Raw genomic sequence first — 57671 nt, 5'->3', positions numbered from 1 at the left:
CTGGAAGCTTGGCTGGGGCAAGTTGCCTAAGTCCGCCAATTTCCAACATATTGTCGGTGTTGCACTCCTTGGCGGGATTGGCTTCACTATGTCGATCTTCATTGCCGAGCTGGCCTTTAGCTCTGAATATGAGCTGTTGATCCAAGCTAAAGCGGGTATCCTACTGGCATCAGTAATTGCTGGAGTGGCTGGGTTCCTGGTATTGCGCAAAGCTCCGGTGGCCGATGAGTTTGAAGTTCATGGGGAGGGGGAGCCCCTAGATGAAGGTGGCAGCGATAGCCTTGGGGAAGGGGAAGACGTAGAACAGCAGCCCGGTCGCCAGGGTTAAGTTGTTTTAGCGTTTCTGATGTCACTGCGTCTCGGTCCTGGAGAGGCCTGATTCCATTAGTTTCCAGTTCCCATTGTTAATGTACGTGAGAGAAATAAGAATTATGTATTTGAGAACACTGGCACAGGCGCTACCAGTGCTGGCTATTTCCCTACTGCTTGGGGCTTGTGATGGCCAAACTACAGCTAATAAAAAAACCGATTCTGAAGTCGGGGTTGATGATCAATCGACTACAACAATTCCCAAACCCGATAGTGGAGATAGTGCGATGGATAGTCTGGCCCAGGCTTATGTCCTTCTAGTGCTTGAACTGGGAAATCATGACGACAGCTATGTCGATGCCTATTACGGTCCGGCTGAATTGCGTGAAACTGCCACCAAGAGTAAGGCGAGCGCTGCAGATATTGCCCGGCGCGGTGAATCTTTACTGGCAGAGCTGCCAGCGGTAATCGACGGCGATGGTTCTATCGAAAACCTGCGTATGCATTACCTGAAGACACAGTTGCGGGCCCTGGTGTTCCATGCTCGTAGTCTGGCAGGAGAGAGCCCGAGAAGCTTCGCCAATGAAGCTCGAACCCTCTACGACACCGAGCCCCCGCAGCAGGATTTGGAAAGTTTTGAACCCATGCTGGAGGAGTTGGAAGTATTACTCCCAGGTGAACAGCCCTTAAGTGAGAGGGTAGCCAGCTTCCGCAAAGCTTATGAAATTCCTGCCGATCGCCTTCAGGCCGTATTTGATGCCGCCATTAAAGAATGCCGCGCGCGCACTAAGCAGTATGTTTCACTCCCAGCGGATGAGAGTTTTGTTCTGGAGTATGTCAGCGACAAACCCTGGAGTGGCTACAACTGGTATAAGGGGCGTTCGCACAGCCTAATACAGGTGAACAATGGCTTGCCAATTACGATAGATAGGGCTATTGATCTGGGCTGTCACGAAGGGTATCCGGGGCATCACACCTATAACGCGCTGTTGGAGCAAACTCTGGTCAAGGAACGGGGTTGGGCAGAGTACAGCGTTTACCCGCTTTTCAGTCCACAGTCACTGATTGCCGAAGGAAGTGCAAACTACGGGATTGAGCTGACTTTCCCCGGTGAAGAGAAAACCCGTTTTGAAATGGAAGTTCTCTACCCCCTAGCTGGCCTGGATCCGAAAACGGCGGAAAAGTATGAGCAGGTAATGGCCCTGGTAGATAAGTTGGGTTTTGCCGGCAATGAGATTGCCCGCCAGTATATCGACGGGGAAATTGAGGGCGCGCAGGTACCTGCGTTGTTTGAGAAATATACCTTGATGAGCCCCGCCAAGGCAGCACAGCGGAAGGATTTTGTAGATGCCTACGGCGCCTACGTAATTAATTACAATTGGGGTAAGACACTGGTTGCTGATTATGTAGAGCAGGGCAGTCAAAATAGTGAAGAGCGCTGGCAGCGCTTTACCCGCTTATTGTCCTCGCCGCGCCTGCCGTCATCCCTGGATTGGTAATCATGCAAAAAGGCACTTTGAGAGAGTATTTACTATCGCGCCCGGAAGCTATCGAGGATTTTCCTTTTGGCCCGGATGTAGCGGTATTTAAGATTAAGGGGCGTATGTTTGCTACCTTAAGCTGTTACCGCGGGGTGAACGCCAGTAATCTCAAGTGCGATCCCGATGAAGCCCAGGCCTTAAGGGACATCTTTTCCGGTGTTATCCCGGGTTACCATATGAACAAGAAACACTGGAATACGGTGTTGTTGGATGGCACAGTGCCCGATTATGAGATTGAGCGAATGGTGGATCGCTCATATGGCTTGGTGGTTAAGGGGCTTCGCAAGCTTGAGCGGGAGTCCCTGGAACTGGCCTATGGAGCGGAGCTGCTCTACCGCTAGAGGCCCCTGAGAATAGAAATACCCAGATTTAGTCTAGGAGAGGATGTGAACGAATTTATTGTCGATGTAACGGCAGAGAACGCCCAGCAAATTCTGATTGAAGAGTCCATGAAGCGCCCGGTAGTGGTGGACTTTTGGGCCGATTGGTGTGAGCCGTGCAAGCAGTTGATGCCGGTGTTGGAAAAACTGGCCAATGAGTATAGCGGTCAGTTTTTATTGGCCAAGGTCAATGCAGATACCGAGCAAATGCTGGCGGGTCAGCTGGGTGTACGCAGTTTGCCCACGGTAATGGTTTTAAAAGATGGCCAGCCGGTAGATGGCTTTGCCGGTGTGCAGCCAGAGACACAGATTCGTGAGATGCTGGATAAGTATCTACCAAAACCCTGGGACATAAAGTTGCAGCAGGCACAGGCGTTAATCGGTGAAGATAAAGTGGCGGAAGCTCTGCCTCTGTTGCGTCAGGCTTATACGGAATCGTCTGAACGCACTGATATCGCCAAGCAACTGGCTGCTATCCTGCTCGACCAAAACCGTGCCCAGGAAGCGGAGACTGTGCTCAGTAAAATTCTGCTGGCAGATCAGGATGCGGAATACCAGCAGCTGATGGCTCAATTGGAGCTGAAGCAACAGGCAGCGGAAACTCCAGAAATTCAGGCTCTGCAAAAGGCGCTGGAAGAAAACCCTGCGGATAGCGATTCTGCTTATCAATTGGCCGTACAGTACAGTCAGGCCAACCGCCATGAAGAAGCATTGGAATTATTGCTGGATATTTTGCGTAAAGACATGGGCTTTGCCGATGGTGCTGCCAAGCAGACGTTCCTGGATATTGTAAAAAGTTTGGGTGCTGGCGACCCTGTTGCCACTCAGTACCAGCGCAAGTTAATGACTATGATGTTTTAAAAAATACTTTACCGGTAAACAAAGGGGCCCAAGAGGCCTCTTTGTTTTTGGGGGAGAGAAGGACGATTATTTATGTATAAGCTATGTGTTTATATTCCCGAGTCTCACTTGGAAGCGGTAAAGCAAGCGCTATTTTCCGTGGGGGCTGGGCGTATTGGTGACTACGATAGTTGTTGTTGGCAAGTCCTGGGAGAGGGGCAGTTCAGGCCGCTGGATGGGAGTCAGCCATTTATTGGTCAGTCGGGCCAGGTCGAGACTGTGATGGAATACCGTGTGGAGATGGTCTGTGCTGATGAGCTGGTGGATGCTGCTCTCGATGCAATGCGAGCAGCCCACCCCTATGAAGAACCGGCGTTTGACCTCTGGCGATTGGATGATCGCTGCAGTAGTGCCGGCTTAAATAAAGCAGAGGTCTCTTAAAGGCTATCGAGTACCTTTTGTCGTTCGTGGCTTTTTTGCTCGATCGCTTTCGCATCTTCCAGTAATTTTGAAACGCTGGTGTGATGGGTCGGCAGTTTATTTTCGGCGGGGCTACTGTCTTCAACGATCGAGTCGGATCTCAAGTCAATTGGGTCATTGGCAGTGACTGTATTTAGAGGCTTGACGCGGTGAATACGCACGTGTGAATCCAACCCCTCCGGCACGGTGTCTGAGAAGTGCCAGTTCCCATCTTTATCTTTCCAGGTAAAAACCTCAGATGTTTGCTTGTCAGAATCCCCTTGAGATACGAGCCCGCTGGAAGTTGCCAACTCTTCAATTTTTGATACTGATTCCTGGGTGGTTTCGCGCACACTTTGCATAGCTCGCTCACCGGTTTCGCGAATCGCTGAAATATCCGGTTTTTGAGGCAGCCAGTCGGAGGGTGACATGATGGGTTTGCCATCTGGGCCCGGTAAGATCATAGGCAGGACAATGCCTACCAGTAACAAGGCACCGAGCATTGGAAAGTATTTCATGCAAACATCCTTTTAATGCAGGGTCATTAACTCATTAAGTAAAGTGGTTTACAGCTTTCGATTGATGACACCGCGGTGTAACTGGTATTGCCCGATACGGGTATCTTCGAAATAGTGCTCCAAAGTGCGGTGCATAATGGGAAATGCAATCTCCTTCCAGGGAATTTCGTCTTCGCGAAATAGCTCAACTTCGAGCGATTCAGGCCCGGGTCCGAAATTCATATCGGTCAATTCACCCCGGTACATCATGTAGACCTGATTGATATGGGGAATATCGTAGACGGAGTAGAGCTCGTCCACGCGGATACTGGCCCGGGCTTCCTCCCAGGACTCCCGTAAAGCGCCCTCTTCGCTAGTTTCGCCACTCTCCATAAACCCGGCAGGCAGAGTCCAGAGCCCCAGGCGCGGCTGTATGGCGCGCTTGCACAGCATCACCTTGTCGCCAACGTAAGGGACAACTCCGACAATAACACGGGGGTTGATGTAGTAAATGGCGCCGCAACTGCCACAGATGTGGCGGGGGCGGTCATCGCCCTTGGGAATGGAAAGTGTTACGGCGTTACTGCCGCATTGGCTGCAAAATTTCATGGCGTCAGTATACCCATGCGAGATTTGAGCGCCAGCTTCCGGACCGGTTGACGCCTATAGTTGTTAGTGATGTTGAAGTATAAAGGCGGTATCTACCCTGCGATGGCGCGTTTTTTTCTGCTCGGACTAGCGCTCCTTGCCCTTTGCGCCTGTGGTGGTAAAGGCGAAGAGGAAAAGGCGCCACCTCCCCCGCCAGTAGAAGTACTGGTTGTTAGGGAGGAGCCTGTTATCCCCCGCTTTGAATTCGTCGGACGGGTAGAGGCAACTGATGAATATCAAGTCCGCCCACGAGTACAAGGGTATATCCAGAGCCGCAATTTTACCGAGGGGGAAACCGTCCAGAAAGGGCAGTTACTGTTTGAAATTGACCCACGCCCTTTTATTGCCGAACTGGCGAATCAGCGCGCCACTCTGGAACAATCCCAAGCCTCCCTGAGAGTTGCTGAACGGAACTTCCAGCGTGGCCGACGCTTGGTGGCCACTGGGGCTATCAGCCAGGTACAGATGGATGAGCTTGAAGGTAATTTTGAGGAAGCGGAATCCCAAGTCGATGCCAATCGCGCCAAAGTTCAAAGTGCTGAGCTGGATCTTTCTTATACCAAAGTTTACGCGCCACTCACTGGAAGAATCGGGCGTACAGAATTTCCAGTGGGTTCCTTGGTAGGGCCAAGCACCGATCCCCTGGCCACGATAGTAAAAATGGATCCCATTTATGTGCTCTTTGAAGTGCCAGAAGAGCAACTTTATGCGGTGCAGGTGGATTCCCAGCGGCGGCAGCGAGAGGGTTTAAGTCCCACTCGCCTGGATGTCCGCATTGAGTTACCCGACGGCAATTACTACCCCCATAAGGGCAAAATCGTATTTATCGATAATCAGATCGATCCCAATACCGGATCGGTAGCGGTGCGCTCCCTGTTTCCCAATCCAGGCCAACTATTAGTACAGGGCCAGTTTGCCCGAGTTTCCATAAGCGTCTACACCGGCAATGACGCCCTGAGGCCGCTGGTACCCCAGTCAGCGGTCATGGAGGATATGCAGGGGCGTTATGTCTTTGTTTTGGGCAAAGATAATATTGCGGAGAAGCGCTACCTGACCTTGGGGCAGAGGGAAGGGGAGTTGTGGGCTGTAGATCGCGGGCTTGTCGCCGGTGAATCTGTAATCGTTAATGGTTTGCAGAGGGTTGTCGCGGGGAAGCCGGTGACGCCGCAAAACACCCCTAGAAACCCCTACGATGTTGAAGCGCCACCAGCCCCTCCCGCTGAGCAAAGTAGTAGTTCTGCGGCGAAATCTGGCTCTACAGACAGTCAAGGGGAGAGAGAACTACCGGTAATTGATGGGGAAGCGGCACCAGCAAGCCCTGAATCTGAGGGGCATGACGATGACTACAAATAGCTGTCGCTGCCCATGATTAGCGCCTTTTGTATCCGGCGGCCACGATTCGCCTTTGTTATTTCCATATTGATCACCCTCGCTGGGATACTCTCCTTGCCACAATTACCGGTGTCGCAATTCCCTGAAATAACGCCACCTACCATCAATGTCGCCGCCACGTTTGCCGGTGCCAGCGCCGAAGTAGTGCGCGATAGTGTGGCTGTGCCGATTGAGTCGCAAGTTAATGGTGTGGAGGGCATGGATTATATGTCTTCCACCAGTGGCAATGATGGCTCCTACAGTCTCACGGTGACATTCAAGCCTGGCTACGACGATGACATCGCCCAGGTTAATGTTCAGAACCGGGTGGAGCAGGCCACTCCCCAGCTACCTGAGGATGTGAAAAGAGATGGGGTGGTAGTTTCCAAGCAGAGCACCACGCTGTTACTAGTAGTCAATTTGTTCTCCCCAGATGAAAAGTTTGATGAATTATTTCTGGCAAATTACGCCGAGATTTATTTAAAAGATGAATTGGCGCGGGTGCTGGGGGTGAGCAGTGTTGTTATTTTTGGCTCGCGCAATTACGCCATGCGCCTCTGGCTCGACCCCAACCGGATGGCCTCGTTAGATGTGACCGCCCAGGATGTTATCTCTGCTGTGCAGGCACAGAACGTAGAGGTAGCTGCCGGTCAGATCGGGGCGCCACCGATCCGCCAAGATCAGCAGTTCCAATACAATATTTTGGTGCAGGGGCGCTTGGTATCTCCCAGCGAATTTGAGGACATCACCATCCGCGCCAAGCCCGATGGCGCCATGGTAAAAGTCAGGGATGTGGCGAGGGTGGAGCTGGGAAGTGAATCTTACTCTTCCTATGGGCAATTGGATAACCAGGCTTCAGCAGTGATAGGGGTGTACCAGCTGCCCGAGGCAAATGCGATCGAAGTGGCCGATGGCATTAAGGCCAAGGTTGCTGAGTTGTCGAAGCGCTTCCCGGATGGGCTGGAAGCGGAGATTCTCTACGACACCACATTATTTGTAGAGGCCTCAATTAAAGAGGTTGTGGAAACACTGATTATTGCCCTGATACTGGTAATACTGGTGGTTTTTTTGTTTCTGCAGGATTGGCGCTCTACGCTGGTACCAGCCATTGCTATTCCCGTATCCCTGATAGGCACCTTTGCCTTAATGCTGGCATTTGGGATGACGATTAACACCATCACATTGTTTGCCTTAATCCTGGCGATCGGCATAGTGGTAGATGATGCGATTATCGTGGTGGAAAACACCCAGCGGTTAATGGCTGATGGCCTCCCGCCAAAGGAAGCCGCGCTGGAATCCATGCGTGAAGTTACCGGCCCCGTTATTGCTACGACCCTTGTTTTGTTTGCAGTTTTTGTCCCGGTAATGTTGATGCCGGGAATTACGGGAAAAATGTATCAGCAGTTTGCTGTCACCATTTCAATGGCGGTGGCCATTTCCTCCCTGAATGCACTTACACTAAGTCCGGCTCTCTGTGCCAGCTTGTTAAAGCCGAGTAAAGACGGGGAAGTTGCCGGTATTAAGGAGACCGGTATTTTTGGTTTCTTTAATAAAGCTCTGCATATTTCTACAGGTTTTTATGTGGGAATGGTGAGGGCTTGTATCAAAATACCGCTTATCGGTATCGCCTCAATTATTCTGATTTTATTATTCTGTTATTTGCTCTTTACCCGAATCCCCACCGGTTTTATTCCCGATGAAGATCAGGGCACGTTTATGTTGCACGTGCAGTTGCCTGATGGATCTTCCCTGGAGCGAACCGGACCCATTGTCAATCAAGTGACCGATGTTCTAATGGAAGAGCCAGGTATGGCTCATGTGGTTGGTGTGCCCGGTTACAACCTGCTTACCAGCAGTGTTTCTTCCAACACGGCAATGATGTTTGCTGTGCTAAAACCCTGGGATGACCGCACGAATAGAGAAGATAGCCAGTTTGCCATTATGGATCGGGTACAGAAAAAATTATCTGCAATTCCCGATGCGCAAGTGCTGCCGTTTGTCATTCCACCACTTCCGGGTATTGGCACTGTTGGTGGATTTGAATTTGTACTCGAAGATCTACAGGGGCGCAGTATTACTGAATTGTCACAGGTCTTGTTTGACCTGCTAGGCAATGCCAATCAGCGCAGTGAAATCTCCCAGGCCTTTACCAGTTTTCAGGCCGCCACACCGCAGCTTGAATTAAAAGTAGATAAAGAGAAATCGCATGTGCTTGGGGTCCCCCTGCCGGATGTGTATTTAACGTTGCAAACCTTTTTGGGGGGCTATTACATCAATGACTTTAACCTATATGGAAAGGTCTTTCGTGTAATCGCTCAGGCCGATGCTCAATTTCGCGATAAAGAGGAAAATCTGGCTGGCTTTTATGTTCGTGCCAATAGTGGCGGTTTGGTACCGCTGACTTCTATCTCAACTATTACCCCGGTGGTCGCGCCACAAACAATAACCCGTTACAACTTATATAACAGCGTCACTATCAATGGATCACCGGCACCAGGGTATTCCAGTGGCCAGGCAATGGATGCTATGGAAGACTTGGCATCAAAGTTGCCAGAAGGTTATGGATACGAGTGGACGGGGATCAGCTTACAGGAGGTGACCGCGGGTAATCTGGCCCCAATCCTGTTCTCTTTGGCCGTTATATTTGTCTACTTGTTTTTGGTCGCCCAATATGAGAGCTGGACTATCCCCTTTGCAGTGATGTTGTGCGTCCCCATTGCGATTGGTGGCGCTATGTTTACGGTATTTATCGCGGGGTCTATCAACAATCTCTATACGCAGATCGGTTTGGTATTGCTGATTGGGATGGCAGCAAAGAGTGCGATTCTGATAGTAGAGTTTGCCTGCGTGGAACGCGATAAGGGTCGGTCTATTGCGGATGCGGCTCTATCGGCTACGCGCCTGCGATTCCGCGCGGTATTAATGACGGCCATGTCCTTTATTTTAGGGGTAATTCCACTACTGGTCGCCACCGGTGCTGGCGCAGTGAGCCGGGTTTCCCTGGGGCTGGTGGTCTTTGGCGGTATGTTGGCTGCGAGTCTCTTCGCCACTTTGCTAGTGCCTGTGTATTACGCCTTGGTGCAAACGGTGCGGGAAAAGCTGAAAGGGGGCTATACCCCCAAAATTGATGAGGATAAGACCGCGAATGGTGGGTCTGAATCCACCTGAGCCAAGCTGTTGATTGTGTGGTAGGGTGGTAAGTCACAAATGGATATTGTGGCATATCGCTCAGTGTTACCGCTGAAAAACGGTATGATGAATGTTATGGAGCCCCCGCAGCGATCGGGGCAGGGCACAGATTTATGCTAGAGATTATTGAACAGAAAATCGTAGGGCAAATTGAGGACTTGGAAGCAAGGGTTCCGGCAGGACCTGACCTGCAAGGCCATGCCGCAGTACTGATTGCCCTGACAGAAGAGCCGGACCCTCAAGTAATTCTAACTAAGCGCTCTGCAAATCTCTCCACACATTCCGGTGAAGTTTCTCTCCCTGGGGGGCGCTGGGATGCCACAGACCCATCGCTTCAATTTACCGCCTTGCGTGAGGCGGAAGAAGAAGTCAGCCTACCTATGGATGACGTGCGCGTACTCGGCCCCCTTTGGCCTCGCACTACCCGCTGGCAAGTACATGTGACTCCTTGGGTAGGGATAATTTCACCGGATATCCAATTGTTCCCAAACCCAGGAGAATTGGATGCGGTATTTCGAGTCCCCCTGTCTTTCTTTCTTGCAGACCCGCGTATTCGCACTGATCGTATTATTATTGATAACCAGGAAATATACCTTCCGGCGTATATGTATGAAAACTATGAAATCTGGGGCTTTACTGCAGGGGTATTAACCGAATTTTTAGTAAAAATATTAGGGGCAACAATAGGGCGCCGCGATGATGTGCCGCTGCGTGCACTTAATTAGCTCAGCTTACTAAATAGGATTTAGTTTTATTTTGGGGGAGGTTCAGGTATTGGCTCACCTAAGTCATCCCAAGCATCGATTAATATTTTCATTATTTTTCCGGCATCAGGGTCGGCGCTGAGGATTGGGAAATCAGGGGCTTCAGGAAGTTTAACTTCTTCTCCTCGTCGACATTCGATTAACCAGTTATTATCGATTTTAACGAGTTTGTCCCGATACTCTCCAACAGCAGAAATGCGATAGCCGGATCGTGTTGCTATGATTTCTACGGTCGTTGCTTTCCCTGAGGCGGATTGCCCATCTTCAGAAATAAAATGTAGGGGGGAGCTTGTAATATGCCGGCTTCCCAACTTGCTGTGAACCGCTGCGTAGCGCTCCAGTTTTTCTCTTCCTCGAATCATAATATTGCCGTGCTCAAATCGGCCATTGGGTGTAAATAATGAAGCCCAGCCTCGGGCATCATTACTGTCGATAGTTAATGTATAACGGGCGAGTAGATCACTAATCGCTAGTCGATCTTTTAGCTGTTGAATCTCATCCATTTCTTCACCTTGACCTTTATCGCCAGTAGCTATTGAAGAGGATAGTTTCTAGTGATGGTTTTTGGGGGGCGCACCTAGGATATTAATTGAGTATTAATCAAAACCTGTTATCTAACCCGGAATCCTGTAAGTAACCTTGAGTGAATTATTAATAAAATCGGGAAGTGTTTGTTTGTGTAAAGTGAAGCAATACCAAGCCCTAAAATCCTTTGTCGTTTGGTGACTATTTCACGGTTTTAGCTAATGGTGGGATTTATTTGAGACGTAAGTACTAGATATACTGTAAGGTTCTTATATCCTTAATTTTTCTTATTATATACGTTATTGGATTGCTTGAATGAGATCTCTCTCTTTTTTCTGTGTGTTGCTGGGAATCGGATTAATCCAGGCTTGTGCAATGTCCACTGTACCTCCTAAGTATCAGGGACAATGGGCTGGAACCGAGGAATCCTGTAACGCTTCTTCATCGGCCGACTCGATGACTCTGGCAGGTAGTCGTATTCAATTTACGGAGTCTTCAGGCCAGTTGATGTCTGCTAGCCAAAGTGATGGCAATCTTCATCTGGTTTTCAATATGCAAGGTGAAGGAGAAGCTTGGAAGTCAGAGGAGGTGTACTCTCTGACATCTGGCGGAAAGGTACTAGTGCGTTATACCCAGGATTCTACGTTTAAGTATTTCCGCTGCAATTGATTGGAATTGAAGGCTGCGGAAAATAGTTGAAAAATAATAAGAAAAAAATCATAGAGCCCTCCACTCCTCAAGCTTACAGTACAGAGTATGAAATCTGAGGGCGTGGAGGCTGGGCTAGCATTGAGAATAGAACTCAGTCGTTTAAATGACTGGAGCTTGCAGCTCTGGTCATTTAAATGTGGATTTGCTTGGTAAAATAACTATTCGGTCCAAGCGTCAATTTTGCCTTGCATTTCTTTGTGAAATGGATAAGCCCCTCCTTGTACCTATTGAGTTAGTAGGCTATCTGTAGCTCCCTGTAAAATGACAGGTTCGTCATTGCTAAAGTTTAAAATGGAAGTCTATTCGGATGGCTGTAAGGTTAGCTTGATGCTTTTAAATAGACGAAGCCTGTTTCTACCATTAATTTTTACTACAGGTTTGTAATTGGGATTTAATAGCCTTAACAAAAGTCTGTACTTTTGTTGGCGGCCTTTTGGAAAACAGATGCATATAATGGATGGGTGCAGCGGCAACAGATGTTATTGGACAAAGTGTGCCGGTATCCACTTTTTTTCGAGCGATAATATCGGGCAACCTGGCAATCCCAATTCCGGCTTCGGTTAACTGTACTATATCGTGTAAGGAGTTACAGCGAACCTTAGGCGTGGCTTTTACCTGAATCCCACTATTCAATTCATACTTTAATGGCATGCCCTGCCAATCATTAGCGATATGCGGCCAATTTTGTAGTTCAGCAAGGTCTGAGGGAATGCCACATAGCTTTTCAATAAGCTGCGGGCTGGCGTAGAGACTTTCTCCTAACAATCCTAACTTTGAAACTTTTGCCGATTGAAGTGCAAGACTGCCTACGCGAATGGCCAGGTCTACCTGCGATTCAATCAAATCCATGGGGGAGTCATTGGCTAACAGCCTGATTCTCAGTTGCGGGTGCTGCTCGGCCAGCTTAATGATTGCAGGAATAATTACTGGTTCGCACAGTGCGTGAGGTGCTGTTACCGATAGGGAGCCCGCCAATTTGTCACCGCTATTCCTAAGCCCCGCTATTGCTGAGTTATAAATATCTTTGATCTCCCGGCAATGGGCGTAAAACTCTGAGCCGGCCTCGGTGAGAGATAGGGAGCGGGTACTGCGGTAAAGCAAGCGGGTGCCGATATCAGACTCCAGCCGGGTAACTGCTTGGCTTACTGCCGATTTGGTGCGCTCTAGTCGGTCGGCTGCCAGTGTGAAGCTGCGCGCCTCTACAACGGCTAGGAATACCTGCATATCCTCCAGGCTTGGCTTCATTGTTTAATTTTCCTAAACACTAATATCAATTAATGGATATTTATCACAACCATGGGCATGGGGCAATCTATAGGCACAAGGTCGTTACCTATTACAGAAGAGGATTTTGATATGAGCGACACTCTGATTGAGAAAACAAAAGCTGCCAGTGAACAGTGGAAGTCTTACTTCAATAGTGGCAATGCAGCTGGGTGTGCATCCATGTATGAAGAGCAGGCTCAGATGACTGCCAAACCCTTTGGCCAGTTCGAAGGTCGAAAGAATATACAAGCTTTCTGGCAAAATCTGGTAGATCAGGGTTTTGCAGATGTGACCTATATTGGCGCAAAAATTGAAGTAGTGGATGAAGTCTCAACTGTACTCTCAAGTAATTGGAAAATGAACAACGCAGAAGGTGTTATTACTCGTGAGCTTTGGGTCCTACAGGGGGACGGTACTATGCTACTGCGTGATGACCAGTTCGAAGCTATAAATCCTAGCGAAAAGTAAGGGTGCTAGCCGTGAGTGAATTTTGGAATATCTTTACCCGTGAGAAAACGGACGAGCAATATAACCCTACTTTGTGGACCTGCCGCCTTCCAACCGATCTGCTGCTGCCTTCTCATGCTGAGTTTACGGGCAGTCGTAGCTCGGCATATCGCAACGGGATTAAGGACGGTTTGCAAACTGTCAATTTTGGGGAAGGTGATTTAGCTGGCTCGATGGATGTTTTCAGGTCAGACGAAGTTGCTGAGGATGCACCGGTCGTAATTTATATTCACGGTGGCTGGTGGCAGTGGTTTTCAAAAGAGCAGTTTTCTTTTCTGGCCGAGCCTTTTAATGAAGAGGGATTTGCGGTCTATATGCCGGGTTACCGTATGGCCCCGGATTGGGAAAATGGTACTCCAATGGAGTCTATTGTCTTACAGATGCAGTGGGCAATGGCGAGCGTGCTGAATGAGGCCGAGGAAAAAGGAGCTCCATCTGTCTACATTGTGGGGCATTCGGCAGGTGGCCAACTGGCAGCACTGTTGCATCAAACGGATTGGAGTAAATTTGGCGTACCGGCATCTGCTCAAAGTAAGTTTAAAGGTGCATTTTCCCTGGCGGGGCTATTTGACATTCGCCCACTGGTCAATAGTTTTGTCAATGACGCCATCAATATGTCGATGGAATCCGCCGAAAAAGTAAGCCCCCAGCTGGTAGAGCCTGGTATTGACACAACTGAATGCCCGCTACATTTAATTGTGCCTGAATTTGATACGCCAGAATTTTTTCGGCAGACCAAAGAGTATCAGGAGAAAATGCTTAAAATGGGTAACCCCTGTTATTTCAAATTAGCGAATAACCGGGATCACCTTGACCTGATAGAAAAGTTGGTAGATGACCGTGACGAAGTTTTAACTTATATGCTGGAGCATATGAAAGACTAACAACGATTTATTGCTTTGTGTCTTAGGCAGGTCTGCAATGATGTTTTGTGCTTTGGTGACTTAAGCTGTAGCGTTGACGAAATCATCAGTGTCACGGCCTGCCAGAGGGGGAGGATAGGTGCTTCAAGGTATTACTTTGAGACTGCGCTTTAGAGGCAAGCGTCTATATAAGTTCTATTGACGAATTATAATGGGCGCCTGTTTTCTCCTCCTGGATAGATTATGCCGAGACCCAAATCCACTGTCTCTTTGGATGAGGTGCACTGGGGTGCACTCAAAACCCTCTTCCCTTACCTATTGGAATTCCGCCGCGCCGTAGTCTTGGCGATCCTCTGCCTGATTGGCGCCAAGGTTGCGGGTGTTACCCTGCCATTTTTGCTCAAACATATTGTCGATGACCTGGATAGTGTTGGGGGCATGGCCCAGGCAGTGGCATTACCTTTGGGGCTGCTGTTGGCCTATGGGGCTGTGCGCCTTTCTAGCACTCTGTTTGGCGAACTGCGAGACACGATTTTTGGCCGTGTCACTGAGCGGGCCCAGCGGCGGATCGGGCTTGAAGTGTTCCAGCATTTGCACAAGCTGGACCTGGATTTTCACCTGAACCGCCGTACCGGTGGGCTCTCGCGGGATATTGAGCGGGGCAATAGCGGCATCGGGTTCCTGATGCGGTTTATGGTCTTCAATATCGTACCCACGCTGGTAGAAATAGCTATGGTGGCGGGATTGCTCTGGTGGAATTACAGCGGGTTATTTGCGCTATTAGTGCTGGCCGCAGTGATTATTTATATCGGCTTTTCAGTGGTAGCTACTGAATGGCGTACGCGCTTTGTCAGGGAGTTGAATGAGGCGGAGTCACAGGCCAGCAGCCGTGCAGTTGATAGTCTGCTCAACTATGAGACGGTTAAGTACTTTGCCAATGAGCGACATGAATCCGGTCACTATGACCGGGAGCTGGCCAGTTGGGAGAAGGCCCGGCGTAAGAACAGGCTGTCCCTGTTTGGCCTAAATAGTGGCCAGGCGCTGATTATTGCCAGCGCAATGTGTGCAGCAATGGTTCTTGCCGCGGTAGGAGTCACCAAAGGCACTATGACCATCGGTGACTTCGTATTGGTGAATGCCTTTATGATGCAGATCTTTATACCGCTAAATTTCCTCGGCTTTGTGTACCGGGAGATGAAAGGGGCACTGGCAAATATTGAGAAGATGTTCTCTTTACTGGCGGTAAAACCTGCTGTGGAAGATCTTCCCCAGGCGGCTCCCCTCACTGTGATGGAGGGCCGAATTGAGTTTGATAACGTCCAGTTTGGCTATAAAGATAATCGCCAGATCCTCAAAGGTATCAGCTTTGCTGTGGAACCACGGCAAAAAGTGGCAATTGTTGGCGCTAGCGGTGCAGGTAAGTCCACCCTCTTTAAGCTCCTGTTTCGTTTTTATGACGCTAACAGCGGTTCCATTTCCATTGATGGCCAGGATATTCGCAGTGTTTCCCAGGAGTCGCTGCGCAGGGCTATTGGTGTTGTGCCTCAGGATGCAGTGTTGTTCAACCAGTCGATCCGGGAGAACGTGCGTTACGGACGTGTAGATGCCTCAGATACTGAGGTGGATGAGGCGATCCGTCACGCTCAGCTGGAAGGCTTTGTTCAGCAGCTGCCAGAGGGAGCCGATACCCTGGTGGGGGAGCGGGGGCTCAAATTGTCCGGAGGGGAAAAGCAGCGGGTTGCTATCGCTCGGGCCCTGTTGAAAAAGCCTCCGATTATGATCTTTGACGAAGCGACCTCATCTCTCGACAGCCACTCTGAGCAGGGCATAGTGGCATCTCTGCAGGATATTGCCCGCGAGCAGACATCATTAGTGATCGCTCACCGCCTCTCCACAATTGTGGATGCGGACTGCATTCTGGTAATGGATCAGGGCGGAATAGTCGAGCAGGGAGCCCACCGGGAATTGATGCAGGCTGATGGACACTACGCGGCCCTCTGGCGTATGCAGCAACAGGAGCGTGGAACTGAGACCCAGGCGGCCGAGGTGCCTACGCCATGACGGTTGATAAATCCCTACAGCCAGACTAATGTGGCGCCGATACAAAAAAATGATAGGCAGAGCGATATGACCATTCCTTTTCAGGCTACCAAGATAGCGGCAGCAGTGTTGGCACTGGCCCTTGTTGGCGCTTGTTCCAAAAAAGAGCAGCAGCCCGAAGAAGTTGCCAAAGCGGAAGCTGAGGCTCAGATTGTAGAGTCCAAGACTGTACCTGTGCCCTCAGGCCAAAAGGTAGAAGATGCGGATAAGCGTTTTGATATCTATGTACCGGTTGAGCTCACTGCAAATCTAAGCGGTCTCTCCGACAACCAGCGCAAAATGATTGGCCTGCTGATTGATGCCAGCCAGATTATGGATCGCTTGTTCTGGTTGCAATCCTACGGCCCAGCTGAGGAATTGCTGCCGGATATTGAAGACAACCGCGCTCGTAAGTTTGCCGATATCAACTATGGCCCCTGGGACCGTCTTAACGACAATAAGCCGTTTATTGTTGGTTATGGAGATAAGCCCCTGGGTGCTAACTTCTACCCAGCGGATATGACCCGCGAAGAGTTCGAGAAATGGGACCAGGCAGGAAAAGACGGCTTGTACTCGCTGGTACGCCGCAATGAGTCTGGCAGTCTCGAACTGGTGCCTTACAACGAAGCCTACAATGCGGACCTGAATAAGGCGGCCAGCATTCTGCGCCAGGCAGCTGAATTGGCTGAGAGCAAGGAATTTGCTAACTACCTCACCATGCGTGCCGATGCACTTCTCTCCGATAATTTCCGCCCCAGTGATATGGCCTGGATGGATATGAAGGAGAATGATATCGATGTGGTTATTGGTCCTATTGAAAACTATGAAGACCAGCTGTTTGCCTATCGTACCGCTTATGAGTCCTACGTCCTGCTGAAAGACAAAGAGTGGAGTAAAAAACTGGCCAAGTTTGCCGCTCTGCTGCCCGAGCTGCAGAAGGGTTTGCCGGTTGAGGAAAAATACAAATCTGAAGAGCCCGGTACTGATTCAGACTTGAATGCCTACGATGTACTCTTCTACGCCGGCCACAGTAATGCTGGCTCCAAGACTATCGCCATTAACCTTCCCAATGATGAGGAAGTACAGCTGGCCAAAGGCACTCGACGTTTGCAGCTGAAGAATGCAATGCAGGCCAAGTTTGACAAGATCCTGGTGCCGATCAGCGATGTATTGATCGCAGAAGATCAGCGCAAGAATATTACCTTCCCGGCTTTCTTTGCCAACACCATGTTCCACGAAGTGGCCCACGGTTTGGGAATTAAAAAGACCGTAGAAGGCGGCAATAATGTTCGCCAGGCTTTGAAGGAAACCTCCTCCGCCCTGGAAGAAGGTAAGGCTGATATCCTCGGTCTGTACATGGTTACCCGCTTGCATGAAAAAGGTGAGTTGGAAGAGGGCCAGTTGATGGATAACTATGTCACCTTCTTGGCGGGTATCTTCCGCAGCGTACGTTTTGGTGCGGCCAGTGCCCACGGTAAAGCCAACATGATGCGCTTTAACTACTTTAAGGAGCAGGGTGCCTTCACTCGCGATCCCAAGACTGGTCAATACAGTGTTGATTTTGAAAAGATGCAACAGGCGATGACCAACTTGTCTCGTTTAATCATTACTATTCAGGGTGATGGCGATTACGAGAAAGCCAAATCATTGCTGGAGACCAAAGGCGTAATTGGCCCTGAACTGCAGGCTGATTTGGATCGCCTGGCCGAGGCCAATATTCCGGTTGACGTTACCTTTATTCAGGGTAAAGAAGTACTCGGTTTGAAGTAATTTTCTTACCTTTTGTTTAAAAAACCCGGCACCCGCCGGGTTTTTTTGTGCCCCTAAACTTTATCCCCGCACGATTTGTAATTTTCCCCGCTGATTGCAGCTTAGTACTTTAAGTACTTTTTCTTATGGCGGAATTAATAGTCACGTCCAAACTAAGGAGGCGGTCTGTATCCCGGGCAAGGAAATCCAACTCTTATACACAATTGATAGAGGTTTTACATGGATATTAAACAGTCAGTTATTAAGTCATTAATATTAGGCGTAATGGGGCTATTTACAGCGTCATACTCTTTTGTAGCTTCAGCTCAGGTATCCTGTGGTGATGTTATTACAACCGCCGAAGTGCTTACACAGGATTTATCCTGTGACCTTACTGCTGCTGAGCCAGATGCCCTTACGATAGTTGGTCCTGAAGGTAGTTTGAGTATGGGAGATTTTTCTGTGACCTGTGATACAGGTGCGGGATTTGGCGGTGCTGGAATACGTATCCTGGGCCAAGGTGCGGTGTTGACTGGCGGCACCATTAATGAATGTTTTGACAATATTTTTATAGGCGGTGTGGGTTATCACACGGTGGTCGGAACTGAGCTAGTTGGTAGTGTTGACGATGGTATTGATATTGACAGTATCTTTAACAATATTAGTGGATGCATAATCACTGATAGTGGTCGAGTAGGTGTTGATATGGATGATGATTTTAATACTCTCTCTTCTTGTGTTGTATCGCTCAGTGTCTCTGATGGAATTCAGGTAGATGATAGCTTTTCAAATGTGTTCAATAATATATCTACATCCAATGGTGGAGCAGGAATTCTAATCGAGGGCTCATCCAGTAATATAATCTCCCAAAATTTAATAGCAAGTAATGATGGTGGAGGTATCGTTTTGGAATTCACGAGTTCGACTAATAATGTCATAACTGGAAATTTCTCTGAACTTAATCTTTCCTTTGATTTATATGATACGGTTGACCCCGATTGTAGTGGCACCAACACTTGGTACGCTAATGTTGCCATTACTAAAAGTCCAAGCTGCCTGGATTGAATTTTTTGGCGATTTGCGAAACTTACTAAAAAGGGAGAAGGAAAGAATACGCCGCGCTCGGGACCCTATGAGGCATGGATGCCGATTAGGAGCTTACAGAGATGTATTCACTGTGTGTCTCGAGTGCGGTGTATTCTTTCCTTCCACCCCAGTAGTAAGCTGTGTCTCTTAGGCGATTCAATTGAATAGTGAGAGTTAGCCTAAACTTGAGTCGCCTTTTGGTTTTCTTTAAGTTTGTGAGGCGATTCAAAAAATAGCTGTTTGTGATGAGGCATTGATGGCTATGAACCGTAGTGTTGTTAATGCACAATAAATTTGATGCTATATTCTAATTGTTTGGCGGTTAAGCGGTATAATTGAAGCTCCCAATTGATCAATATAATTCAACTATAACAATGGATTGATTATGTCTCGTGTTCTGTACTCGGGTACTAAAAATGCATCCACTTGGGCCTTTAGGGCTTGGTTGGCATTGCGTGAACAGGAAGTTCAATTTGAGGAAGTGGTTGTAGATATTCGCCGGCCACAGCGATTCCAGAATTTACAGCGTATAGGAGAGCTATCCCCTGCGAGATCAGTACCCGTACTGGAAGAGGGGGAGATGATTATTTTTGATTCCTTGGCCATTATGGAATATGCCAATGATATTGGTTCTGGTGAACTGTTACCTCAAGATCCATTGATGCGGGCCCGAGCCCGGGCCATGCTTAGCTGGCAACATTCTGGGTTGTCCGGGTTGTGTCCACGTCTTTCCTTTGAAAGTGCATTTTATCCAGATAAACGTCTAATGACCCCTGAAGAAGAGATGGATGCGGAGCGCTTATTTGCCGCTTGGGAAGGAGAGCTTGAGCAAAATGGTGGCCCTTACTTGATGGGTGCTTTGTCCCTGGCAGATTTAGCCTTTGTGCCAACCGTGATAAGAATTTTCTCCCACGCCCCAAATTTGCAGCCCTGGCCGCTTACTAAACAGTGGATAGACCGGTTGCTGGCGCGTGACAGCGTAAAAGAGTGGATGTCAGAGGCCACTGAACCGCCGCCGGTAGTACTGTCGGATTATCGGTAGGGACTAACTTCCGCAGAGATCAGGATTTTTTAGTGACTAAACCCGTTAGGTGAAGCTGTACCAGCTTCACCTTTTTTACTATTAGTGGCGTAAATTAATCGGAAAAAGAAGCAGGGTACGTATTTTTTATCGTAAGAAAGTTTCAAGCGCAATCACTGGCTAATAGTGATGCCAATGAGGTCTAAACTGTGCTGGGTTAACCAGTGCGCCAGTTGATGTTTGAGGCGATCAATTTATCAAATATTAAGGATAATATTTAGATCAATGAAAAGATTAGCCTTTAGTCTATGTTTCTTGTTGAGTGGTGGAGTGCAGGCATCATGCCACTTGGAAGAATATGAACGCTTTATCAATACTCAAAGCCTGGTAATGCTTGAAGCATCCGTGAAGCTATTTGAGGAGGATAAGGAGAAATTTAAAATTATTAAGCCGTTTGTAAAATTGGAAGTTCGCAATAACAAGCTTAAGGTTTATGTGGCGAAGAAATTGAGTGAGGAGGAATCCTCCGTTCTTAACTTTGAAGGCCCTATTGCGAATTATGTTCCCAGCGTATCCGTGCAAATTATGCCGGATGGCTCCATACGGGATAAAGTTGATTTGGCGATGTCTGATGATGTTTTTTATCGCACAGAGAAAACGGCCATGGCACCACTGCAAAGCTTATATATGTTTAACGAGGGAATGAATGCAGCGGAAAAGAGAAAATTCACACGTGCAAGAAACTCCCTGAGTAAGCATATGGAGACCATTGAACAATTTTCATATATGAAAAGAGCCTTCACAATGCGTCTTGAAAATGTTTGTCCGGTAAATAGCTAAACACCTAGACGTTCATGCTACTGTTTGAAATAAAAACTATAGCTTTGTTCCTGGCTACGGCGCTTGCAGAGATAATAGGCTGCTACACGGCTTACTTGTGGTTAAAGCAGGACAAGAGTATTTGGCTTCTAGTACCTGGCGGTATAAGTTTGGCGATATTTGCTTGGTTATTGACGTTGCATCCGGCTCCAGCGGGCCGGGTGTATGCCGCCTATGGGGGAATTTATATTTTTTCCTCAATAATGTGGTTATGGCTGGTTAACGGTGTTAAACCCACTGTTTGGGATGTGAGTGGTGCCGCTGTAGCAATGCTGGGTATGGCTATCATTATGTTTTCACCGAGGCAGATGATCAATTAGATTTGATAAATCTATGCGCTTATTTAAGGGTGACTTTGTGATTTATCCTTAAAGCTGAGAAACTCTTGGATCGCGTAAATATCTTACAGTTTATTAAGCCAGCTGATAATTGCTTCGTGTTCAATATTTCCAATGGTCGATATGCTTGGGTGGCTTCTATTGGGAATTTTCACCAAATTAATATTTGATTGATCTAAAGCTATATAATTACCATAGGGTGCAATTAGATCCGAGGGGGAAGATATTAGCAGTATGGGGAGCTTGGAAGAATAGAGAAGGGGAAGTATATTGGTATCACTCGGTTCAATACCAGACTGCTCCAGAGCCAGATTTGCTCCTTTTCGAATTTTATTTTCGGGTATAACCCGGCTAAGTATGGGATGATTGAGCCTACCGTAGTTATACACGGCTTGATCAAAAGGGACCATTGGGGCAAGTAAAATAATTCCATTTAAGTCAGATCTCATGGCTGAGATATAGAGAGCCGTTAAGGCTCCCATAGAGTTTCCTACGATATATAAGGGCTTGTCCTTGATGTCCCCTTTACTGATGAGTGCATCAATAAGTTTATTGATGATTTCACTATCTCCTACACCATATTTTTTGGTGCTATTCGATTCCCCGTGACCAAGGAGGTCCGGAGCTACAACTTGAAATCCAAGAAAGCGAAAGTATTGAGCAGAAAATAACATGAACTCTTTTGATGATCGGAACCCATGTAATAAAATCACTGTTCCAGAATATTTTTCTTTCAGTGCATCTTTTGGTAAATCAAGTTTAACGGTGCTTTCTTTGCCGTCGGTGTCATATTTGACTGAGTAATGAATGCCGTCTTTAGATGAAGCAGGAGCGTGATAATACCTGATGTATTCTTTGCTTTTTTCTATATCATAGCTGCCTTTTTTAAACCCTAAGTCTTTAATTTGTTCTTGGGTTATTGTCTCATTGAAAGGAAAGCTTTCAGATTTTTCAATAAGTTTGGCAATTCTCTGAGAGAAGCTAGACATGCTAAAGCATGTGCTAATGACAGCAAATATCGTATTTAGTTTAATTGCATTTTTCACTGGCCGTTGATATCCAATGGACCTAATCGTATAGAGAAGGATATCTTGTTGCGATTAGGTTTGGCTGGAATTGGTGCCAATATAGCCAGTTCCTGAAAATGGTAACTTATTTAGAGAGGCTAGGCGAAATCCCTCTAATGCTGGCAGGAGAGAACACCTTGTTTCTTTAGAGCTTGTTCGATCGTGCCAAATAAATGCTCGCCGAGTGTACTTTTTGTCTTAAATCAACAAGAGTGACGGCAAAATCAAAATTTGAGAAATTAGATTTTAATCTCTGTGGGCTGCGTGATACTTTATGCGCCGCTATAGCTACATAGATACGGTTGCTGTATTTATGTACAGTATTGGGTTGTATAAGGCAAGAGATGAATATTTCCCTAGAGGTTGTGCAAGAACTGGCCCCAGACCAGGCTTCTTTAAACGCAGCCAAAAAACTGTTGAAGCCGGCTAAATGGCCTTTGCGCGGTAAAGCGGCTTCCGTAAATTGTATATGGGGGCAATGCCAAGGGTCGGGGGCCAATCCCTATTACACCATGGCAGATACAGTAGATCACGGTTACAAGTGTACCTGCCCCTCACGTAAGTTTCCCTGCAAGCATGTTCTAGCCCTTTTGTGGCAATTCGCCGATGGGCCGGATGACTTTATTGAGGCTGAGACACCGGAGTGGGTAGTAGAGTGGTTGGGGCGGCGGCGTAAGAGTAAACCTGAAGCCCAAGCTGAGACAAAAGCTTCTACCAGTAAAAACATTCACGGTATTTCTGAGGAAACCTCGGAAAGTAAAGAGGCGCAGAAAAAAAAGGAAGCGGCCAGGGCTAAGCGGGCAGCGCAGACACGCGCTAAAACCAACAAGAGTATCGCCACCGGGCTAGGTGAATTCCAGCAGTGGGTTGAGGATCAATTGCGTACTGGCATGGTGGGATTTCTCAAGGAACTTCGCCAGCGCTGCCGCTATATCTCTGCGCGCTTAGTGGACGCCAAAGCTGCCGGCCTGGCATCCAGGGTTGATGAGCTTCCAGCCAAGGCCCTGGGGCTTGCACCACAAAAACAGGCGGAAGTGGTATTCAAGGAGTTGGGGCAATTAATGTTGCTCAGCAGTGCTTGGCTCACCAATGAGGAAGATGTGGATGCTCGCAGGGCCATTGCCGTTGCCGAGAATCGTGACCAGGTCTTGGAAAACCCTGCCAGCCCCCGACAAAGGGGGATTTGGCAGAATGTTGGAGAAAAAGTGAGCACCCGTCGCGATGGTTTGGTGAGCCACGCTTCCTGGTTGCTCAAGCTTGATAGTGACACCCCAGTATTTGCCCTGTTGTTGGATCACTATCCGGCTTCTGCGGGGCGCAGGGAGGTGGGCATTGGTATCGGCGCCAGTGTAGAAGGGGAGTTGGTTTATTATCCCGGTCGCATGCCTCTGAGAGCTTTCCCTGTGGAGTTTAAAGTGGTGCAGGATGGTGTGAATCAGAGATGGCCAGCCCAGCAAGAGAGCGTGTTCTCCCACTACCAAAAGCAGTTGTCTCAGCAACCCTGGATAGAACAGGTACCGCACCTTCTTGAAGGGGGGCGTCTACTGCGATGTGCCAACGGCAATTATTGGTGGCGCTGCTCGACTGGGCAGCAAACGCTACCGCTCAACAATGAACAGATTCCCTCTCTACTACTGGGTTCAAAATTACAGGCGGCGTTTATTTTGTGGGATGGAAGTAGTGCTGAACTGCACAGCGCGCGGACAGATGAGTGGGGGACAATCGCATGTTGACGCCTGAGAAAATCCAGGAAGAGCAGTTGTTGGTAGAGCGCCTACAGCAGCGTTGGATGGTGGGCAGTGATTTGCCCTTAGAGCTCGACGCCCTACCTGAGTCCTGGCGTCCATTGTTTGAAGGTTTGGAAGAGGAGCGCATGGCATCAGCGGCAGTAGCGCTTGTCAGCCAGCACCAAAGCGCACTCTATCAGCCTCAGGCGCCGGGGGAGTTACGCGAATTTCCCTTGTTGCCCGAGTTGAATAAGCCCGTGCTTCCCTACCCAATGCGGGCCCATTTTCGACGGGTCACTGAAAGCGTTCAGTCCCGCTCTGTGGAGCAAACCGGGTTGCTCCTGAAGTTGCTGTTACAGCGGGGCTATATTGCTCATCCTGCGGACTGGCTTCCCTCAAGTAATGATGAAGGCTTGCCGGAAGTCTATTTACCCTGGTCACAATGGGCCGCGAATGAGCGGGGTAGTATTGATGATTCTGAAGCGTTAACTGAGGAAAACTGGGATGATTGGTATCCCTCCAGTCGCCTGGCAAAGCTCAGGGAGTTGCGCTTCAGTAACCCCGCCGCCGCTTTGAATTTGATCCAGACCTGCGCCGGGCGCGAACCCGCTGATAAGCGTTTAAGGATCGTGCGAGTTCTTGCTATCCGGCTGAGTGAGTCCGATGGGGAATATTTACAGTCCCTGCTTAAAGATCGTTCACAAAAGGTGGCGCGTCTTGCCAATCAGTATTTATCTCGATTGGGATTGTCATCGGAACTTGAATCTAATACTCAGGAAGAGTCTTCTGCGCAGGAATTGGCTGAGTTTTACGAATTACAAAAAGTGGGCTTGGTAAAGAAGCAGTTGCAACTATTGCCCCGTAAGCTCAAGAGCAAAAAACAGCAAGCCATTCGCTCGGAATTTTTGCAGAAGGTATCTCTGCAAAGCCTTGCGGAAGCACTGGATATCAGCGTGACTGACTTAGCTGGGGCTTGGCAGCTCGATAAAAATCGTGATTATGACAACCAACGTTTTGTTACCAATGCGGTAAATACTTTGCCAGATAAGGCTATTGCCCTGCTGGTCACCAATATTGAGAGCTACCTGGATACCGGTGAGGCCGGTATGTCTCTCTTACATAGTTTATTGCCGCGCCTGGAACAGTCCCGCCGTGCCGAATTGATGTTTGGACTTTTGCGCAATAAAAAGGCCAAAGTGGATTTTCAGGATTTACTCAAGTTTTTGCCCGAACCGTTAACGGAGCTTTCCTGGGATGATTTGAAAAAAACGTCGCCCTGGAAGGCGCTGTTAAAGCTCGTTGTTGAGGAGTTAAGTGAGAGTGGTTATTTGCAGTCTATTTATCTCCAGCGGGAGTTGACTGCACTGGGCTTGATGTTACCCAGAGAGACCGCTCGGCAGTTACTGGAAGCGCTTTTTGAGCAGGGTGTGCTACGGGCAGACCCCGCAACTGACTGTCTTCGATTTAATAGCGAGCTTGCCGGCGTGGATGGCCTTTAGTCCATACACACCCAACACAGATTTAATTTTAAGACCGATCGTTGCCCGGCAAAATTCATAAAATAAGCAGTGAATTTCCGGGCAGGTAAAACAAAAGGATTCCCCATGAGTGACGTACTTCGTCAACCCGCTGAAATTACCTACCAATCAGAACTGGATGCCTTAAAAGCAGAAGACACCGGAAAAAAACCAGAGAATTGGAGTCTGTCTCCGCAGGCAGTCGTGAAATACTTGATGGGCGGCACAACGGCTGAAGGTGCTGAGATAAGTGCAAAATATATCGGCAACCGCCGCCTGATTGAAACTGCTGTTGCCACCCTCGCCACCGATCGAGCACTGCTGTTACTCGGTGTGCCGGGCACGGCAAAGTCCTGGGTATCTGAACACTTGTCTGCGGCGATCTGTGGCAACAGTACCCGTGTGATCCAGTGTACGGCGGGCACCGACGAAAACCAGATTCGCTATGGCTGGAACTACGCTCAGCTACTGGCAAAGGGCCCCAGCAAAGAAGCCCTGGTGCCAACGCCTTTATATCGCGCTATGGAGCAGGGTACCTTGTGTCGCTTGGAAGAGCTGACTCGTATGGGTTCTGATGTTCAGGATACATTGATTACCGTGCTGTCAGAGAAAATGCTGCCGATCCCCGAGTTGAATGATGCGGTTTATGCGCAGCGCGGTTTTAATGTAATTGCTACAGCCAATAATCGCGATAAGGGCGTTAATGAATTGTCCTCCGCGTTAAAGCGTCGTTTCAATGTTGTGGTATTGCCGCTGCCCGATGATATGAATGAAGAGGTCAGTATTATTTCTCGCCGCGTGGCAGAAATGGGTGAGAGCCTGGAGTTGCCAGTGCCGGCAAACGCGGGCGAAGAGATCGAGAAAATAGTGACCATTTTCCGCGAGCTACGCGGCGGTGAAACACTGGATGGAAAAATAACCCTGAAAACACCGTCCGGTAACTTGTCTACGGCTGAGGCAATTGCGGTAATGGTGGGTGGATTGAGCCAGGCGAACTGGTTTGGCGATGGTAAATTCAGTGCAGAAGAGCTTTCCAGTAATTTGGTGGGTGCCATTGTCAAAGATCCAGTGCAGGATAAAGCTGTATTGGAAGAGTACTTGGAAACGGTCCTGAAAAAGCGCCGAGACTTTGCCGGTTACTACCACACCATGAACGAAGTACTGTAAGGGATATCCCGTGTCCAAGGTGGATTGTCATTATTTTGGTATTCGGCACCACGGGCCCGGTTCTGCGCGGCGCCTTGTCGCCGCGTTGGATCAGCTGAAGCCAAAAAAAGTATTGATAGAGGGCCCCGCTGATTGCAGTGAATTACTGCCTCTGCTGGCTAGCGCACAGATGCAGCCGCCGGTAGCGCTACTCGGCTATGCTGCAGAGTCGCCCGGCTCCAGCCTTTACTACCCGTTTGTGGAATACTCCCCTGAGTACCAGGCCTGCCTATGGGCTGTACAACAGGGGGTAGAAGTTAAATTCATTGATTTGCCCATTAATATCCAGCTGGCGCAGTTACTCCAATCTGAAGCCCAGGACCCTGAAGCGGAGCAAAACGGCGGAGAGTCTGATTCCCCTGCGGTGGCAGGCGAGCCAGAGCCACCATCTGATACCTCTGATCCTATCGGCCTTTTGGCGAAGCTGGCGGGTTATGAAGATGGTGAGGCCTGGTGGAATGACCTGATCGAGCAGAATAACGATGACAGTGCGGAGATATTTGCCCGGGTAGAGTCGGCGATGACCGTGCTGCGCGGAGAAATAACTGAAACCGCGCCGTTATCGCAAAGGGATTTACTGCGCGAAGCCTATATGCGCCTGGAAATTGCCAAAGAAAAGAAAGGGGTGGAAGGTGAGGTTGCTGTAGTCTGTGGGGCCTGGCACTTACCGGCATTTCGTGAAAAGCACACAGCAAAAGATGACCGCGCACTGATTAAACAGCTGCCGGCGAAATTGCCCAAGAGCAAAGTGAAAACCACCTGGATTCCCTGGACATCGCCGCGATTGGCGATGGCCTCCGGTTACGGGGCTGGGGTTGCTGCACCTATGTGGTATCAGCATATTTGGCGCGAGGGCACCGGCGAGCAGTGGCTGGAGCTTTGGTTTGGGCGGCTGGTGCGCGCATTGCGCGAAAGTGGACAAGTGGTCTCTACGGCTTCGGTTATTGAAGCCGTGCGTCTGAGTCGCAGTTTGGCAGCCGTTAGAAATCGTCCAGCTCCGGGGTTTGAAGAAATTATTGAAGCCGCTGTGGCCTGCCTCTGTTTTGGCGAGCGCCTTATTTGGCAGCAGGTAGAAAGAGAGTTGCTTCTGGGGGAGCAAGTTGGGGCTATCCCCGAGGATGCCCCACTGGTGCCCCTGCTGGAGGATCTACAGCGCTGGCAGAAAAAGACCAAGCTAAAGCCCACCGCTCTGGATAAAGAAGTTTCCCTGGATTTACGCAGTGATATCGGCCTGAATAAATCTACGTTACTGCACCGTCTTGCTGTGCTGGAAGTGCCTTGGGGTAAACCCTCCCATACCGGAAAAAGTCGCGGTACTTTTCGGGAAAACTGGGTGCTCAGCTGGCAGCCGGAGTATGCGGTAAAATTGGTGGAAAACTTAGTTTACGGTTCCACCATTGAGCAAGCGGCTAACAATAAACTTATCGAGGCGATCTCGGCTGAGAGTCATTTGGGCAAGTTAGCAGAAGTGGTTTTGCTGTCCCTCGAATCTCAGTTGCACCGGGCTTCTGAAGCGGGCCTGAAGCGATTGGCCGAGAGAGCGGCTTTGGCCAGTGACGGTATCGAGCTTCTCGACAGCTTGCCGGCGTTAATTCAGGTACAGCGCTATGGTACCGCGCGAGAATTAGCATTGGAGCAAGTTGCCGGCCTGGTAGAACGCTTAGCCATGCAATCTGCCCTGGCCCTGCCGTACGCCTGTCGCAATCTTAACGATGAAGAGTCCCTACGGCTGCGAAACAGTATTCACAGCGCTCATCAGGCACTGCAATTGGCAGAGTTGGGTGATGAAATCATGGAGGACTGGTGGCAAGCCTTCGAGCAACTGGTAGACAGCTCTCTTTCCAGTTTACAGGTCAGCGGCCTTTGTGCGCGTCTTTTGTATCAAGCTGAAAGATTTGATGGATATCGCTTACAGCAATTGCTGGAAAAATCCCTGTCTCCAGCGGTAGCTGCCGCCGATGCAGCACGATTTTTTGAGGGCTTTTTTGCCGAAGCGGTTGAGCGCCTGCTGTACGACCCGGTATTGATGGGAGCGGTACAGCGCTGGTTGCTGCATCTGGACGAAGAAGTATTTATCGAGTACTTGCCCTTGTTCCGGCGCGTATTTTCCAGTCTCGATGCGATGGAGCGTCGGCGCATGATGGAGCTGGTACTCGGTGCCCGGTCTAATCCCTCGGTATCCAAAGCCATTAATCCCGAAGTTTTGCCGCTGTGGTCAGAGCATCTATTGCGTATCGGCAAATTAATCCACAAGGACAAGACATGGGCGCAGTAAACGAAGTGTCTGAAGAGCAACAACCCGATGAGATAACGGTCGATAAAGACCAGCAAAAGGAACGCCGTTGGCGCTTGGTGCTAGGGGCTGATGAAGGTGAGTCCGGGCTTTCTGAGCGGGATATGCGTTTGTCCCAAGCGTTAAGTGCGCTTTATGGCAGCGGGGACTCAGAGTCTGGTAAAAAAGGTCGAGGCGGGTTGTCCCGCTCGTCTCCGCAAGTATCCCGTTGGCTGGGCGATATCCGCGAGTTCTTTCCGACTTCTGTAGTACAAGTTGTCCAGCGCGATGCGTTTGAACGCCTTGGCCTCAAGCAGATGCTCATGGAGCCCGAGTTTTTGTCAGCGATTGAAGCGGATGTTCACCTGGTCGCAGACTTGGTTAGTCTTCGTTCAGTGATGCCCGAGAAGACTATTGAGACTGCTCGCCAGGTCATCAAGAAAGTGGTCGATGAGCTGATGGAGCGTTTGGAGCGAAAGACCACAGAAGCGGTTAGGGGAGCTGTCAATAAATCAAAACGCAGCTTTAGGCCGCGTTTTGCCGATATCGACTGGCATAGAACTATTCAGCAAAATCTCAGGCACTACCAACATGACTACCACACAGTGGTGCCTGAGAAATTGATTGGTTTTATGCGACAAAGTCGCCGACTTGCGGACCTGGATGAAGTTATTCTATGTGTCGATCAGTCCGGCTCCATGGCGACATCGGTGGTGTACAGCTCAATCTTTGCAGCGGTAATGGCTTCAATACCGGCAGTGAAAACCAAACTGGTCTGCTTTGATACCGCAATAGTAGATCTTACTGAGGACCTGGAAGACCCAGTCAGCGTTTTGTTTGGCGTGCAACTGGGCGGTGGCACAGACATTAACCAGGCGGTGGCTTATTGCGAGGATAAAATTGAACGGCCTGGCAAGACACATTTAATCCTGATTACCGACCTGTATGAAGGGGGGAATGAAGAGGAGTTAAAAGCGCGGGTTGCTAACCTTGTTCGCCAGGATGTAAATGTGATTACCTTGCTGGCACTCAGTGATGATGGGCGTCCATCTTATGACCAGTCTTTGGCGGAAGAGTTTGCTGCAATAGGCTCTCCAGTTTTTGCCTGTACACCGGATCAATTCCCGGACCTGATGGCAACGGCGCTGCGTCGCGAAGACGTCCTTAACTGGGCTGCAGATCAGGATATTAAAGCCGTTCGGCCAAAGACTTAATATCTTGTTAGTTAAGTGATGGAGTGAGTGTGGGCACTTACTCCATATCTGATACTTTTTCTATTCTCTCAGATTATTAAAACCATAGTTTTTTAATCATTAGATAGTTATCTAACATATTTTTTAAATGAAATTGTTTATAGTGATTTGTTATTGCTCAATTCGACATCGGTTTAATAGCTGAATGTATGATCCTGGGAAGTTCGTATGGGTTACAACCCCAAAGATGCGTTTAATGTAGCTTTCTCGAAAAAAGTCCTGGTCGTCAATTTAGCCCAATTATAGAGCATTCCAAAATTTCCATGTCTCAGTCAGTCATTACTATAGAGATTGAACTCTATAGTGGCATATGGTGCAATTGGAATGATAGCCTAGTTAATATTTTGATCTGTTCACATCTTTACTTAAACATCTAAGTTGTTACGTAAATGTTTGTATATATAAAGGGTAAGAAATAGCCGGAGAAAGTGTAGGTAAATAAAGGGAGGATTTATACGAATATTTTGTTGAGTGGTGTGGCAATATTTTACTGTTTTTTTTCAAAAGGAAAATTATCCCATTTTTCTAGTGCTTTTTTCCTATTGTGTATCCGCTATTCATGGATATATTGATCATTATGTTGGGTAGAGGTGGCCGGGGTCTTAAATTTGTGTGAGTACACTAGTTAAGGCTGAAGGGGCATTTGGATTCTAGTGGTATTCCTTGAATACTAGAGAGCTTCAGATAAGTGATGGTTGATGATTCAGGTTATATAAGATTAACTCTACTGAGGATATAAGCATGAAAAACTATACTTCAATTTTAGTAATTCCCTTGATGGCATCTTGTGTTCAAGCACAGGCAGATTCAAGTACGGCAATAATTGAGCAGTTAAGTAATAATAATAATGCGCAAATCACCCAGATGATAAGCATGAATGATAGTTCTACCCTGAAACAGGTAGGGGATTTCAATTCTATTATTTCAGAGCAGAGAGAAAGTTTGCAAGGTGCAATCATGATCACTCAGGTGGGGGATAATAATTTCGTTTCCGCCGTCCAATTTTCGATGTCAGCTAATAATGTAGCTAATAGTAATGTAGCTACAGGGAGCCAGCAAGGGGATGGTAATATGTTTTTCATATCCCAAACAGATAGTTTTAATAGCGCCACCATTAATCAGCAGGTGGAAATGAACCAGGCAACAACTATTCATGCTGGTATGTTTAATAGTTCAGTTACCAATCAGATTGGTACAAGTAACATAGGTACAACAATACAGTCTGGAGTATCACATTTGGCTTCAGTCTCACAGACAGGGGATATGAATATGTATACCGTAAGTCAAGGTCTTCAAGTTAGGCAGACAGCGGTTATTAATCAGCTGGGTAGTAATCAGAGTGCAATTATTCTGCAATAAGAATTCCGGTTTTTCTGTTTCAATTGATTTGATTTTTTAATTAGTGGTTTCATAGAATTATTATTTTGGCTCAAAATTTTAGAGGTTATATATAGCTTCACGTAAATATTATTGCAAATTGTATTTGTATATTGTTTATTTGGGTTTGAGTAAACAATATGGCTAAATATTTTTCAGCTTATAAGGTTGTCTAATTTTTGGGGCGAAAAGTCGCTATGTTACCGTATGCGATTAGATAGTCGGTTTTTTAATTTTTATGATAATTCATCGTAGATTCAGTAGTAATTTCTCATGGTTCTTTTTGTTTGTTGGATCAAAATTTCTAGCGTAGTGGGAAGTTTTTAATCATGTACGTAACTCCAGCAGGAAAATATGAACATACTTAAATCTATTGTTAATAGAGTCGTCACGATCATATTGATAAGTGGGGCTAATCTATCCATCCCTGAGATAGCACTGGCTGATGATGTTGAATGTGGGGATACGATTACCACATCCGTTACTTTGGATGAGGACCTCACTTGTGATGTCAGCCCCGCTTTAACTGTGATAGGCCCTGATGGACGCCTGAATATGACCGGGTACGAGGTTCAATGTGATGGTAGTGAAGTTGGAGTGCTGTTAGAGGGGCGTGCTGCGCTACTTCGAGGAGGGCAGGTTGCAGATTGTGAGGTGGGTGTTTTAGCGAATGGAGATGGATACCATAATATTCAAGCGGTATCGACCACGGCAAATGCCAGCGCTGGATTTCAGTTAGTGAGCAATAGCAACTATATGACAGCCTGTACCGCTCAGGAAAATACAGGGGTTGGACTGATTGTTAGTGGGGAGAGAAATAATGTCTTCCAGAATACTTTTGAGGAAAATACCCTGAGTGGTATCCAGATAGATGGTGATCGGTCATATATAACAGAGAATTTCTGTTTTGAGAATATGGGCTCAGGAATAGAGATTAATGATTCCAGTAATAGCTGGATCGTTGAAAATGCATCGGAAAATAATGGCACTTCAGGTGCGGGAACGGCAGGAATCTTAATGAATGATTTTGATCAGCAATATAATTTGATCATTTTAAATGTGGGGATTCTCAATGAAGATTTCGATGCGCAAGATTTAAACAGTGATCCCTGCAATGGTACAAATTTATGGCGAAATAATACTTTTGATACTGTAGATCCTAGCTGCCTGGATTGAAATATACGGATATAAAAAGATAGTGCCACTATGGTGGCTTCGGTAGTGGTGTTATCTTTTACAATTTATATTCCTGTAGCTTGTATATCAATATGCTCCATTCCCCGCTTAAACTATTTTACTAAATTTTGCGGACAAATTTCCCATGGCTGTTACCAGTTTTTGACTCAAAATCAGCATGACATATCTTTTCTGTATTTGAGCTTTATTTGGGAGGACTCTCGTGAGCTTTATATCTCGATCTGTGATAAGCAAGGCATTGATAACTTCTTTGGCGGCTTCTTTATTGTCTGCATCTTTGTGTTCACTAGCAAATGGTGCTGTTGAGTGCGGAGACACCATAACCAGTCCGGTAATACTGGATCAAGATTTGCTCTGCAATGTTACTCCGGCTTTGACTGTAACTGGGCCGACCGGATATCTGGATTTGAATGGTTATACGCTGAGTTGTGATGGAACTACAGTGGGAATTTTGGTCGATGGTTTTGCGGCCATAATATCGGGCGGGGTGTTACAGGATGGGTTTGTATCTAATTGCAATACAGGTATTTCTGTGGAAGGTTCCGGTATTCATAATTTGTTCGGCCTGAACACCTCTGGTAATACTTCTTCTGGTATTGAGTTTGTTAGTAGTAATAATACGCTAACCATATCAAATATATCGGATAATGCAGGTACAGGTATTATAATCGCGGGGGGAACAAATAATCTGTTTTCTAATGACATAAGTCGAAATGAAATAACGGGTATACAGGTAGATGGTAGCAGTTCAATAATATCGTCAAATACAGTATCGGATAATACTTTAACTGGAATACAAATTAATAGCGCCAGTAGCTGTCTTATCAGCCAGAATACGGTGGAGAATAATGGCACTCAAGGGTCAAATACTGCAGGAATCTTAATGGAGCTATTTGGCCAGACTGGAAACAATATCGTAGGCAATACTGTCTCTGGCAATGTGGATTTTGACTTGCAAGATGATAATTCTGCCCCCTGTGAGAATAACTGGGTAGGAAATTCACCTGACGCTACTACCTCCGGAGATTGTGTAACGTCAAATTAATAGCGTTTTGCGATAAGTTGATAGGCTTGCAGGCAGTTTAATGGTATCGCCACAGTATTACGGATACTGCAGCTAGTGTAATTGCTGAAAGCCTGATTTCCCTTTAGATTTTCGTTTTCATATTTATTCCTGAGGGATATCCAGTTGGCCAATGTGGATTGATGTGGTGAGAGGAGAGCTTGGTTTGCTAGGCTGGTTCAGTTATAGAGAGATATTCTCAGAAGTAAGATATAGATAAGCGTTAATTGTTTTTGTGCAGGATTCAAAGGCTAGATGTTTAATGCCTTGAATCCCGCAATTATTTTTAAGCTAGTTTATGCAGGCGTCATTTGATGAGCTGAAAATATTACCGTACCATGTAGTTCCTACACAGGCAGGAGTATTATCATCAAATAGGTCATCTATATCATTAGATTCAGCAGTATTTCCTGTTATGAGATTCCCTACTTGCCCAAAATTACTTACTGAAATACCGTATTCATTATTACTTGATGTAGTGTTTAGTATAATGTTGGTGTAGTTTGCATCTTGGATTGCTATTCCAGAAAAAGTATTATTTCTGGCGGTACTTTGGGAAACTTGATTGTTATCTCCTGAGATAATAATGCCACCTTCCCCGTTGCTGGTGGCGCTTACTTCAAAAAAGCTATTCCAGTCGCCGAGAACGATAATACCATTGCCAAAATTAAAGTCATTGATTGAGCCGCTGACAATATTGCAACTGCTACTGACAGACATTCCCAAAGATCCATTTTCTTGCGTTGTAACGCCAATGATGTTGTGAAGGCCGCTGCCCTCTACAGATATGCCTATATCACATGATGTAATGATGCCACTGGATATCTGACTGTTAGTAAGCACAGCTGCAGTTCCTTCCAGTAGAATTCCTGTGCCAGCCAGGCCATCACAGGATAATGAAAATCCATTGAGATCGAGACTACCGGTAGGGCCCATTATTGTGATGGCAGGAGAAATCGCACAATTAGATATATCCGCATCCAATACTTCGGCAGTAGAGATTATATCACCACAACTTACGGCTAAAGCAATGCCAGGTGCACTTATTAAGCAGCAGCTTGCTGCTGCGATTATTGATGTTTTAATATTTAAAATCGCCTTCATTGATATATTCCTATTGTGATTGTCTGATATTTGAAGTGGTTGATAGGGTGTAAATATCTCGAATTTTGGTCTTTGTTTGGTTGATGACAATAGGAAGTTGTTCTCATATTTATGGAGAATAATTCCTATTGATTAACTATGTTGATGGGATATGTGCTGGAGGAGTTGGATTTTTATTATTTGGTGTTTTATAGATGAGTTTAAAGGTTGGCTATTCGGTTCAAATATGCGTAGTGTTTCCATAATTGTTCTTTGGTGGCGTGTCAATTAGTGAGGGCGTGATTTTCTAGAGTGGTTTGTGGCCTGGTTGATATTAAGAGAGGGTGTGTTTGAGAGGTTTCGTTGTATGTGTGTAGTGATGGCGTTAAAAATAATGGATTCGCCTACAGTATGGCTGTTTTCCTAAATAGGGGGGGGAACTTTCTTCCTATATTTTCCGCACTATTCTCCTATTGCTGAAAGTGCCATCGGAGATAAGACTCAACACAGCATCAAGCATAGATTCCTGAAGGAAGCTGGGGATTGAGTCCTTGAGAAGCAAGAGTTTATAAGCATAAATGCTGAAGTTCCGGTATTTGTTTTAGCAAAATTAAGCGCAGCTGATCGTAAATTGCTTTCTCTTAATGTTGTTGCATATGGTGCTAATTAATTTTGTGTGTTGATGCAGTATAAGAATCTTAATTTAGCGACATTTCATATTCTAAGGAGATAAATATGAAAAGGTGTGCCCCGTTGGCGGCTGCGGTCCTGCTTGCTGTTGCAAGTCAGGGTGTTTTTGCTTCCAACAATGTTGCGGTTCAGAACCAAAATGGAGTAGGTAATAACGCGACAGCAGATCAAAGTGATCCAACCGTTACATTTAACTTTATCAGCCAAACCCAGACTGGAGACACTAATACAGCCACTGCCACTCAGGTAAACGGAAATACCGGAAGCACAGTTAATCAGATACAAACAGGGAATTTAAATACTTCCACTGTTGCTCAAAATTCATCTGATACTGTGGCTGCCGTTATTACTCAAAATGGGAATACTAATATTGGCGTAATTAATCAGGTGGCATCTACAACCAGTGTTGCAACTATAAATCAGTTCAATCTGGTTAACTTTGCCACTGTTACACAGTCGAGTAGTACTACTGATACAGCAGTTATTAATCAAGTGGGTGACAACAACACCGGTACGGTTGTTCAAACCAACAGCACGACGAACTCGGCGGTAACTGCCCAGCAAGGGAATTTGAATGTGGCTACTGTGTCGCAGTTTAACTCTGACACGAATACTTCCACATTGAGTCAGCTGGGAAATAGTAATAATGCTACTGTGAATCAAACAGATAATAATAATACCAGTGCTATTAGTCAGCAAAATGAATTTAACACTATTATCCACGCTCAATCTGGCAGCTTTAATTTGGCAAGTACTACTCAGATTGGTTTGAACAATACGGGTTCTACGATCCAAAGCGGAACTTTTGGTGTTGCTACGGCATTACAGCAGGGTAACTTAAATATGTTTACCGTTAGCCAGGTTAACGATTTTCAAAATGCTAATGTTTCCCAGATTGGAAACAGCAATATGGTAATAATTGTGCAGTAGGGCGAGGCTTAGGACGATATCGGAATTCCGGTCCCTGTGTGAGATAAACTCATTCAGGGCCGGATTTTTAGCAGGTAATAACGTCGCTATTTAGAAGCGGTAGGTAGCGGATAAACCAACATTGCGTGGCTCAACAATGGCTGCGTAGCCATCTGGATAACGTGCACTGACCGGTTCAACGGTTAAGTAACCTTCTTCATCCAGGGCATTATTAATATAAGCTGAAACAGTCCAGTCCTGGCCTTCATAGTTCGCATTCAGTCGTGCCAAAACGTAATCCCCAGCAACTCTCTCATCGGTGTTGCTAAAGTCACCGTAGTACTCACCTACATAATTTGCGGAAATACCTACGTTGAACGCATCGGTAACCCAGAATTTCGTACCTAGATTTGCAGTGACGTTGGGCGCTGAGTTGAGCTCATTGCCATTCGCATCGGCGTAGTCAACACCGGCGTCAGTGATTTCGGTTTCCAACAAGCCCAGGCCGGCACGCAATTCCCATTGCGGGGTCAGCATAGCTACGGCTTCAAGTTCAAGACCATAAGTCTCAACTTCATCCATGTTGACGATAACACGGGAAGAGCTTAGAGCTTGGTAGCCGGAGTACTCATTAAAGAAGAGGTTACCGCTCAGGTTGATAGTACCGTTTGCCAGGGAGCTGCGAACGGCCAGCTCGTAGGTATTAACGGTTTCTTCATCGTAGTAGTAGTAGTAATAATAAATAGTGTTATTATCTGTATCGCGGTCCAACTTAAGGGCGCCGCCAGCAGAATTGTAACCTTTGCGCGCACTGGCAGAAACAATAGTCTCCTCGGTTAGATCGTATTGCAGCGCAATTTTAGGGAGAATGATGGTTTCATCGGTATTTAGAGGGTCACTGGTGGGTTCGCCGTAGGAAGTAAAATGAAAGTAGCGGTCTTGTTCTTCTTTTTCCACACGTAGGCCGCTGATCAGATTCAGACGGTCTGTCAGTGAGTAAGTCACTTCACCATAAAGTGCGGTAGAGGTACTTTCGTCGTCACCAAAATAAGTAACACTGTTGTAGCTGTTAAAGTCTTGATCTCTTTCGAAGTGGGCAAAGCCAATGAAACCATTCAGTGTTTCATTGTTGAGCCCAAAGTTTAGCTTGGCATCGATAGTGGTGTTCTGTTCATCCATTCGAACGTATTGTTGGCTGATGGCTTCTTCTTCGTAGGAATCAAAGCCCCACTGGTAATCCATATAGGCTGCCAGCACCTCGATCGAAATATTATCACTGACTTGGTAATCCACTTTAGCGCTGGCAGTGGTAGATTCGGTATCCATATCGCGATAGAAATAAGTTTCGTAGTCATCAACACCGGTTAGGGTGTAGTACATACGTCCGGTATTTCCCTCCTCACTGTTAGTGGACACAGTAAATAATGCCTCTAACTTTTCAGTGGGTGTCCACAGAAGCTTGCCTTTCAGTCGCTGGGTTTCCAGAGTGTTCAGGTCGAAGTCAGCGGGGTTGTCCTCATACTCTTGGGCATTGCTGATAGTGTCGCCGGTGAGTTGCTGGGCCGTCAGGCGGAAGGCGAGGGTATCATCAACAATTGGGCCGGAAATCATGCCAGAAGTATCGATATAGCCATCCTGGTCACGGTAACCTACGCGAGCAGCGCCTTCCCAATCGAAGCTGGGATCTTTGGTTTTGATAAATACAGAGCCGGCAATGCTGTTGCGGCCATTGCTGGTGGACTGGGGTCCACGAAATACTTCAATTTGTTCTACATCCCAAATACCGGAATCACCCGTGAGGTCTGCGACAAATGGCTCGGCGACACCATCAATTAACGTGGAGACACGGGCTTTGGCACCACCGGTAAAGGAGTTAAAGCCGGTGGCTGAACCGTTACCGGACACACCGCGAATATCTGGAGTAGCGCCGGAAAGTACCACCACGTTAGAGATATTAGACACCGCATCGGTGATGCTCAGGTGTTGCATGCTATTTAAGGTTTCTTCGGTAATCACGGATACCGAAGACGTGGTTTCCTTGAGGGAGCGCTCTGTTTTCTCGCCAATAACAATGACATTTTCCATTGCCTGCGGCGCATACTCTTCTTTCTTCTCATCTGCGGCGATCGCAGTCGCACCAATCGAAGCAAGAATAGTGAGTGAAACGGCTTTGCTGAGCAGGTGGCGTTTATACATAGCGTAATCCCTAGCAAGGTAAAGAAGTCAGGACGACAAGGAAGATCGGCGGTGAATATAATGCTAATCATTCTTATTTGCAAATAGGGGATTGCCGCAATAAACTCTCACTATTATTTCGTCTGGCAACGGCTTAGCTGCACCGATTGATCAGTGCCAGGCAAACAATTTTCTACCACTTTAGTGGTAGTGCTTCTAACTCTTAAGTGAAACTAGAAATGTATTCCTCAGTTTTAACGGGACTTGGCCTATTGAGTTGTGTCCTTGCGTCTTCTGTCTTTTATTTAGGGTGTCCCAATCAGCAGTGGCGTGAGCAGAGGCCAATCCAGTTTTACCCCGCTCTTCTCATCAGCTTCGCGCTCCTTGTCATTTCCTGGGGGCTTTTCCACCAAAATTTTTCGGCAATGTCAGCTTCCTTTACGCTTCTTAGCACTTTTATGTTAGCGCTGGGACTGCTGCCTTTTAGCGGCGTATTGGACAAGCAGGGCAAAGTCTTGGCAAAGAAAAAGAAGCGAATTGAAAAAGGGTTAGAAGGCTATAAACCTCACTGGTGGGTAAAAAGCCTATGTGCCATTTTCTTGGGGTTACCCATCGCAGTCGCTATTGCCGGATTGATTGCTATGTGGGGCCCCGGTGATGTAGTGGTCGATGATAAAAGTCAATTCGTGATGTGGTTGATCACACCTGTCTGGCTCACTTTGGTAAGTCTGGTTTACCTATTCATTAGTGTCAGGCGTATGTTGTCTCTTTACCTGGGGCTAAATTTGGTGCTGTTTACCCTGTTGTGGGTAGCGAGATTCGGAGGCTAAAAATATGCGCGTTGATTTGATTAAAACTTATAAAAGCGTGCATACCTGGACCGGTATTCTTGCGGGCTTGTTTCTGTATATCGCTTTTGTCGCTGGCGCTCTGACCATGTTTAAAGGGCCCCTCAATCAATGGGCTCTGCAGCCTGAGACCACCCTGCCAAGTATTTCTGTCGATCAGTATGACAGCCTTATTTCCGAAGTTCTGCAGGCACACCCGGAAGCGGCAAAACAGATGACCGTCCAATTGCCACTGGCGGGTCTGCAAGCGGCGCCGGTGAGTTGGGAAATAGAGGACGAAGAAACCCATGGCCATACTCTCTGGTATGCGAGTTTCAATGAGAAAGAGGAGCTGATCACTCAAAGCTTTACGGTTTCTGCCATTGGCGAATTTGTCGACCATTTACATCGCACTGCCGGTATTCCCGGTGGTGAGGGCCACGATGCTTTTGGCACTTATGTATTGGGTGTTGTGGCGGCGCTGTATTTTGTGGCACTGATTTCGGGCCTGATTGTTTTCCTGCCCACTTGGTTCAAGGACTTATTGGTACTCCGAAAGGGTAAGAACCGCAAGCGATACTGGCTGGATTTCCACAATGTACTGGGTATCACCTCGCTGCCGTTTCACCTGATTATTGCTTTTACCGCCTTTGTATTTGCCTTCCATGATCCGCTTTATGGCGCCCTGCGCGTGGCGGTCTACGGTGATTCCCCCATGTTCACTCGCCCGGCGCCAGCAGAGGTGAAGAGCTTCTCTGAGTTGGTGCCTGTCACAGAGTTGGAAGCTGCGATTCAGAAGGGGGAACCCAAATTCCAGATGGCAGAAATCCTCTATTTAAATCTGGATACCCGGGCTCCGCGAATGCGAGTAGGTGGAATCATGCATGGCGAGGTGGTGCGCGGTGCTGAGTACGGCTATGTGCTCGGTAATCCCTATCAAAGGGAGATTCCCTATAGCAGCTTTCTACCCAGCAACTTGAATGGGTACAGTGGCGCAGTAATGAGTTTTTTCTCGCTGCATTTTGGCAGTTTTGGTGGAAATGCCGTGCGCTGGGTGTACTTTATTCTCGGCATTATGGGAGCGCTGATATTCCTCACCGGCAATATACTGTGGATTGAAAGCCGCCGTAAGAAACGCAGAGGGCAGGGGACTCTACCGGTACAAACAACCTCATCAATGGTAATGGCAAGGCTAACAGTGGGCGTTGGTCTGGGTACTATTCTGGGCATAGCCGCCAGTATGCTGGCAGTTAAATGGCTGCCCCATGCGCAGGTGGATATTGAGTTTTGGCAGAAAGCCGCTTATTACACAGGGTTCTTATTTGCGCTGATCTGGGCATTTATACGTCGTCCCATGGCTGCTGCTCGACAGCTTCTTGCCTTCTGTATTGCCACTATTTTCCTGATACCAATTAGCTCACTTATCAAAGGTGATTTGTTGGGAGCTGCCACTCAGGTATGGGCGGTTGACTTTGTTGCGTTACTGATAGGTACATCATTTGTTTTACTTTTGGTTCATCTTCGCAAGCGGCAGACAAAAATCGAAGCAGACAGTGTCTGGTCTGAGTTTGTAGAGAAGCCCGTGATAGAGAGTAGTATTCAAGATCCTTTACCTGATACCCATCCACAGGCATCGGGTTAACAATTTTGGCTAAAAAAGGGCTCTATTTAGAGCCCTTTTTTATTGGTTTACTGTCGGTAAAAGGGAGTGGTGGTATCAATGGTTATGTTAAAAAGTACGCTGGTAGATGAGCAAGTATTATTGTCGTGGTCAATAAGATCTGCGGTGAAATGATTTGATAGAATATTTCTGATAATACTCCTACTTATCTGTAGAGCGAGTTGCTTTGACAGTGCGACTCCTCCTGTCTCAATGCCTGGTGGTTTTCCATGGTTATCGTATGCTTCATTTTGGGAGTTAAATACATTTACTGGTGCTCTCAAAACCGAGACACTTTTCCTCTCTGCAAATACTCCTGCCTGACAACTAGTTATTTTCCATTATTTAGTGAGGCGTAAATTGCGACTAGACAGGCACTTTCTTCCCAGTCGCTCACAACTAATCTCTCATAGAGAAAGTATCTTTTTTCATTAATACTGACTTCAGCATCGTTTTATTACTCAAGAAGTATCGCAATATTGTTGTTTGTATGCGAAGTAGTATGAGTTTGACTTATGAAGCCAGTCATTCAACTGTTACCGCCCGCCCCTAAGTGGCCCATGCTATGCGCCACAGCCTCAATATTTGTTCTACTCAATGATGCTGCGTTCTTGAAAAAATCGTCGTAAAAGCTTTCGAGCTGGACCTGTCATCTTTAAGGAGTATTAGATGAGCATGTACAGACCTGTTGCAGCAACTGTTTTATTTTCAATGATTGGAACTGCCGCTCTTGCCGCAGACCACACCTATGATGTCCTTCAGGTAGGATCGGGTAACACCGCTAATTCAGACCAAAGCGACCCTTCTGCTATTGGCGATACAGTAATCCAAGTTCAGGTGGGCGATGATAACGAGGTATATGCCACCCAGAACCTATTTACTTCCTTCAGTTTGATTCAGCAATCACAGGTGGGTGATAGTAATTATATTGAGGCAACTCAGGCAGGCTCTGTATTATCAAGCATTTTGGTGGAGCAAATTGGGGATAATAACTCAGCGACACCTGCTCAGGAGTTTGCCGAGTTAAGTACTATTTTGATAGTGCAGATTGGGGATAATCATGAAGCCTCATTTACTCAAACAAATACACTGAATGAATTTATTAGTATTGTTCAGGTGGGAGATACCAACGTTCTGAGTGTATCGCAGACTGGCTCGGCAGCAAACTCTATCTCTATGCATCAAGAAGGTAGTGCGCAGAGTGCGGCAGTGACACAAACTGCAAGCGTAGGGAATAGTATTACCACTGAGCAATATGGAAGTTCCAATACGTTAAATATAAGTCATATTCTTGCCTTTGATTCTACTGCAATTGTGGTTCAGGATGGCACAGGTAATAGCGCAAATACTCTGCAGCAATCCATCGGGCACTACAGTGAAATTCGCCAGGAAGGCGAAGGCCTGGAAGCCTGGCACTCTCAGACAGGTGTCTACAACGAGGCATACACTCAGCAATTTGGTGAATCAAATAGCGTAGACATTACTCAAAGTGGAGAATTTAGTGTTGTTTCTACGGAACAGCATGGCAGCACCAATACTGCTGAAATCGATCAGACAGGTGCCTTTAATAGTGTAGATATTATGCAACTAGGGGGATCAGGAAACTCTGTAATGGTCACTCAGCTGGCTAGCTTTAATGCCAGCTCCACCTCCCAGCTAGGAAACTCAAATCAGATCACTCTTACACAAGCCAACGCTAATAATAGTGTGTCTACTACTCAAGTAGGAGACGGTAATGTGGGTATGTTAACTCAGTAAATTATAGATTCGAGTGCTGAAGTGATAAGGGGCATATCTGTCACATTCTTTGGCTCTGCAAAAAATTAGCGGCGGCAAGCCTAATTGCCTGCTGTTTTAAGGAGTTAGTGATGAATTCGTATAAGCCTATTTCGGTGGGTATTTTGGCTGTAATGGTTAGCGCTTTTTCAGTGGCTGCTGATAACACTTATGAGCTTATCCAAATTGGTAATGGTAATACGGCGTCGGCGGATCAGAGTGAGATAACGGTAGTTGGCAGTACCGTCATTCAGGTACAAATTGGCAATTCTAATGATGCTCAGGTAACACAGGAAGGCTTGACTATATCTAGTACAGTTATCCAGCGACAAGTTGGTACCGCCAACATGTCAGATGTGCTGCAGGAAGGTGCGATATCTACGACCTCTACAGTTGCTCAATATGGAGAAAGTAATACTGGTAATTCCCAGCAGTTTGATACGGAGGGAGATGTAAGTGATATTTTCCAGGCGGGTTCCAGTAATACCATGTTCGTTGAACAAGCGAGTAGTTTTAATAATTCCATAAGTATTAACCAGGTAGGGGTTAATAATAATGGGTTTGGCTCTCAGGCGGATGCATCTGGTAATGTGGGAGTGATGGTTCAGACGGGTGAAAACCTCAGCTTTTTTATGAGTCAGAACGCTGGTGCGATGAATACTGCAACAGGTTTTCAGGCTGGTAACTTACTCTCAATGTCTCTTAGCCAGAATTTTGCCTCAGCATCTAATTCTGTAGGGATTCAAGCAGGTGGGAATAATAATATTGCGATTTCGAGTCAGGTAGGTTTAGGACATGATAGTTTTATTTTTCAAAATGGAACCAACCTTGGAGCCGAAACTGAGCAAGCGGGGCTATTTAGTACAGCGTATACGGAGCAGTTTGGTGGAATAAACACGGCTATAACGATACAGACCGTTGGGTTTAACACTGCAGAAACACTCCAGTTTAGTGGTTTACTTAATGAATCTTTGATATTGCAGCTTGGCGGATTTAATACAGCGGCTGCTGTTCAAACAGGAGCCAGCAATTCTACAAGGCTTAGCCAAACAACAGCCGGAAACCTTGCAGGTTCTGCTCAGTACGGTGATAACAATACGGTATTGGGCCTTCAGTAGCTTGTTGATTTTAAGTTCGTGAATAGATCCAGCCTCCCTTATTATTTGGGGAGGCTGTCTAGAAACAATAATTTTGGCCAAATTTAATCTCACAGGGATATAGTGATGACTAAATATAAGTCTTTCTCGGTAGGTGTACTTGTTACGATAGTAAGCACGTTTTCCGTAGCTGCTGATAATACCTACGAACTTATCCAAATCGGTGATGATAATATGGCTTCGACTGATCATAGTGATGCAGTCGTAGTGGACAGTACGATAATTCAAGTGCAAATTGGTAATAATAATGATGGAGAGGTGATCCGGAGCGGATTAGTAGTATCAAGTAGTATCGTTCAAGTCGAAATTGGAGATTCAAATTCAGCAGCTTCTCTTCAAGGGAATACTATTTTTACATCTTCAACAATCAATTTGATTGGGGATAATAATTTTGGCTCTTCGTTGCAGTTTGAATCTATAGGTAGCTCAAGCTCAATTATACAGGTGGGTTCTTCCAACCAAGTAATGGTGGATCACCAAAATAGTATTAATGATTCTTCTAGTGTAACTCAGGTCGGGGTTAATAATAATGGTTCCACTTCTCAAAGAGATGGTATTGGCAATCAGGGGGTTATGATTCAGGTAGGGGAGAATCTCTCTTACCTCATTAATCAATTTATGGGCTCAGCGAATACTGCAACTGGTTTTCAGGCGGGGAACTTGCTGGAATTGGTTATCGAGCAAAATTCGGCTTCACTATCTAATGCTGTCATTATACAGGCGGGAGGAAATAACAACTTTGCTCAATCTACCCAAGGGGATTTGGGGCATGATAGCTTTATACTACAGAATGGAACCAGTCTTGAGACTGTACATGAACAGGTTGGTGCTTTTAATACTGCATATACAGAGCAATTTGGTGGAATAAATACCGCTGAAACTGTGCAAGGTGTAGGTTTTAACTCTGCCGATACACTTCAGTTTAGTGGCTTGCTAAATGAATCACTAATCGTGCAGCTGGAGGCATTTAATACAGCTGCTGCCGTACAAACCGGGGCTAGTAATTCTACTCGGCTTAGTCAAACTACGGTTGGAAACTTAGCTGCTTCCGCCCAGTATGGTGACAACAATACAGTTTTGGGGCTTCAGTAATTGATATTATCAGACGAAAGGGAGTATTCGGTAATGAAGTACAGTTCTCTAATGGCCTGCGTTTTGTTTTCGATTTCCAGTGCAGCGGGGATAGCGGCTGACAATACCTACCAGCTCGTTCAAATCGGGCAAGGCAATACGGCACAGGGCGATCAGAGTGGTCCTGGTGTAAATGGAAGTACCATTATTCAACTACAAATTGGTATTAATAATGATGCCTCTGCAGCTCAAGGTCCTTTTGCTGAATCCAGCACTATTATCCAGCGACAGGTGGGCAGTAATCAGTCTGCTAGTGCGGAACAGGTGGAGGCAGCAATTGATTCAATAGCTGTACAGTATCAGTTTGGAGAGGGGAATACGGCAACTTCACTTCAGGGTGATGTCGACGATAGCTCTACTTTTGTTTTTCAGGGTGGGATAAGTAACGATGCCACTATAGGGCAGAATAATGGAGTTGGGAATTCAGCGACGGTTACTCAGCTAGGTGTTGCTAACCAAGGCGCCGTCAATCAGGGCGGTATTCAAAGTAGTTCCGAGAATGAGGTATTCGTGCTTCAAATTGGAGAAAGCTTAAGTTTTCAGATGAATCAAAGGTCGGCGATAGATAATTCTGCTGTAGGGATTCAGTTAGGTAATTCTATGATTTTGGAGATTACACAAGATTCTGCTACGGCCTCTAGTTCTTTTGCCCTTCAAAGTGGGAATACTAATTCTATTGATTCTACTCAGGAGAATCTGGGTCACGACAGCTATATCCTGCAGAGCGGCACCAGTCTTGAGGTGATACATGAGCAGATTGGTGCTTTTAATACGGCTCTAACTGAACAACGCGGCGGGATTAATACTGCTGAAACTGTGCAAAGCAATGAGTTTAATTTTGGAGAAACATTACAGTTAAGTGGTTTGCTTAATGATTCCTTGATAGTGCAGCTGCAAAGTTTTAATACCGCAGTAGCTATACAGGATGGTGATACCAATCAGTTGAGATTAAGTCAGACAACGGTTAGTAATCTGGCCACCGCCGTCCAGTTTGGGGACAATAATACCGTGCTCGGCTTACAATAAGTTTTACTCTCAATGTGTAGAGGTGGGTAGGTTTCTGCTTGTGAAGAACTTTGTTTAATAGCGTGCTCTATATCAAACTAGTCAGCTGATGCGCCTTTTTTCTTCCCGGGGATTCTCAGTGGCGCATCACCGGGCTTAATTTTTCGGAGAACTCTTTTGGCTAGGAATTTTTAGCGTACACATTGGCAATTTAAGGAGTCTGTTAGGGAGTGAAGGCCTTTAACACTTCACTAAAATCCTCCTCTGTTGGTCTTCGGAGCCATTTAAAGTATTTCTTATAGGCTGCTATTCTTGTTCGTATATCAAAGCTCTTTGACAAATATTTATTCTAGAGGAAAAGATGAACCTGAAGACATGTACATCATTGGCATTATTAATAACCTTAATATCAAAGCCAGTTTTCTCTCTGGCGGATGTTCAATGTGGAGATGCGATAACGACAGCAGAAGTTCTCAGTCAGGATATTTCCTGTGACCTTGAAACACAGGTCACAATAGAAGGGCCTTCCGGAAGCCTGGACATGAACGGTTATGTACTTACTTGTGAAGATAGTGATAGCGCAGGGATCTCTCTTGAAGGTTTAGGAGCTGTATTAGTAGGAGGTACCATAGACACTTGTGGAATTTCTGTCTTTTTAGAAGGCGATGGATTTCATTCAGTTCAAGGTTTGATTTCTGATAGTCCAGGGGTGGGTTTTATAGTGGAGAGTGACAACAATTCTATTAATGGCTCAATGTTTCTTTCAGGTGGCCCTGGTAGCATTGGTTTTCAACTCAATGGGGATTTCAGTCATATTTCAGGGAACTCTCTAAGTGGTAATAGTGATGCCATAGCAGGGATTGTCATTGCGGGTAGTTTCAGTCAGGTTATTCAGAATACCATTGATGGATCTATTTTTGGAATTATTATAGAGCCTCCAACTGTTAATGGATTGGTGGTGCAGAATGTGATATCGAATTCTTCAGATAGCGGTATCATGATGGATTTTGATATAGTGGATCCACCCTCAATGAACTACATTATTTCTGGAAATCAGGTGACTGGTAGTAATGGTGAAGGTGATTTGGTAGATGAGACTCCTGATGCTTGCCTCTCCAGTAATACTTGGTTTGGTAACATATTCGATACAGCTAGCCCAAGTTGCTTGGAATAATTGAATTCTTGTTATTGGTGGGAGAATAGCGTGTTGCTTGCTCAATAAGTATGCCATCCAAAGCTATATAGCTCTGATTAGAACCTCTTTTGTCTTAGCGCCATGGCCAATATCAGGAGAAGACAAAATGAGACTGTCATTGATATGGGGACGAATTTCACTGATGGTATTTCCATGTATGCTTGTGAAACTGTAAATTGCGGAAGTGAAGGCAAAAGAAAAGTTGAGCAGTGCGGATGCCATACCGTGCCCACCTTTAATTTTAGTAAAGTTTCAAAATTCTTAATGTTGGTAGTTTGTCGTAGTTAACTAATTACCTGAATAATAGTATGCCCACTATATAATTAGTTGTAGTAGTTCAGGCTTGACTTGGCAGAACACCTTATGAAAAATCGGTAACTGTCAGGTCAAGTCTGAACTACTACACTTCAAGGGCTGATAATAGTAGCTGCCTTATGGTATGTCTTTACCTGCAAAAGCATCACCGACTGCCTTAGTCTAATGTAGTAACAGACCATGCTTTCGAATCTTTCTTAATACTGATATTCCGATCACTTAGTTGTCATCACTTTATGTTAGTGTTCGCCATAATTCACTGGGGTATCTAAAGAAGTAGTTATGGAGAGAAATGAGCCCGATGGCACTCCAAATCCGTCATTGACTGAAAATGCCCGGTTCAGCGAACACCATTCGGCTGACTATTACATTGACGAAACTCCCGTTTGGTGTGATGGAACCTCGATTCCGCAGAATATTTTTACGCCAATGCAGTGGCGAATTTGGTGGCTTGCGACAGCTGGTAAATTTTTTGAGGGAATGATCGTCTTCATGACTGGGGTATCCCACATTTTAATTGCTAAAGAATTTGGTTTGACCGCCTTTAGTATGGGCTTTGTGACATCGGCGACATTGTTTGGAATTCTGGTTGGAGCGATAACCCTAGGAGGGCTCAGCGATCATTATGGCCGGCGGAAAATGTTCATCGCTGAGATGATCATGTTTATCTTTTTCCTGGTGATATTAACCTTCGCAGATTCTTATCTCGTGATTGTTATTTCATTATTTGGTCTGGGATTGGCGCTTGGATGTGATTATCCCACAGCTCACATGATGATCTCTGAAAGTATGGCATCGAGGATGCGGGGCAGGCTAGTTCTCGGAGCCTTTAGTTTTCAGGCTGTTGGAATTTTGGTGGGGACAGGTCTCGCATTTTTGGTCCTCTCTTGGTACCCCTCTCTGGAAGCTTGGCGGTATATGTATGCTGCGGCGATTGTTCCAGCGATTTTGATCACGGTTGGACGTTTCTATATTCCAGAGAGTGCGATGTGGCTTCTGGCTAAAGGTCGCATGCCTGAGGCGGAGAAATCTATCAGCCAACTGTTGAAAAGAGATCCGCCATACCCGTCCAGATTCTTATTGAAGAATGTTGCCACAGCGGAGACGAATGAGAAAAAGATAGCTGAACTATCGAGTGTTAAGCATTTACTTCAGGATAAGAATTCTCGAAAAGCAATCAAACTCTCTTCTATTCCCTGGTTTTTGCAGGATTTGGGAACCTATGGCGTTGGTATCTTCACGCCAGTAATTTTAGCGAATGTGTTGGGATATGCGTCACCCCATGCACGCTCCATTTCGGAACTAATCCATAACAAAGTCGAGGCGGCGAAAGGGGCAGCATTAATCGATGTAATGCTGGTAGTTGGCGTTATTCTAGCAATTATATTTGTGGATAGGGTGGGGCGTATCCGATTGCAAGTTCTTGGCTTCCTTGGTTGTGCACTCGGCCTTCTTATTGCCGCCTATGGAGAATCTTTAAATACTAGCCAGCAGTTACCATTCATTTTTGGTGGAATTATGTTGTTCAACTTGATGAATAATTTGGGGCCAAATTCTCAGACTTATCTAATCGCTGGGGAGGTATTCCCGACCCGCTATCGTGGTGCTGGTGCGGGATTAGCCGCATCCATCTCAAAGTTCGGGGGTGTCGCAATCGCATTTTTTTTTCCAATTTTACTTAGCGACATTGGCGCAAGTATGTTGCTTAGTGCACTAGCGGTGACTTCCTTGATTGGCGCATTAATAACCTGGAGGTACCGGATAGAAATGACAGGGAAGTCACTTGATGACGTTGGCTAATCATTGAAAAAGCCATGGAGTTCCCCGTCAAGTATTTTACCTCCGAATCTATAGATACATCTGCATGCCATTGATAATGGCAAGCCCATATTTTCTAAAGTCTAATTGCAGCTGAAATGGTTTCTGAGAGGCGTTCGAGTAACTATAAGTTTAATTGTCAACTATGGCTAAAATATAAGCCGGCCAATATATAGTTAACTTACTGGTCAGTAACTATGAGGCGCTCCGCTGTCAATTTGATCAGACCTGTCTTGAATGTTTAAAAAAGTTTTATTTTTAGGATTTTTGATTTTGTAATTTTTGGTGTATGGGGAATAGGTGGGGGGGTAAATAAGTTCTTTAGCTTGCGTTCTTTATTGTTTTAAAGGTTGGAATTGGTTTTCTTTATGTGCTTTATTCCTTTCAATTTAATTGTAAATAAAAAGCCCCGGCGTACCGGGGCTTTTTATTTCTTCTTTTAGTTATGGCTGGCCCACAGCTTTTGAGCAGGCCAGGTAAACATCCAGTTGGTTGTTTATAAAGCTCAAGCCGCTCAAAGATAGCCTGACCTGATCAAAGTCACTATTGGTGGTGACTAATAGCAGGCGGTGATTGCGCGCACCGTTGACTTTGAATGGGGCCAGACGATATCCGCTGGTGGACTCCCCTGTGGCTACTCCGTCCAAATAAGTGCTGATTGTGATGGTGTTCAGGTAGATGATATCCAGCAGTGGTGTAGTGTGCTCTACTAGGAAACCGACCACATGGCGCCCCTCTTTAACCGAGTGGTGGTTGATTTGAATATGGGTAGAGCCGCCCGCACCGCTGACAACTTCCATTCTGGCTGCATCAGATAGGACGCCGTTAAATACCCTTTCTACTGCAGTAATAGAACATCCATCACAGGGCTGTTCAATTCCGTAAGTCAGGTCTGCATCTACACCGTTAACGATCTCCAAGTCTTCAAACGCTGCACAGGACAGGCCTGATTCGAGGTCGCAGGCGTCGCCGATACCATCGTTATCAGAGTCCTCCTGGTTGGGATTGGGAGTCTGGGGACAGTTATCGAGATCGTTTTCTACCTCGTCCCCATCCAGGTCTGCATCGCAAACATCTCCCACTCCATCACCATCAGTATCGGTTTGGTTTGGATTTGGAATCGCGGGGCAGTTGTCGACGGTATCATCAAGACCGTCATCGTCGCGGTCGTTATCGCAGACGTCTCCGGCACCGTCGTTATCGCCGTCTTCTTGCCCTGGATTCGGAATCATTGGGCAGTTGTCGACGTCATCATTAGCGCCGTCACCATCCAGGTCTTCGTCACAGGCATCCCCAAGACCGTCACCGTCAGTATCGGTTTGGTCGTTTGGCGTTAGTGGACAATTGTCATCGGTGTTGTCTATGCCATCGCCATCGGCATCGCTATCACACTCATCGCCGACACCGTCACCATCCGTGTCCGTTTGATTCGGGTTGGGTATGGCTGGGCAATTGTCTTCACCATCGTCGTGGCCATCATTGTCGGTATCACTATCGTCATCACAAGCGTCGCCGATGCCGTCACCGTCCTGATCGGCTTGATCATCATTTGGAATAGCCGGGCAGTTGTCGGAAGTGTCCGGGACTGTGTCACCATCCCGGTCGCTGTCACAGACATCGCCAACGCCATCCTGATCGATATCCGACTGATCGCTGTTGGCAGTATCCGGGCAGTTATCGTTAGCGTTATCTACGCCGTCGTTATCGTTGTCGCCGTCGCAGGCATCGCCGATTCCATCGTTGTCACTGTCTTCCTGTAGTGTATTGCTGACGTAGGGGCAGTTATCGTCGTCATTGAAGATACCGTCGCCATCGAGGTCTGGATCGCAGGCGTCACCAACTGAATCCCCGTCGGTATCTGCTTGATCACTATTGGACTCAGTAGGGCAGTTATCGGCTACGTCATCGACGCCGTCGTTGTCGTCGTCGCTATCACAGATATCGCCACTGCCATCCCCGTCAGTATCGAGTTGGTCTGAGTTGGGTATCGATGGGCAATTGTCGGTATCGTTATCGGTGCCATCTCCATCCAGGTCGCTGTCGCAGGCATCCCCGACACCATCTCCATCCTGATCAGTTTGATCGGTGTTGGGGATGAGTACACAGTTGTCGACGCTGTCAGGTACCTGATCGCCGTCGACATCGGTTTTGTCATCGCAGGCATCTCCGTAACCATCACCATCTGTATCTGTTTGATCTGCGTTGGGTACCAGCGGGCAGTTGTCATTTTCATTTTCAACGCCGTCATCATCGCGATCGCTGTCGCAGGCATCGCCGGTGCCGTCGCCGTCGGTATCGGTTTGATCATCGTTGGCAACGGCCGGACAGTTGTCATTACTATCGTCTATACCATCGCCGTCGTCGTCGCTGTCACAGCTATCGCCTTGGCCGTCACCATCGATATCGCTTTGGTCTGAATTGGCGGTAGCAGGGCAGTTGTCATCGTCGTTATCAATACCGTCACCATCCTGGTCGCTATCACAGGCATCGCCGACACCGTCTTCGTCGATATCACTTTGGTCGGTATTGCTATGGCTGGGGCAGTTGTCGTCCTCATCTTCGACAGAGTCATTGTCGTCGTCGCTGTCACAGGCGTCGCCAATGCCATCTCCGTCGTTATCGTCTTGGCTTGGATTGTGGGTGGATGGGCAGTTGTCATCTTCGTTATCGATGCCGTCACTGTCCGCATCGTCATCACAGGCATCGCCTATACCATCGCCATCCTGGTCGGTTTGTGAGGAGTTGGCTGCGGTTGGGCAGTTGTCGTCTTGATCGTCTACGCCATCACCGTCGTCATCGCTGTCACAGGCATCGCCAATGCCATCTCCGTCAAGGTCGGCTTGGTCTGGGTTGGATACGGCTGGGCAGTTATCCTGGCCATCATCGTGGCCGTCATTGTCAGTATCGCTATCTTCGTCACAGGCGTCGCCGATACCGTCATTGTCCTGATCTGATTGGTCTGGGTTGGCTACATCCGGACAGTTATCCAAGCTGTCGGTGTAGTTGTCCCCGTCGCGGTCGTTGTCGCACACATCCCCAACGCCGTCGCCATCGATATCCCCCTGTTCACTATTTGAATCAGCAGGGCAGTTGTCAGAATCGTTGGGGACGTTGTCGCCATCCAGATCGCTGTCACAGGCATTGCCTATGCCGTCGCTATCACTATCGGCTTGGTCCGAATTCGGGGTTTGTGGGCAGTTGTCTGAAGTGTCGGGGTGGGAATCGCCATCGTCATCAGTATCACAGGCATCACCGCTGCCGTCGCCATCTAAATCATCCTGGTCTGAATTACTAACAGCCGGACAATTGTCATTATCATCATCGATACCGTCACCATCTGAGTCTGTGACGCCAGGGGGCGGGAGCAAGTCATCGGCGGCATCGCCCCGGCCTCCATCAGAACCGCAGGCACTTAAAAGCACCAATGAAAATAGTATCGCAATAAGCGAAGGTAGACGCATGGTCATAATCTCCCGAACAAAATCCATTTTTGTTATCTGTCGGACAAGCGCAGTAGACCTATAAAAAATACGCCTGCAATAAATCATTTATGCTGGCGCACTTGGACTCCGGCTTATTTTTAGATAGATGTCATTATTTTGGTTGTGCGTATTTCTAATACTAAAGTTATGGCGCACAACCGTTTATGAGTGTGGTAACTATGCGTTCTTTCTCACTAAAAGTGTGATGAATGGCGAAATTTTGGCGGGATAATTTATGGGTGATAAAGCGTGTAATTAGTGAAGGCAAATTTACGCCATAAAATATAATGGAATAGATAATTTGACAGCTTGATTTGCTGTTGCTCTTGACTCTTTCTGAAGTGGAATCTGATTCTGAGCCTGATTAAGCCGCTACTAAGATGGGGAATTACCCCGCCATTTCAAGTTGATTATAAATCTTGCAGGCAGGTATTTAGATCGAAGTATATTGGCTAAGGCTTCTTTAATAACACTCTTTGAAATCGCCTGGTGTAAATCAGGTGAGCCAAGGGCATCGACATCACCTGGGTTTATAGGCTGTGAACTTTCTATTTAAGATTTAACTTCATTTCCATAAGTGATGGTTGGAAGCCAACTTTTTCATAGGCTTTTATCGCTGAGCTATTTTGAGAGTAAACATCAAGGTAGAAATCTTGAACTCCATTCTGTTTACCCCATGCAATTAATTTTTCTATTAGCTTTGAGTTAATGCCCTTTCCTCGGTGCGCTGGTGATACATACATAAATCCCAGATAAGCATGCCGCTCATGATCAAGAGATATTTTTGAGCTTCGAATCTGGGCATATCCTGTTCCAATAACCTCACCTTCGATTTCAACTACCAGAAGATATGAGTCATCAGATAGTATCAACTTTTCCATATCATAATAGAATGCTGATTCAGCTTTAATGGATGAATTGTATGGCCTTTCGGCTTCGATAAGACACTGTTCCAGCTTAAGTAAATCAGGAAGGTCTTCTATAAGTGCTGTTCTAAAATTTAACATCTTTATTTTCAGTGGTGATAGATTTGGTAATGAAAACTGCTCCAACTCTACAAAGGCCTGTATCTGACTTTGGTGTGGGCTAACAAAGCTAGACAAATTTCTATTGAGTGGCGGTCAATTCATACTTGTATCTGGCCTCTACTGCAGGCCGTGATCTGTGTGATTGCGTGAGGATAGCAGATTGTAAGTCTTGAAGCAGCTTTTGTGATTCAAGCTTTGTTTGTTTAGGAAATTAGCCCAATGGTCCTTTCAATTACCCAATACCCGCTGACTACTCCAACTGGATAAATAGCGTATTTTGATTGTGTTAGAAAGTGTTGATACAAAATTGAGAACTTCCAGTTCGAGAATATCCACTGAACTGTAGATGATAAGAAAATCAAAACCAAGACAAATAATATCTGCCCCAGTTCTACACCTATATTAAAGCTAAATAATGTCGTGATTTTATTGCTGTGAGGAAGGCCTAATTCCGCTAGCGCACTGGCAAAACCAAATCCGTGAAGTAACCCAAAGCCACTGGCAACAATCGCAGGATGGCGTCGGGTTAAACTCGTTTTACTCTGTCCATTATGCGCGTATACAATTTCTGCGGCTAACAGCATAATACTCAATGGGATCAACACTTCAACAACATCTACTCTTATGGTGAATAAATCTAAACTTGCGAGTCCCAGGGTGAGGGAGTGGCCTAACGTAAATCCGCTAATCGCTATTAAAGTGCTTCTAAAATTTCTGGCGATAAAGACTAAACATAACACGAATAGTAAGTGATCATAGCCCTCCAATATATGTAAGAAACCTGCTTCAATATATTGTTTGACACAATCCCAAATAGTTAGGCGGGAAGGTAAATTTATCTCTAAGACCTTGGGGCCATTAAAGAGATTAATAGTGTCACCGTCTGATTTTTCAAAATGAATTAAGCTCGATAAGGCTGGATTGGCAATGGGGTATGTGATTTTTATTGTTAGGGGATTATATAGTCTTGTAAAATTGTTTGGGTGGGGGTTCCTGCATAGGTAACTCTTCACGTTGGGTCCGGCAGGCCCTGTTATATCTGGTTGTATTTGGCAGAATTCGCCCTTTAAGTGTATCTCAGGTTCAGTGCCTGGCTGCATGATAGGCGGAACTTTCCATCGAAGGATATATCTGCTTTCTGCGACCTCTTTTAACTCAATGTATATCGGTCTTCCATCATGAGCGAAACTAAAACTACTAATTGTTGTAGGTAACAATAAGAATAGAAGGGCTTTGATGATCTTGTAGGAATTTTTAGTTGGCATAGGTGATATCCATAGGTACATATGGTATCGAGGCATCCCTCTCTATTCTGTATCCTGCCAACAGTTCTTGTATCTTAAGTTGTCTGTTTTCCTCCATTTTATTTCGTCGATAATCCTCAAGGACTAAGGGGGCAGCTTCTCTAAAGCTGGGTAGACGGCTTGTTTTGTTTTCACTAACCAAAATTAGATGTAGACCATACGGAGATTCAAATGGACCGGACCAGGCATTCAATGGTAGTTGAAAGATACTATCTGCCAAATCATCGCCGAAATGGCTGGCCACTAGACGGAGAGTGCGATCTACATAATTCCGGTGAAAGATGAATCTGTCTCCGTAGCGGGCGGACTCCTCGAATGGAACTGACTGCTTTATTAAGTGGTTAAAGCTCTGCTTAACAGTCTTCTCTAACTTTTCTTTAGAGTGACGTCTAAAATCAAAGAAAACATGAGTGAAGGTAATAGATGCTTCAATTCGATATTTCTCGCGATGAAGCTGGAAGTAGTTCTCCAGGTCTTCTTCACTAATGTCAGTGTTACTGGAAAAGCCACCATTTACATAGTCCAGTTTTTGAATAAGGCGTCGTCGTATAATCTGATCATGCTTCTGCAGGCCTAGATTAAGGGCTTCACGGTAAAGTACTTCTTCTTTAATGTAATCATTAATCAGGTTGGACTTCTCTGGCTGGGTCAAGCCCTCCCAATAACGTCGTGCAAAACTCTGGTTAAATGTTTTTTTCTGGAATTGGAGGTGCTCAATTAGTATGTCCTCGCTGATAAGCAAGGTATCTTCATGGTTGGTTCCATTTTCCTCTATTAACAACTCTGCGACAACGAGCAGCAATAAAGCGATAATACAAAAGTGTACCAGAGGCTCCCTTTTCAGAATCTCTAATTTCCGCTGCATGAAGCTTCCTCCTTAAAACCTGCAGAGAGTATTGATATCAGTATGTAAGCGACTTTTTTAGATATGCTATTTACTTGCTTTGGTGTCGAGGTTCCTGCCAATCTTAGGGGGTATACCAAATTGGGGATGTATAAGCGCGCTCCTGGATAACGGCAGGTCCTTCAGAGGGTACCTGAATATTTCCATTATTGATTTCTTTTGCAGCTATCGCATCGTAGAGTGAATGGCGTGGGGTAGGGATTTGCAATACCCGAACATAGTAAAAGGCTCTTTCGTTCATATTAAACTTTGGATCTTGCCATAGGGTTGATAACTCTATGGAGCCAATGTTGTTAGTGTATTGCCCCGTTTCTCGATTTACCGTATCCCCCACAGGCCTTAGCTGCCCTTGGTTATTGAGCGTGCGTTCGCCAGACCAGGCAACATTAAATATTTTTTCTTGGCTCTTTCCTGTTGAGTCCAGCCAAGATTTAACCACCTGAACTCGATCCAGATTTGCTCCTTTAGGATCTTTTGTCGCGCGTATAAGTAGCTGAATTGGTTGGTCAGTTCCTTGTGGTTTCACTAAATCCCCCCCCATAGGTACTCCATGGGAATAACCTAGTTCAGCAATATTCTCAGCATCGATAGCGTGTTTCGGAAAATTCCAGCCTGCAAAGACGCGCACCTGAATTCTAGGGCCTGTAGTGGCGTATACTTCACGGCGCTTAAATGCGGCGAAAAGGCTTTCTCTGGTATTTTCTTCAGCCCAAGCAGCGGCGAGTCCAGAAGCGGACATGTTCCAACCTGTAGCCTTGGTTCCGCCAATGACAGTGTTAGTTCGCTTGCTGCTTGGTACTGAGTCATGGGCAAACTTGCCCCAAAAGTTGTTCTCCTCAGCAGTTGACATACCAGTATGTGAATCTGTGGACCCCACAAACCCCAGCTTATAAGGGTTTACACCTATTTTCTCCTGTATTTCCAGCCCTGTGCGTAAGGCGGATCGGACGAAATCACCTTTAGCGACACGGTACGACTCCGGGTCGGCTTGTAGGTAGAATGGATAATTCTCAAAGTCGGCAAAAGGATCGTCCGGGGAAAGTGTTGAATGGGTTTCTGAGTCCCCCTTAATTTGTGTTATTTCAACCAGGGGCTCCCAGCGCATGCGTGTACGCGCATACTGTGTATCAATTGGCTCACCACGCAGAGTGGTTTCTGCAAACATATAGCCTTTGGATACATTGGAGTTGTGGGGAATCGCAATGAATTCACTGCCAGTCCGTTTAGATGTCTCATCTAACCAGTACCACAAATCTTCTGGGTACTGGCTCTGATCAGCCCCAAAAGGAAGATACTGCTTAGCTTTATCCGCCCCATCAGGGGAGACCACAACCCGGTGTAAGTTGGCCCCTGTTGGGGTTGAGCTCCATTCCCAGCCAATAAAACTGGTAAAGGTGCCTGGGTTGTTATGGCGCTCTGCAGCATCGACTATTGCGCTCCATGCACTTGTCCGGGTTTTATCCAAATCACCAAGAACCGGCTCTGGGAACTTGTTAGCCGGGTCCTGGACA

46 protein-coding genes (2 of these 46 cut by a window edge) are annotated in these 57671 nt (G+C 46.5%); 34 read left to right on the top strand and 12 right to left on the bottom strand.

Going from position 1 to position 57671, the window contains the following annotated elements:
* From nhaA to ACJJIN_RS11805, 5 genes are all read left to right on the top strand, one after another.
* Positions 1-328, top strand: the final stretch of a protein-coding gene (gene nhaA / locus ACJJIN_RS11825) for a Na+/H+ antiporter NhaA (RefSeq protein WP_444894797.1). 1148 nt of this gene lie to the left of the window's left edge; the window shows 328 of its 1476 coding nt (coding positions 1149-1476); the start codon falls outside the window, past its left edge; its stop codon occupies positions 326-328.
* Positions 329-431: 103 nt separating this feature from the next.
* Entirely contained in the window at positions 432-1808 is a 1377-nt protein-coding gene (locus ACJJIN_RS11820; RefSeq protein ID WP_444894796.1) for a hypothetical protein, read from the top strand.
* A 2-nt stretch (positions 1809-1810) separates the two neighbouring features.
* Entirely contained in the window at positions 1811-2191 is a 381-nt protein-coding gene (locus ACJJIN_RS11815; protein ID WP_413664809.1) for an MmcQ/YjbR family DNA-binding protein, read from the top strand.
* A gap of 45 nt (positions 2192-2236) precedes the next feature.
* Entirely contained in the window at positions 2237-3091 is an 855-nt protein-coding gene (gene trxA, locus ACJJIN_RS11810) for a thioredoxin (protein WP_413664810.1), read from the top strand.
* A gap of 72 nt (positions 3092-3163) precedes the next feature.
* The gene (locus ACJJIN_RS11805; RefSeq protein WP_444898215.1) at positions 3164-3511 is read left to right on the top strand and encodes a YqfO family protein; all 348 of its coding nucleotides are present in this window, start codon (positions 3164-3166) and stop codon (positions 3509-3511) included.
* Here the strand turns inward: ACJJIN_RS11805 and ACJJIN_RS11800 are convergent.
* The gene (locus tag ACJJIN_RS11800; protein WP_444898214.1) at positions 3508-4047 is read right to left on the bottom strand and encodes a DUF4124 domain-containing protein; all 540 of its coding nucleotides are present in this window, start codon (positions 4045-4047) and stop codon (positions 3508-3510) included. The genes ACJJIN_RS11805 and ACJJIN_RS11800 overlap by 4 nt on opposite strands.
* A gap of 48 nt (positions 4048-4095) precedes the next feature.
* On the bottom strand, positions 4096-4635 hold the full coding sequence (locus ACJJIN_RS11795; RefSeq protein ID WP_444898213.1) for an NUDIX hydrolase: 540 nt from the start codon (positions 4633-4635) through the stop codon (positions 4096-4098).
* A 69-nt stretch (positions 4636-4704) separates the two neighbouring features.
* Between ACJJIN_RS11795 and ACJJIN_RS11790 the strand changes: the two genes are divergently transcribed.
* The 3 genes from ACJJIN_RS11790 (at position 4705) to ACJJIN_RS11780 (ending at position 9959) form a co-directional block, all read left to right on the top strand.
* Positions 4705-6027: an efflux RND transporter periplasmic adaptor subunit gene (locus ACJJIN_RS11790; RefSeq protein WP_413664814.1), complete on the top strand. Its 1323-nt coding sequence runs from the start codon at positions 4705-4707 to the stop codon at positions 6025-6027.
* 12 nt (positions 6028-6039) lie between these two features.
* Entirely contained in the window at positions 6040-9213 is a 3174-nt protein-coding gene (locus tag ACJJIN_RS11785; protein ID WP_413664815.1) for an efflux RND transporter permease subunit, read from the top strand.
* A gap of 134 nt (positions 9214-9347) precedes the next feature.
* On the top strand, positions 9348-9959 hold the full coding sequence (locus ACJJIN_RS11780; protein ID WP_444898212.1) for a CoA pyrophosphatase: 612 nt from the start codon (positions 9348-9350) through the stop codon (positions 9957-9959).
* A 26-nt stretch (positions 9960-9985) separates the two neighbouring features.
* Here ACJJIN_RS11780 and ACJJIN_RS11775 read toward each other — a convergent pair whose 3' ends face one another.
* The gene (locus tag ACJJIN_RS11775) at positions 9986-10501 is read right to left on the bottom strand and encodes a nuclear transport factor 2 family protein (RefSeq protein WP_444898211.1); all 516 of its coding nucleotides are present in this window, start codon (positions 10499-10501) and stop codon (positions 9986-9988) included.
* Positions 10502-10838: 337 nt separating this feature from the next.
* Here ACJJIN_RS11775 and ACJJIN_RS11770 point away from each other — a divergent pair, with 337 nt between their 5' ends.
* Positions 10839-11192, top strand: coding sequence for a hypothetical protein (locus tag ACJJIN_RS11770; protein WP_444898210.1), 354 nt, complete (start codon positions 10839-10841; stop codon positions 11190-11192).
* Between the two features lie 402 nt (positions 11193-11594).
* Here the strand turns inward: ACJJIN_RS11770 and ACJJIN_RS11765 are convergent, their stop codons facing one another.
* Complete coding sequence (locus tag ACJJIN_RS11765) at positions 11595-12479, bottom strand: LysR family transcriptional regulator (RefSeq protein ID WP_444898209.1); 885 nt, start codon at positions 12477-12479, stop codon at positions 11595-11597.
* Positions 12480-12590: 111 nt separating this feature from the next.
* On the opposite strand from ACJJIN_RS11765, the gene ACJJIN_RS11760 reads away from it, so the two are divergent.
* The 8 genes from ACJJIN_RS11760 (at position 12591) to ACJJIN_RS11725 (ending at position 21004) form a co-directional block, all read left to right on the top strand.
* Positions 12591-12968: a Cif family virulence factor gene (locus ACJJIN_RS11760; protein ID WP_444898208.1), complete on the top strand. Its 378-nt coding sequence runs from the start codon at positions 12591-12593 to the stop codon at positions 12966-12968.
* Positions 12969-12979: 11 nt separating this feature from the next.
* Positions 12980-13891 carry an alpha/beta hydrolase gene (locus ACJJIN_RS11755; RefSeq protein ID WP_444898207.1) on the top strand — a complete coding sequence of 304 codons (912 nt, stop codon included), beginning with the start codon at positions 12980-12982 and terminating at the stop codon, positions 13889-13891.
* 222 nt (positions 13892-14113) lie between these two features.
* Positions 14114-15931 (top strand): ABCB family ABC transporter ATP-binding protein/permease, encoded by a 1818-nt coding sequence (locus tag ACJJIN_RS11750; RefSeq protein ID WP_444898206.1) that lies wholly within the window; start codon positions 14114-14116, stop codon positions 15929-15931.
* A 66-nt stretch (positions 15932-15997) separates the two neighbouring features.
* Positions 15998-17719: a DUF8614 domain-containing protein gene (locus tag ACJJIN_RS11745; RefSeq protein WP_282931726.1), complete on the top strand. Its 1722-nt coding sequence runs from the start codon at positions 15998-16000 to the stop codon at positions 17717-17719.
* Positions 17720-17938: 219 nt separating this feature from the next.
* Complete coding sequence (locus ACJJIN_RS11740; RefSeq protein ID WP_282931727.1) at positions 17939-18763, top strand: right-handed parallel beta-helix repeat-containing protein; 825 nt, start codon at positions 17939-17941, stop codon at positions 18761-18763.
* A gap of 406 nt (positions 18764-19169) precedes the next feature.
* Positions 19170-19826 carry a glutathione S-transferase family protein gene (locus tag ACJJIN_RS11735; protein ID WP_444898205.1) on the top strand — a complete coding sequence of 219 codons (657 nt, stop codon included), beginning with the start codon at positions 19170-19172 and terminating at the stop codon, positions 19824-19826.
* A 264-nt stretch (positions 19827-20090) separates the two neighbouring features.
* The gene (locus ACJJIN_RS11730; protein ID WP_444898204.1) at positions 20091-20645 is read left to right on the top strand and encodes a hypothetical protein; all 555 of its coding nucleotides are present in this window, start codon (positions 20091-20093) and stop codon (positions 20643-20645) included.
* Positions 20646-20665: 20 nt separating this feature from the next.
* Positions 20666-21004 carry a YnfA family protein gene (locus ACJJIN_RS11725; protein ID WP_444898250.1) on the top strand — a complete coding sequence of 113 codons (339 nt, stop codon included), beginning with the start codon at positions 20666-20668 and terminating at the stop codon, positions 21002-21004.
* 83 nt (positions 21005-21087) lie between these two features.
* On the opposite strand, the gene ACJJIN_RS11720 is transcribed toward ACJJIN_RS11725, so the two are convergent.
* A complete protein-coding gene (locus tag ACJJIN_RS11720; protein WP_444898203.1) occupies positions 21088-22068 on the bottom strand; it encodes an alpha/beta hydrolase family protein in 981 nt (326 codons plus the stop codon).
* A 365-nt stretch (positions 22069-22433) separates the two neighbouring features.
* Here ACJJIN_RS11720 and ACJJIN_RS11715 point away from each other — a divergent pair, with 365 nt between their 5' ends.
* From ACJJIN_RS11715 to ACJJIN_RS11680, 8 genes are all read left to right on the top strand, one after another.
* The gene (locus tag ACJJIN_RS11715; RefSeq protein ID WP_444898202.1) at positions 22434-23822 is read left to right on the top strand and encodes an SWIM zinc finger family protein; all 1389 of its coding nucleotides are present in this window, start codon (positions 22434-22436) and stop codon (positions 23820-23822) included.
* Positions 23816-25315 (top strand): DUF5691 domain-containing protein, encoded by a 1500-nt coding sequence (locus tag ACJJIN_RS11710; RefSeq protein ID WP_444898201.1) that lies wholly within the window; start codon positions 23816-23818, stop codon positions 25313-25315. Before ACJJIN_RS11715 ends, ACJJIN_RS11710 begins: the two co-directional genes overlap by 7 nt.
* 105 nt (positions 25316-25420) lie before the next feature.
* Complete coding sequence (locus ACJJIN_RS11705) at positions 25421-26500, top strand: ATP-binding protein (RefSeq protein WP_444898200.1); 1080 nt, start codon at positions 25421-25423, stop codon at positions 26498-26500.
* A gap of 10 nt (positions 26501-26510) precedes the next feature.
* Complete coding sequence (locus ACJJIN_RS11700) at positions 26511-28814, top strand: DUF5682 family protein (RefSeq protein ID WP_444898199.1); 2304 nt, start codon at positions 26511-26513, stop codon at positions 28812-28814.
* Entirely contained in the window at positions 28802-30025 is a 1224-nt protein-coding gene (locus tag ACJJIN_RS11695) for a VWA domain-containing protein (RefSeq protein ID WP_444898198.1), read from the top strand. The genes ACJJIN_RS11700 and ACJJIN_RS11695 overlap by 13 nt, the downstream gene beginning before the upstream one ends.
* A gap of 780 nt (positions 30026-30805) precedes the next feature.
* Positions 30806-31423, top strand: coding sequence for a hypothetical protein (locus ACJJIN_RS11690; protein WP_444898197.1), 618 nt, complete (start codon positions 30806-30808; stop codon positions 31421-31423).
* 372 nt (positions 31424-31795) lie between these two features.
* Positions 31796-32617: a right-handed parallel beta-helix repeat-containing protein gene (locus ACJJIN_RS11685; protein ID WP_444898196.1), complete on the top strand. Its 822-nt coding sequence runs from the start codon at positions 31796-31798 to the stop codon at positions 32615-32617.
* A gap of 223 nt (positions 32618-32840) precedes the next feature.
* A complete protein-coding gene (locus ACJJIN_RS11680; protein WP_444898195.1) occupies positions 32841-33683 on the top strand; it encodes a right-handed parallel beta-helix repeat-containing protein in 843 nt (280 codons plus the stop codon).
* A gap of 309 nt (positions 33684-33992) precedes the next feature.
* Here the strand turns inward: ACJJIN_RS11680 and ACJJIN_RS11675 are convergent, their stop codons facing one another.
* Complete coding sequence (locus ACJJIN_RS11675; protein WP_444898194.1) at positions 33993-34805, bottom strand: NosD domain-containing protein; 813 nt, start codon at positions 34803-34805, stop codon at positions 33993-33995.
* Between the two features lie 714 nt (positions 34806-35519).
* On the opposite strand from ACJJIN_RS11675, the gene ACJJIN_RS11670 reads away from it, so the two are divergent.
* A complete protein-coding gene (locus tag ACJJIN_RS11670) occupies positions 35520-36404 on the top strand; it encodes a hypothetical protein (RefSeq protein WP_444898193.1) in 885 nt (294 codons plus the stop codon).
* 90 nt (positions 36405-36494) lie between these two features.
* Here the strand turns inward: ACJJIN_RS11670 and ACJJIN_RS11665 are convergent, their stop codons facing one another.
* Positions 36495-38579, bottom strand: a complete 2085-nt coding sequence (locus ACJJIN_RS11665) for a TonB-dependent receptor (RefSeq protein ID WP_444898192.1) — start codon at positions 38577-38579, stop codon at positions 36495-36497.
* 404 nt (positions 38580-38983) lie between these two features.
* Between ACJJIN_RS11665 and ACJJIN_RS11660 the strand changes: the two genes are divergently transcribed.
* The 8 genes from ACJJIN_RS11660 to ACJJIN_RS11625 all read left to right on the top strand — a co-directional run bounded on the left by ACJJIN_RS11660 (position 38984) and on the right by ACJJIN_RS11625 (position 49424).
* Complete coding sequence (locus ACJJIN_RS11660) at positions 38984-39388, top strand: hypothetical protein (RefSeq protein WP_444898191.1); 405 nt, start codon at positions 38984-38986, stop codon at positions 39386-39388.
* 4 nt (positions 39389-39392) lie between these two features.
* Positions 39393-41027 (top strand): PepSY-associated TM helix domain-containing protein, encoded by a 1635-nt coding sequence (locus tag ACJJIN_RS11655; RefSeq protein ID WP_444898190.1) that lies wholly within the window; start codon positions 39393-39395, stop codon positions 41025-41027.
* A gap of 687 nt (positions 41028-41714) precedes the next feature.
* A complete protein-coding gene (locus ACJJIN_RS11650) occupies positions 41715-42803 on the top strand; it encodes a hypothetical protein (RefSeq protein WP_444898189.1) in 1089 nt (362 codons plus the stop codon).
* 110 nt (positions 42804-42913) lie between these two features.
* Entirely contained in the window at positions 42914-43939 is a 1026-nt protein-coding gene (locus ACJJIN_RS11645) for a hypothetical protein (RefSeq protein WP_444898188.1), read from the top strand.
* A gap of 105 nt (positions 43940-44044) precedes the next feature.
* A complete protein-coding gene (locus ACJJIN_RS11640) occupies positions 44045-45070 on the top strand; it encodes a hypothetical protein (protein ID WP_444898187.1) in 1026 nt (341 codons plus the stop codon).
* 33 nt (positions 45071-45103) lie between these two features.
* Positions 45104-46135 carry a hypothetical protein gene (locus tag ACJJIN_RS11635; RefSeq protein WP_444898186.1) on the top strand — a complete coding sequence of 344 codons (1032 nt, stop codon included), beginning with the start codon at positions 45104-45106 and terminating at the stop codon, positions 46133-46135.
* A gap of 340 nt (positions 46136-46475) precedes the next feature.
* Positions 46476-47288: a right-handed parallel beta-helix repeat-containing protein gene (locus ACJJIN_RS11630; protein WP_444898185.1), complete on the top strand. Its 813-nt coding sequence runs from the start codon at positions 46476-46478 to the stop codon at positions 47286-47288.
* A gap of 618 nt (positions 47289-47906) precedes the next feature.
* A complete protein-coding gene (locus tag ACJJIN_RS11625; protein WP_444898184.1) occupies positions 47907-49424 on the top strand; it encodes an MFS transporter in 1518 nt (505 codons plus the stop codon).
* 461 nt (positions 49425-49885) lie between these two features.
* Here ACJJIN_RS11625 and ACJJIN_RS11620 read toward each other — a convergent pair whose 3' ends face one another.
* The 5 genes from ACJJIN_RS11620 to ACJJIN_RS11600 all read right to left on the bottom strand — a co-directional run.
* A complete protein-coding gene (locus tag ACJJIN_RS11620; protein ID WP_444898183.1) occupies positions 49886-52930 on the bottom strand; it encodes a thrombospondin type 3 repeat-containing protein in 3045 nt (1014 codons plus the stop codon).
* A gap of 542 nt (positions 52931-53472) precedes the next feature.
* Positions 53473-54027, bottom strand: coding sequence for a GNAT family N-acetyltransferase (locus ACJJIN_RS11615; protein WP_444898182.1), 555 nt, complete (start codon positions 54025-54027; stop codon positions 53473-53475).
* A 128-nt stretch (positions 54028-54155) separates the two neighbouring features.
* The gene (locus ACJJIN_RS11610; protein WP_444898181.1) at positions 54156-55217 is read right to left on the bottom strand and encodes a HupE/UreJ family protein; all 1062 of its coding nucleotides are present in this window, start codon (positions 55215-55217) and stop codon (positions 54156-54158) included.
* On the bottom strand, positions 55207-56121 hold the full coding sequence (locus ACJJIN_RS11605) for a peptidylprolyl isomerase (RefSeq protein ID WP_444898180.1): 915 nt from the start codon (positions 56119-56121) through the stop codon (positions 55207-55209). Before ACJJIN_RS11605 ends, ACJJIN_RS11610 begins: the two co-directional genes overlap by 11 nt.
* Positions 56122-56224: 103 nt before the next feature.
* Positions 56225-57671 carry the 3' portion of a DUF3604 domain-containing protein gene (locus ACJJIN_RS11600; RefSeq protein WP_444898179.1) on the bottom strand. 470 nt of this gene lie beyond the right edge of the window, so the window shows 1447 of its 1917 coding nt (coding positions 471-1917); its start codon lies off the right edge, out of view; its stop codon occupies positions 56225-56227.

This window comes from Microbulbifer maximicatervae (SeqCode), from assembly GCF_052467505.1.
This window is presented reverse-complemented; position numbering and strand designations above follow the sequence as displayed.

What these genes read in the sequence shown, in the direction of transcription:
- ACJJIN_RS11805 (WP_444898215.1), top strand. Translation starts at nt 3,164, where the DNA reads ATGTATAAGCTATGTGTTTATATTCCCGAGTCTCACTTGGAAGCGGTA.
- ACJJIN_RS11605 (WP_444898180.1), bottom strand. Translation starts at nt 56,121, where the DNA reads ATGCAGCGGAAATTAGAGATTCTGAAAAGGGAGCCTCTGGTACACTTT.
- ACJJIN_RS11620 (WP_444898183.1), bottom strand. Translation starts at nt 52,930, where the DNA reads ATGGATTTTGTTCGGGAGATTATGACCATGCGTCTACCTTCGCTTATT.
- ACJJIN_RS11670 (WP_444898193.1), top strand. Translation starts at nt 35,520, where the DNA reads ATGAAAAGGTGTGCCCCGTTGGCGGCTGCGGTCCTGCTTGCTGTTGCA.
- ACJJIN_RS11820 (WP_444894796.1), top strand. Translation starts at nt 432, where the DNA reads ATGTATTTGAGAACACTGGCACAGGCGCTACCAGTGCTGGCTATTTCC.
- ACJJIN_RS11800 (WP_444898214.1), bottom strand. Translation starts at nt 4,047, where the DNA reads ATGAAATACTTTCCAATGCTCGGTGCCTTGTTACTGGTAGGCATTGTC.
- ACJJIN_RS11765 (WP_444898209.1), bottom strand. Translation starts at nt 12,479, where the DNA reads ATGAAGCCAAGCCTGGAGGATATGCAGGTATTCCTAGCCGTTGTAGAG.
- ACJJIN_RS11750 (WP_444898206.1), top strand. Translation starts at nt 14,114, where the DNA reads ATGCCGAGACCCAAATCCACTGTCTCTTTGGATGAGGTGCACTGGGGT.
- ACJJIN_RS11665 (WP_444898192.1), bottom strand. Translation starts at nt 38,579, where the DNA reads ATGTATAAACGCCACCTGCTCAGCAAAGCCGTTTCACTCACTATTCTT.
- ACJJIN_RS11660 (WP_444898191.1), top strand. Translation starts at nt 38,984, where the DNA reads ATGTCAGCTTCCTTTACGCTTCTTAGCACTTTTATGTTAGCGCTGGGA.
- ACJJIN_RS11675 (WP_444898194.1), bottom strand. Translation starts at nt 34,805, where the DNA reads ATGAAGGCGATTTTAAATATTAAAACATCAATAATCGCAGCAGCAAGC.
- ACJJIN_RS11740 (WP_282931727.1), top strand. Translation starts at nt 17,939, where the DNA reads ATGGATATTAAACAGTCAGTTATTAAGTCATTAATATTAGGCGTAATG.
- ACJJIN_RS11610 (WP_444898181.1), bottom strand. Translation starts at nt 55,217, where the DNA reads ATGCCAACTAAAAATTCCTACAAGATCATCAAAGCCCTTCTATTCTTA.
- ACJJIN_RS11730 (WP_444898204.1), top strand. Translation starts at nt 20,091, where the DNA reads ATGAAAAGATTAGCCTTTAGTCTATGTTTCTTGTTGAGTGGTGGAGTG.
- ACJJIN_RS11775 (WP_444898211.1), bottom strand. Translation starts at nt 10,501, where the DNA reads ATGGATGAGATTCAACAGCTAAAAGATCGACTAGCGATTAGTGATCTA.
- ACJJIN_RS11685 (WP_444898196.1), top strand. Translation starts at nt 31,796, where the DNA reads ATGAACATACTTAAATCTATTGTTAATAGAGTCGTCACGATCATATTG.
- ACJJIN_RS11690 (WP_444898197.1), top strand. Translation starts at nt 30,806, where the DNA reads ATGAAAAACTATACTTCAATTTTAGTAATTCCCTTGATGGCATCTTGT.
- ACJJIN_RS11655 (WP_444898190.1), top strand. Translation starts at nt 39,393, where the DNA reads ATGCGCGTTGATTTGATTAAAACTTATAAAAGCGTGCATACCTGGACC.
- ACJJIN_RS11695 (WP_444898198.1), top strand. Translation starts at nt 28,802, where the DNA reads ATGGGCGCAGTAAACGAAGTGTCTGAAGAGCAACAACCCGATGAGATA.
- ACJJIN_RS11780 (WP_444898212.1), top strand. Translation starts at nt 9,348, where the DNA reads ATGCTAGAGATTATTGAACAGAAAATCGTAGGGCAAATTGAGGACTTG.
- ACJJIN_RS11635 (WP_444898186.1), top strand. Translation starts at nt 45,104, where the DNA reads ATGAAGTACAGTTCTCTAATGGCCTGCGTTTTGTTTTCGATTTCCAGT.
- ACJJIN_RS11650 (WP_444898189.1), top strand. Translation starts at nt 41,715, where the DNA reads ATGAGCATGTACAGACCTGTTGCAGCAACTGTTTTATTTTCAATGATT.
- ACJJIN_RS11760 (WP_444898208.1), top strand. Translation starts at nt 12,591, where the DNA reads ATGAGCGACACTCTGATTGAGAAAACAAAAGCTGCCAGTGAACAGTGG.
- ACJJIN_RS11745 (WP_282931726.1), top strand. Translation starts at nt 15,998, where the DNA reads ATGACCATTCCTTTTCAGGCTACCAAGATAGCGGCAGCAGTGTTGGCA.
- ACJJIN_RS11795 (WP_444898213.1), bottom strand. Translation starts at nt 4,635, where the DNA reads ATGAAATTTTGCAGCCAATGCGGCAGTAACGCCGTAACACTTTCCATT.
- ACJJIN_RS11715 (WP_444898202.1), top strand. Translation starts at nt 22,434, where the DNA reads ATGAATATTTCCCTAGAGGTTGTGCAAGAACTGGCCCCAGACCAGGCT.
- ACJJIN_RS11735 (WP_444898205.1), top strand. Translation starts at nt 19,170, where the DNA reads ATGTCTCGTGTTCTGTACTCGGGTACTAAAAATGCATCCACTTGGGCC.
- ACJJIN_RS11625 (WP_444898184.1), top strand. Translation starts at nt 47,907, where the DNA reads ATGGAGAGAAATGAGCCCGATGGCACTCCAAATCCGTCATTGACTGAA.
- ACJJIN_RS11790 (WP_413664814.1), top strand. Translation starts at nt 4,705, where the DNA reads ATGTTGAAGTATAAAGGCGGTATCTACCCTGCGATGGCGCGTTTTTTT.
- ACJJIN_RS11785 (WP_413664815.1), top strand. Translation starts at nt 6,040, where the DNA reads ATGATTAGCGCCTTTTGTATCCGGCGGCCACGATTCGCCTTTGTTATT.
- ACJJIN_RS11770 (WP_444898210.1), top strand. Translation starts at nt 10,839, where the DNA reads ATGAGATCTCTCTCTTTTTTCTGTGTGTTGCTGGGAATCGGATTAATC.
- ACJJIN_RS11645 (WP_444898188.1), top strand. Translation starts at nt 42,914, where the DNA reads ATGAATTCGTATAAGCCTATTTCGGTGGGTATTTTGGCTGTAATGGTT.
- ACJJIN_RS11630 (WP_444898185.1), top strand. Translation starts at nt 46,476, where the DNA reads ATGAACCTGAAGACATGTACATCATTGGCATTATTAATAACCTTAATA.
- ACJJIN_RS11710 (WP_444898201.1), top strand. Translation starts at nt 23,816, where the DNA reads ATGTTGACGCCTGAGAAAATCCAGGAAGAGCAGTTGTTGGTAGAGCGC.
- ACJJIN_RS11815 (WP_413664809.1), top strand. Translation starts at nt 1,811, where the DNA reads ATGCAAAAAGGCACTTTGAGAGAGTATTTACTATCGCGCCCGGAAGCT.
- ACJJIN_RS11705 (WP_444898200.1), top strand. Translation starts at nt 25,421, where the DNA reads ATGAGTGACGTACTTCGTCAACCCGCTGAAATTACCTACCAATCAGAA.
- ACJJIN_RS11640 (WP_444898187.1), top strand. Translation starts at nt 44,045, where the DNA reads ATGACTAAATATAAGTCTTTCTCGGTAGGTGTACTTGTTACGATAGTA.